Source organism: Undibacterium sp. JH2W, assembly GCF_049340425.1.
Taxonomy (GTDB): Bacteria; Pseudomonadota; Gammaproteobacteria; order Burkholderiales; family Burkholderiaceae_D; genus Undibacterium.
The window spans coordinates 57672-106488 of record NZ_JBMPOT010000020.1 but is presented as its reverse complement, the minus strand read 5'-3'; the positions used below and the strand labels follow the sequence as shown (position 1 = coordinate 106488).

Sequence of the window (48817 nt, the reverse complement as noted above, 5' to 3'; positions counted from 1 at the left end):
CAACCGGAGCTGGCAGCCCAAGGATTTAAAGCTGGCCGCGATCGCATTATCCGGTTGCGCCGCATACTCGCCTTGCGCTGCAAGCAAAAACAAAAATTCAAGGCAACAACCAATTCGAATCACCAGCATCCTGTGGCAAACAATCTGCTGGACCAGACATTTGCCCCAGGCAGCCCAAACGAAGTATGGGTGACCGATATCACCTATATCAGCACAGGAGAAGGATGGCTGTATCTGGCAGGAATCAAGGATGTCTATACCTGCGAAATTGTCGGCTATGCCATGGGAGAACGAATGACACAAGCCTTGACAGCAAAAGCACTGTGGAAGGCTGTCAGTAATAAACGACCACTGTCTGGACTGATTCATCACTCAGACCGTGGTAGTCAATACTGTGCCCTGAGTTACAGGGAGTTGCTGGAGCAATTTGGCATGAGGGCATCCATGTCACGCAAAGGAAACTGCTACGACAATGCACCTATGGAGAGTTTCTGGGGAAGTCTGAAAAATGAACTGGTACATCATCAACGCTATGCAACACGTGCTGATGCACAGGCGGCTATCCAGGAATATATTGAAAGCTTTTATAACCGTCAGCGACGTCACTCGCGTCTTGGCAATATATCGCCAGCCTTATTTGCTGAAAATTTTAATCGGCACTCACAGGCTGCTTAGAACATGAGTGTCCTCTATTGACAGTACACCTCAAACACTGAACTGAAAGCATCTGACATTGAAATCAAACAGCAGCAACCTGCTCAAGAACTCGAAATGCGCCCCTTAGCGAAGACGAAATCCTGAGCGTTGCTGGTGGGCCTGAAAGCGACGTAGGAACTGGTACTTAATACAACCAAAATCTAAACCCCCACCACCTTCAAATACCGCCTCAAAGCCTCGCTAGGCGTTTTCAATAGCGCAGCACAGGCTTCTACATCGCCAGCACTGGTTTCCAGTGACTGGCGAATTTCTTCTGTGGGTATCTGTTCGGCGCGGCGTATCTGGCTGTGGTTATCCAGCAGTTTGTACATGGATGGACGTGAGACCCCTAGTTCTTGCGCTGCGCCCTGTATATACCAGTCATTGTTTTCCATCGCACGTAAAACATCGTCGTCGCTGAGTTCTGCCAGTTTTTTGCGTGGTATTGCTGGCTGCGGGATCTTGCTGTCGGTGTTGACGCTGGCATGTGCCACGCTCGATGGAGTGGTGTGCGTGGTTTTGACCAGGCTGGCGAGTTGTGGCACTTCACCGAGTTGCAGGGCCAGAAGGGCGCGGCGCAGGACGTGGGATAGCTGGCGGATGTTGCCCGGCCAGTCGTAATTGGCAAATTCGCTGACCAGTGCCACAGGCAGGCTGGTGCCCAGCTCATTAGGTAGTTTGCTATTGCTGAGCAGGTGCTGCAGCAAGACGCCGATATCTTCACGGCGGGCGCGTAGCGGTGGCAGGTGGATGATGAAGCTTTCGAGGCGGCGCAGCAGGGCCTGGTTGAAGCCTTCGCTATATAAATCCTGGTCGGTCGCGGCGATCAGGCGGGCGCTGGACTTTTGGTCGTTCTGTGCGCCCAGCGGGCGATAATCACCGCTCTCCAGCACGCGCAGCAGCATGGGTTGTATGCTGGCTGGGGTGTTGCCTATTTCATCGAGAAAAAGAGTTGCGCCTTCTGCTTCGGCAAACAGACCTTTGCGGGCGTTTTGCGCGCCTGTGTAGGCGCCTTTGACGGCACCAAACAAATCAGCAGCTGCCAGGGCTTCATTCAAGGCGGCCATGTTGACGCTGACCAGTTCTGCACTGGCGCGCTTGCTATAGGCGTGGATGGCGCGGGCGGCGATTTCTTTGCCGGTGCCGGTTTCACCCAGCAGCAAGACCGGTAATTCAGTCCCGGCGACCTGGCGTATCTGGTCGCGGGCGACGATGGCGGCGCTGCCTACACCGATAAAGCCAAGGGCAGGATTGTGCTTGGGCAGGCAGCGCATCCAGTGCAGGCAAATCACGATGGCACGGCCCAGGCCGAGGATAACGCCAGCCTCTATCTGCTCACGACTTAGCGCCACCGGTGAATTGATCTCTATGCCATTGACTTCGACCACCATGCGGCTGGCCGGTGGGGTGATGAGTACGTTGTCATTGGCATCGCGGGTGATGCGCACGGGGTCACGCGAGATACCGCCATAGCCCAGCGGCAAACCCTCTTTGGCGGGATGACGGAATAACGGCAGGAAACGATTGATCTCGACCAGACCGTCAGGGTTACTGGCCATGAACTGTTCACCTATGCGCTGGCTGTCTGGATGCCAGATGATGGTCAGGCCCAGCAAGGCAGCCGCATTGTCGGCCAGCTTGGCCAGGGGTGAGGTCAGCGTGTAGTCGGTATCGGTCATTTTGTGTGCGACAAATTTTGGACGCAGATGTAAAGCGACAGTGTAAAGCGCCAATGTAAATTTGTATGCTTTACATGTCAAATGTGGTCGAAAAAACCTGATCTCCCTAGGAAAGTGATGCTGGCACGGGCTTTGCAAATAGACATGCATAGCGCAAGTGAACCTGCTTGCCATCTGAAGGAGAGAATTATGCCAACCACACAAATCATGCTTGCCGTACTTAATTTGCTGTTATTCATGTTGCTCAGCAAAATGGCGCTGAAAGCCAGGCTGGCGCGCAATATTGCCATGCGTTTGCTGACGGACGACGTGTACTACCATGAAACCCGTGCGGTGCTGATACAAAAGAATGTGGAGAGTGCCAGGTTATACCGCGGTCGTGTCCGTATCAGCACCATCGCCAAAATCCCAGCGACCCGGCAGCAAGACCCGCAGGCAGCCTGGTTTGCGGCTGTCCACACTTCTACCCATATGCGTCTGCGCCCTTTGCCAGAACCGGCACCATCGGTGCTGGAAGTGCCATATGCCTTGTGGGCCACGACCTGGGCATCGAAAGACACACCCTGGTCTACCACGGTCAGCCTGAAGCAGGATAAGCCAGATCAGCAGACTAAAACTGTGCATGAAGTCGCAGTTGACGCTGTCAAAGAAAAACCGGTACGCAAACCTGTAATGAAGCCCGTCCACAAATCCGGCAAGACTGCACAGGACTTGCTGGATATGGGAATGATGCAGTCCGCTGCATGTTAAACAATCTGGAGCACTGAAGCATGCCAACCGTATTTCAGGAGTCAGCTATGAAGCCAGCACAGCCATTCACGACTGCAGATATGTTATTGAAACTTGATCCTGTTGGCGACTTTGACCTGTACCAGGGTTGCTTGCCACCCATGCTGAGGTTGCAGGCCAATCTGTTTGGCGAACGTATGCCGACGGAGGCGGAAGAGATGGCGGCGCTGGATAATTTTCGTACTTTGTATGGAGCAGCCAGAGTTGGCTTTGACAGACGCAAGACAGACAGGCGCCTGGACCCGGCCAGGCTGGGAATGGCACCAGCCTATCAGCGCCGCAAGAGTGACGATAGCAATAACGGCATGTGAACCCCGGAACAAAGACCAAAACCAAATCAGGATCAGACATGACGTCAGAAAAAAAACTGTTAGCCTTGCATGAACAGGAAACGCTGCTCACTTTTGCGCCAGAAGAGCCCGGCCTGCATTGGCAGCGCATCAATGGCATGGCGGTGCATGACGATGCCAACTGGGAACTGGAAATCTGTCGCATGACCTGCATGACGCTAGCCGAAGCCAAGAGTTTTGCAGCGGCAGACGACCGCATCACTTTTTTCTTTTATGTCAAACATTACGCCATCATGTGCTGTCACCAGGTCTTGCATGCGGGCGATGTGGTGTTTTTTTCCGGCACACCTACTCTGGTGGCAGAAAGCGGGGCCGACAGTTTTGAAAAACCGGCGGCGGCAGGCAGCAGCTTTAGCGTCACGGCTGCGCCTGGCAATAACTGGGTCAGCATACAGGCGCAAATGCAGGTGCCGTTTTTGAGTAGCGAGCAAGCCCATGCCTATTTATGGCCATGCCTGCTGCCTGGGCATGGTCTGGGTGCAGAATTGCTGGGGGGTGGTTTGCAGGCAGTGCTCAGTTATTGCCCACCGCAGGCAAACCACACTGATATGCCAGAGCACCCATTTGCCCAGGGTGGCTGGTGGGTATGTGGGCAATATGTGCATGCAGGCGGTAAGCCGCATCCTGCGCAAGCCTGTTTTGGCGGTCCTTGCATGGCAGTCAGCCCTGGTGACGTGCTGAGTTGCCGTATCGTTTATGAGGCAGCCAGCCGTAGCTGGCTGCAAACCATCACGAATATCAGCAACAAAAATAGTGTGTCTTTCCCGGTGTTGGCAAAGCAAAGGCCAGGGCAGCTACAAGAAAAAAATACGCTCAGTTTTTGCCTGGAAAAATTGCTACCCTCCCGGCATGCGCATGCTACTCATGCAGGTGCGGCAGCCAGCCATTTATATCAATGCCTGAGCTTATACAATGTGGTCGCCAAAGTCGCTTTTCCGCAAGCGAATCTGGCGCAAGACTTGAACCATCTGGCATTTGTGGAAAACGCCAGACTCAGTGATGACCAGACCAGCCTGCACCTGGGGCGCATCGTCTTGTATAACCCCATGATGCATGTGGGGGAATGAGCTGTGCATCTTGAGCAAGTGCCTGCATTGGAGAGCATGGAACTCGCACCATGCATCAATAGTCAAATTGGCACTTTTGACTGCTACTGTGCTTTGAGAGAATTTCAATCAGGATTATCTTTCCCTGGCCTTGGTGCTTTGTCTGCTGATTAAGGGCATATATAACAATTTTTAAAATCACAAATGGCACTATTGCTGCACCATTGCTGTACCAGAAACAGCTACACTGTTGCTCTCGTTCATGCTTACCAGAGCAATCATCCATGCGCAGTCGCACTGCCAAAATCGCTGTCAGTCTGTTTTTGCTGCTAGGCTTGCCCAGCCAGGTGGTACTGTCTGGCCTGGTGGATTTTTCGCCTGGCTTGATGGAATCCGTCAGCAAGCGCTTTGGTACAGAAGGGCCACGTCGCCTGATACAAATGAAAATTGCCGTCAATAAGATCAGGGCAGCGGCTGGTAAGGATTTTGCCAAAAATGCAGGACTCTCAACCGATGCCCAATATGAAATGCCGGTTTTGCGCCAGGTGAATGATTTCTATAATCACGTGCCCTATTTCAGCGACCAGGAACACTGGGGCGTCGAAGATTACTGGGCCACGCCTGTGGAATTCATCGCTTCATGGGGCGGTGATTGTGAAGACTATGCAATTGCCAAATACATGACGCTGAAAGACCTGGGTATCCCCCCTGAGCGTTTGCGCATCACCTATGTCAGGGCAATACGCATAGGTGAGACCCATATGGTATTGGCTTATTATCCCAACCCTGCGGCCGAACCCTGGATCATGGATAACCTGGTAGAAGAAATCCTGCCTGCCTCGGCCCGTACTGATCTGGTGCCTGTGTATAGCTTCAATGATGATGACTTATGGCTGGCCAGCGGCAATACCCGCAAGGGCGGGGCATCGACAGTGCGCTTGTGGAAAGACTTGATCGAGAAGATGGCCAAAGAAAAACGCATGTAAAGCGCAGGTTCACTCTGCCACTGCCACCATCACCTTTTCCGGCGCGCCAAAATAAAAGCCCTGGCCGCATTCTATATGGTCGGCGATCAATAATTGCAGGCTGGCTTCGGTTTCCACATTTTGTGCCACCAGGGAGATGCCCAGGGATTGGGCAAACTTGACAATGGCACGCAAGTGAGCATGACTGCTTTCGTTTTCAGCCACTTCTTGCACCAGGCCGCCGTCAAGCTTGATATAGTCCGGCGGCACTTCACGGATGAAATTCAGGGCATGTGGGTCCAGGCCAAAATGGTCGACCCCAAAACGCACGCCAGCTTCACGTAAGGCAGTGACAAATTTACGGGTGACGGCACGGTTTTTGGAGCAGGCGGATTCACTGATTTCTACCGAAAAACGGGCCGCCAGCTCAGGTGAATATTTCAGGCGTGCCATGAACCAATCACAAAAATCCTTGCTTTCCATGGATTGCAGCGAGACGTTAACAGCGATACTTTTATAGCTGCCGCGATTTTTTTGCAGCATGTCCATGATCAGGGTGATCACAGCCTGGTCTATCTCTGGCATCAATTCATGGCGCAAGGCCATGGGCAGGAATTGATTGGCAGGCACCAGCTTGCCCTGGGTATCGAGCAGACGGGAAAAAACTTCGTGATGTACCAGCTGGCGCAATTGCAGGCGCATGACAGGCTGGGCAAACAAGACCCAGCGGTTTTCTGCCAGGGCATTGCTGATCAGGGTACGCCAGCCATGAGAACCGGCTATCGCGGTTTCACTGTCTTCCATATGGGTCAGGGTGATTTGTCCATTGCCGGACTGGCGCATGGTTTCTATGGCCAGGTCGGCACGGGCAAAGATGTCTCCGCGCGGCTGGCTAGGACCAAAGACGACGGCACCAGCCGCCAGACGGACTTGTCGTGAGGCACGCAGCAAGACTTGATTCAAGCGGTAATGCAGAGACTCGACCAGCAAGTCCATGACTTGTTGGTTAACATCGATACACACTGCCGCCATGGAACTGCCACCTATGCGGCCGAGGATATAGCTGTATTTGCTGACGACTTCACGCAACACGGTCGCCACGTCAGCCAGCAAGGCATCACCTTGTTGATAGCCATAGTGATGATTGTATTCTTTCAAGCCATCGAATTCGAAAACGAAAATGACAGCACTTTCAAAGCGCCCTTCTTCCGACAGCAAAAGATTGAAACGCAGGTCAAAGCCATGACGGTTTTCCAGGCCACTGACTTTGTCAATGAAGGCATCACGCCGAAAACTGTCTGCCCGGCTGATTTCTGCATCCAGCATGCTGGAGATGCGCTCTGTCATATGGTTCATGGCCAGCACCACACGTTGCAGTTCGCGGGTTTGCGGCACCACTTCTATACGCTGGAAACGTTTGGCCTGTATGGCGATAGCGACTTCTTCTATTTTTTCCAGCGGGCTGAGGATAATCCTGAGCAAGACCACAGTCAGGCCCCACACGACCAGATACATGGCAAACATCCATAGCGCCATTTCTTTCATGGAGCGCCACAGGTATTCATAGGCATAAGCCGGGTGGCTGACCACGATGACCTTGCCCAGTTGACGCCAGCCTGAGGAAATAAAGGCTTCGCCTGCCGGAGTTTGCAGGTCAAGCAGGGCGGGCATCCAGCTGGGCACGGTTTCCTTGTTGCTGGCCAATTCTTTATTCAGCATGACTTTGCCTGCTGGATCAAGTACCACGATTTTCTTATAATAGCCGCGGTCAAACAGGGTAGATATTTGTATATTTGCCAGGGTCTGGTCATTTTTGGCCAGGGCTTCTTCCAGTGGCCGCGACAAAGCCGTGGCTGCGTCCTGCGCATGCGAGGCCAGTTGCTGTTGCAAATAATCTCGTGTCGTCAGCACTGACAAGATTTGCAATCCAAGAAACACGGCAAAAAAGATGATGGATATGGCAAGCAGGAGTTGGCGTCTGAGCGTCATGATGTCTCTTTATATGTTTTCATTTCCTGTTTCTATCTGTGTTTCTATCTGTGTTTTTGTCTTTGTTTTTATGGCAGGTTTATCACTTTTTTGTCATTTATTTTGATGATTCCCGTGCGCATGGTGACTTTAACAAGAAAATAGTATGTTTCGCTTATTTCTTCTGCTTTATTTCTAGATTTACATAAAATCGTGTTTAAGCTGAGTTATCACCCGGTTTTATCTCTTTCAATGTATTTTAATAAATTTCATATGTCCAATACCGATATTTTACGCAGCAAGATTAATCTGGAAACAGCAGCTTACCCCTGGAGTGAGTTATTACGCCACTTTGCCAGCGGTGCCGTACTAGTGGTCCAGCCTGGCCTGGATCTGGTGGAAGTCGCTCTGCTGATGGCCAATGACCACGCAGATGAAGTCGCTGCCCTGCTGGGCGAAGGTTATCTGGCCAAGGTCAGTGATGCGCAAGCTCAGGCCTGGCTGGAGCAAGATGCCCAGCACTGGACTGTAGTCGTCAAGCCCTGGGTGCTGGTGCAAGAACGTCAGACATAGCCAGCAAGGCCGGCTAGCATAAGGCCTTGCAGCATCCTTGAACTTTTAATAAGTCTATAAGGTCACAATCAATGACTTAGCTTTAGGAAGACAAGATGCAATTTGCACTGACAGACACGGGCAAACCCTTCAGTCAATCCGGACGTCCGGTAATGGCTATCTTATTGGTAATCTTTGCTCACATTCTTTTTTGGCAATTATTGCGTCAACCTGATAGCTATTTGCGCCATGCCGGGACTCATGCAGTCGTGCACTACCTGCAAGTTTTACAGATAGTGCCCAAGCCTGTCATAACAAAACCTCCGGTAGAAACGGCAAAAACTACTGATCCTGCAGTCCCGGCCGAAAAACTGGCAAAAAAAGAAAACACCGTCAGCAAGCGGCCAACTGTCACCCGCCCTCCCTCAATCCAGCCGATGACAGAAATCAGCCCGGATGCCAGCAAGTCAGCCGAACCACTAGCCATACACGAGGAACCTGCTGCCAGCCCGGGCCTGAACCTGGATGCCCTGCGCAGTTCTGCCGTGGCGATGGAGCGCAAGCGCAAACCCACGGAAATTGAACAAATCCAGGCCAGCCACCGCCAGGCAGACAGCCTGGAAAAACGTCTGGGTGAAGGCACCAAAAGGGCAGAAAAGAAAGAATGCCTGAAAGCCTTTTCTGGCTTAGGCGTACTGGCTGTCATCCCACTGGCAGTGAGCACCGTTGTGGACACTGGATGCAAATGGTAATGCGCCAGTCAGCTCGGCTATAATGCCGGATTCCGCATTTTGATTTGGCCGGAATGGGGCTGAAGCAAGATGGCTGTGGCACGCATGGATGGATATCACGAATTGATACCCGCCCCTGTTTGGTGATAGCCCTGCTTGAGCGCATCCTTGATTTGTTGACCTTGACTAATTGTTTGTTACTATAAAGCAATTTTATTTTTATCTGGATCATTCATGAAAAAAACTTCTTATCTGTTCGCCGCCATGCTGCTGGCAGCACTTGGATCTGGCTTCTCCCCCGTGACTGTCAATGCAGTTCAGGCGCAAGAAGCGGCTGATCCTGCCAAGTTGACTGTACGCGCAGAAATGGGCAAACCTCTGGCTGAAATTCAAGAATTGCTGAATGCCAAGCAATATCCCCAGGCAATCGAAAAAATCAATGCTCTGGATGCGCTGGAAAAGAAAACACCTTATGAAATCTTTGCCATCCAGCGCATGCGCGCGGTGGTAGCTTCCAGTACTAATGATACTGCCCTGATGGCAAGCTCATTCGACAGCATGATCAATAGCGAATTTCTGAAAGAACCAGAAAAAATGCGCTTGATTGAAGCCATGGCTGGTACTTACTTTAATGAGAAGAAATATCCACTCGCCAAGGAATGGGCAAATCGCTATCTGGCGAAAGACCCGGGGAATGTGGGTATGAATAATCTGATAGCCCGTGCCTATTATCTGGAAAACGATTTCCCTAATGCCATCAAGGTCTTGAATAACCAACTGGTAGAAGACGACAAAGCCAAGCGCAATCCTACCCAGGAAAACCTGAAATTGCTGGCCAGCGCTTATCAGCAAATCAAGGATAAGAATGGTTATGCAACCGTGCTGGAACGCATGATTGCCTTGTATCCACAAAAAGAATACTGGCCTGACATGCTCTACTCGGTAGAACGTCGCCCTGGTTTCTCTGACCGCCTGCGTCTGGATCTGTATCGTTTGCTGCTGAAAACCGAGAGCCTGGATGACGGCCCGCAATTCGTCGAAATGGTGGAATTAGCCCTGCTGGCAGGTTTGCCAGCAGAAGCCAAAACAGCCGTCGACGCAGGTTATGCCGCCAATTTGTTAGGCACAGGCAAGGAAGCAGCGAAGCACAAGCAATTGCGTGATAAAGCCTATAAACAGGCTGCCGATGATATTAAGACCCTGGATGCTGGTGAGGCTTCTGCCAAGAATGCAAAAACCGGCGTGGGCTTGCTCAACATAGGCTATAACTATGTCATCAACGGCCAGCATGAAAAAGGCCTGGCCCTGATGGAGCAAGGCATGACCAAGGGTGGCCTGAAGTTTGCCGATGAAGCCAAGCTGCATCTGGGTATGGCTTACTTGCAGGCTGGTAATCGCGAGAAGGCGAAAGAAGTATTTAGCACTATCCAAAGCACAGACGGCACAGCCGACCTGGCTCGTTTGTGGTTGCTGGTTCCTGCGGCAGGTACAGCAGCTGCGCCAGCTGCCAAGTAAGTGCCGGTATCAGTGACAGAATAAGTTCCTGATTCTAGTCAGATTTGAAAAGCGCGGTCTACCTGATTGGTAGGCCGCGCTTTTTTGCATTTCAGGATTGATGCTGAAAAAAAAGGCTGTTTTGCACGATGCAAAACAGCCTGTCAAGTTCAGGACCGCAAGCTCTGATTACGGTACTGACGGTACACCTTTGGATACAAATACCGCCCGGCCTCAATGAAAAACCGGGCGAAAACCTTCACTTGCTATCAACCCGTGAATCAGGAGTGATAAGCAGACTCACCATGGCTGGTGATATCCAGACCTTCACGCTCTTCATCTTCTGGCACACGCAGACCAACCACCAGGTCAACCAGTTTGTAAGCCACAAAAGAGACTATGCCTGACCACAGTATGGTAGTACCAACTGCGGTAGCCTGTGTCGTCACCTGGCCGAAAATATCATAAGGATCTGCCGACATTTTGTTTGTAACATAGTCAAATATGCCCTGACCGCCGAGGGATGGTGCAGCAAATACACCGGTCAGCAATGCACCCAGGATACCGCCTACGCCATGCACGCCAAAAACGTCGAGTGAATCATCTGCACCCAGCAGGCGTTTGAGACCATTGACACCCCACAGGCAAACTATACCTGCCAGCAAACCGATAATCAGGGCACCCATGGGGCCAACGAAACCGCAAGCCGGAGTAATCGCCACCAGGCCAGCTACCGCACCGGAAGCGCCACCCAGCATGGAAGGCTTGCCTTTCGACATCCACTCACCGAACACCCAGGATACAGTTGCCGCAGCCGTTGCCAGCAAGGTATTGATGAAGGCCAGCGCAGCCACATCGCCTGCTTCCAGAGCAGAGCCAGCATTGAAACCAAACCAGCCCACCCACAACAGGGATGCACCTATCATAGTCATGGTCAGGGAGTGAGGTGCCATGGATTCTTTGCCATAGCCCACACGTTTACCTATCAGGTAAGCACCAACCAGACCAGCCACCGCGGCATTGATATGGACGACCGTACCACCTGCAAAATCCAGCGCACCTTTTTGGAACAGGAAACCAGCCTTGGCTGTTTCTGTTGCCAGTGTGGCGGCATCCTTGATGGCATCAGGACCAGTCCAGAACCAGACCATGTGGGCGACAGGCAGGTAGCTGAAGGTGAACCACAAGACCACGAACAACAATACTGCCGTGAACTTTGCACGTTCTGCAAAAGCACCGATAATCAGGCCACAAGTAATAGCGGCAAAGGTCGCCTGGAAAGCCACATAGGCAAACTCAGGAATCACCACGCCCTTGCTAAAAGTTGCTGCCGTGCTGAAGCTTGCCTTGGCCGGATCCCAGATACCTTTCAGGAAGACACGGTCAAACGAACCGATGAACTTGCCACCTTCCGTGAAGGCCAGTGAATAACCATAGATACACCACAGTACGATAATCACGGCAAAAATCATGAAGACTTGCATGAGTATGGACAGCATGTTCTTGGAACGGACCAGGCCACCATAGAACAAGGCCAGGCCAGGGATGGTCATCAAAATCACCAACAGGGTTGCAACCATCATCCAGGCAGTGTCGCCCTTGTTTGGTACTGGTGCTGGCACTGCTGCGGCACTTGCAGCAGCAGGTTCTGCCGCTGCCGCAGGGGCAGAAGCTGGCGTAACTACCGTTATTGCAGGTGCGGCAGGTGCAGCAGCCGCAGCCGGTACAGAAGCGCTGGTCGATGCAGTAACCGATGCCGCAGAGGCTGCTGCCAGTTCTGCCTTGGCCGAGGCATCCTGTGCCCATGCAGTAGAGCTAAAACCGACGGTGACCAGCAAGGCCGTCCCTGCCAGTATGTTCTTCAACAGTTTTTTCATGTGAACTCCCTGGTAGGCTATCAGAGTGCGTCGTTGCCGGTTTCACCGGTACGAATACGCACAACTTGTTGCAAGTCATAGACAAAAATCTTGCCGTCACCAATCTTGCCAGTGCGGGCTGCAGTTTCTATCGCCTCTATCGCGCGGTCGAGGATGGCATCATCCACCGCTGCTTCGATTTTTGTCTTAGGCAAAAAATCGACGACATATTCAGCACCGCGATATAACTCGGTGTGACCTTTTTGACGGCCAAAGCCCTTGACTTCCGTCACGGTAATCCCTTGTACACCGATGGCGGACAAGGCTTCACGTACTTCATCAAGCTTGAAGGGTTTGATAATTGCAGTAATCAGTTTCATGCTGACCTCGGATGATTAAAATGTTTTGACTGCAGACAACAGCAGTGTCGTCTTGCCTGTGAATTTGCCACCTGGTGTGACATACAACTTGCTATCGGCATTGGTACCCAGGGCAGCGATACCGAAATTGATGCCAAAGAATTCTTTATTCACACCGATTTTCCAGTCGGAATAAGAATAGGCACCATTGTTCTTGATCGTTTGACGGCCTACATGCAGACCCAGGGTATAGCCCTCTGGTAATTCAATATTTGCCCCCAGATCCAGGTAACCACTGTTCTTGCTATTCACAAAACCAAACAGATTGGTGACGGAATGCGAATACTTGATATACGCTGGCCCCATGCCTACCTGGCCATAGATTTCTGTGGTGTTGGCATCGGCAAAGCCCGGCACCTTGTTCAAACCATTGGATGGATAGACATAGGAAAGAATACCGACGTCATATGACACATCCTTGACGATCTCGCCTTTTTTACCCGCATACAAATCCCATTCAACATCACCACCACCGCCAGCATCCTTGGTCCACTTGATCGTCGATAACCATGTCCCGGCATAAAAGCCGCTGGGATTGTGTACATAGTCAGCACCGCCCTGCAAAGCCGGATCAAGACGTGATTGTGAAATGGCGCGATAACGGTACTCGCTGGCGATGCCAACATTGAAGCTGACTTCATTGTCTGGCTTGGCTTCTGGCTTGGCATCTTCTGCCTGGGCAAAGCCACTCAGGAATGTCGTGGCTACAGCAGCGGCGATTACTAGTTTTTTCATTGCGCTTCCCCCTATTGAATAAAGATTTGATTTGATAGAAACCATGGCAGAACCCGTTTTCCATGGCAGGCAGTACTGCGTACCAAGCTGAACTGCCTGTGGCGGATTCTTGAATTCTTCTTTCCTCTACCTGTTAGCAGGAGTCGTGCCAACCATGCAGGATTTATAAAAAATCCCGATGACCATACAAGTACCAGGGCTGTATTCATACGCATACAGCCAGACAAAACGGGCATGCAGCCCGCTTTTAATATTGCAGCGCAATACCAGCAGCAGCGTGGGCAAGATGCGCTATCATTGCCCCATAGGTAAAATGGCAAGCGAAAAATCGATATTGCGCACCATTTGCGGGAGAAATCTACGCCGCACAAAAAAGTAGCAAGACCGGATTTGCACCAATACTGTGCAATTACAACATAGAGGATAAAAAATGGATAAGCAAAATTTCTTTAATGACATGCAGGCTAAAATCAGCCAGGCTTTAGAAAATTCACCCGCCAAAGACATAGAAAAGAATGTCAAAGCCATGATGAGCCAGGGCTTTTCCAAGCTTGACCTGGTGACACGCGAAGAATTTGATATACAGGCACAGGTGCTGGCCAAGACCCGCGCCAAACTCGAAGCCCTGGAAGCCAGGGTAGCCGCACTGGAAGCCCCACAAAAAGACGCCTAAGCAGCACGTATGTCGCTTGCCGTCCTCAAAAGTCGCGCCCTGAATGGCATGGATGCGCCGCAGGTCACAGTAGAAGTGCATCTGGCAAATGGCTTGCCTGCTTTTACTATCGTTGGACTTCCTGAAACCGAGGTCAAGGAATCCAAGGACAGGGTCAGGGCCGCCCTGCAAAATGCCCGCTTTGAATTCCCGGCCAAGCGCATCACCGTCAACCTGGCCCCGGCAGACTTGCCCAAGGAATCTGGCCGCTTTGATTTGCCGATTGCCCTGGGCATTTTAGCGGCCTCCGGGCAAATCCCGGGCGATGCGCTGGAGCAATATGAATTTGCCGGTGAACTCTCATTGTCGGGCGAGTTAAGACCGATACGCGGTGCCCTGGCCATGACATTTGCGATTTGCAAAAGCCAGCAGCATACGCAACAGGAGCCCGCCTTCATTTTGCCGCGCGCCAATGCCGATGAGGCTGCCTTGGTCAGCGATGCTGCAATTTACCCGGCAGACTCGCTGCTACAGGTATGCGCCCACTTCGCTGGTGTCGATGGAGAGCACAGACTTGCACGCCACAGACCAGCTTCCAGACCACAGCGCCCACAGTATGCTGATTTTGCCGAAGTCAAAGGCCAGCTCCAGGCCAAGCGCGCATTGGAAGTGGCGGCAGCAGGTTCACATTCAGTCATTTTGATGGGTCCGCCAGGCACAGGAAAATCCATGCTGGCGGCCCGCTTCCCCGGCATCTTGCCTACCATGACCGATCAGGAGGCACTGGAATCCGCCGCAGTGCAATCCCTGACTTCCGGCTTTTCCATAGAGAAATGGAAGACCCGCCCCTATCGCTCCCCCCATCACACAGCCTCTGCCGTGGCCCTGGTGGGTGGTGGTGGTACACCCAGACCTGGCGAGATTTCCCTGGCCCATCGTGGCGTCCTGTTTCTCGACGAATTGCCGGAATTTGATAGAAAAGTGCTGGAAGTTTTACGCGAACCACTGGAATCTGGCCATATCACTATCTCAAGGGCGGCGAGGCAGGCGGATTTCCCGGCACGCTTCCAGCTGATCGCAGCCATGAATCCCTGCCCTTGTGGCTACTACGGCCACAGCAATGGTAAATGCCGCTGCACGCCTGACAACATCGCCCGCTATCAGGATCGCATATCCGGCCCCTTGCTCGATCGTATTGATATGCAAATACAAGTCGGTGCCCTGCCCCATGCCGACTTGCTCAGGCAAGCTGACGGCGAAGCCAGTGCCAGTATCCATGCGCGCGTGGAAACTGCCTTCGAACGACAGCAACAACGCCAGGGCAAGGCCAACAATCTCTTGTCAACCACGGAAATTGATTTGCATTGCAAACCGGATGAAGCAGCAGGACTACTTTTGCGCAATGCCATGAACAAACTGAACTGGTCAGCACGTGCCTATCACCGCGTATTGAAAGTCGCCCGTACCATCGCCGACCTGGCAGGCTCCCCCCATATCGCCACACCGCATGTGGCTGAGGCCATACAATACCGGCGGGCGCTCAGGGATCAGTAAAGGATCATAAAAGGATCAGTAAGATCGGGGCATTGAATTTCCCGTCACCATGACCAGATAGGGGACAGCATTTAGTGTTACGCTCAACAGGAGTAGACCATGTCCCCGCAAGAAATCCAGGTATTACAGAATTTTCTCGATCAACTAGTAAAAGTGCAGGACAGCAATAAAGATGCACAAGCGCTAAGTCTGATCAATGAGGCTGTCAGCAAGCAACCTGATGCTCATTACTTGCTGGTGCAAAGAGCCTTGCTACTGGACCAGGCACTGGCCACTGCGAATAATCAGATTGCCAGCCTGCAAGCCGAAGTACGCGCTTTGCAGGCGCAAAGAACAGCATCCCCAGCAAGCAGCTTCCTCGACCCGTCCACCAGCGTCTGGGGCAATAGTGCCAGCACTCGTGCCCAGCCTGTTGCTGCCTATGGCAACACAATGCCGCCGCCCTTGCCCGCCAGCTATATGAATATGGCCAGCCCAGTAGCAGCGACCGGCTCCGGCTTTTTTGGTGGCGGTGCTGGTCATGTGCTGGGTACAGTGGCAGCAACTGCTGCGGGTGTCGCCGCTGGCGCATTTTTATTCCAGGGCATAGAGCATATGATGGGCGGCAATCAGGGGCACGCTCAAGCAGTTGACAATTCTGCCGCGCAACTTAGCCAGGGCGGTGGTGATCTTATACCCGGTTACTTTGACCAGCCTGGCGAGACAACTCCAGCCATAGATACTGCCAGCCTGGATGATGGCGCGGATGATATGCTGGATTTAGCCTGAAGCTGGCAAGTAAGCATGCTGCAAGTAACAGACTGAGCATGAAACCTGCGCTTATGTAACAGTCAGCTTGGCCTGTGGCTACCTTTTCTTTCATCTCCCTCTCTTGCAGGCCAATATTGGCCTGCTTTTTTGTGTTTGTTGCGACACTTTTGAGTATCCCCCGCTGTTACAAGAGCTTACGAAAAAAAACAAAAAAATAGCCTGCCTCCAGTATCACCATTCGACACCAGAAGCGTTGTATGCTGATACTTAAAAGTGTGAGGGGCGAAATGAAAATCCAATTTAACTTGCAGCATGCACTCAGTGCCAGCCTGTTGATCTTGCTGGCTGGCTGTAGCAGTCAGTCTCTCCAGCAAGCAGATAACAGGCATGGCCCCGTCAGCAATACGCTGACGCAGGCAGCAGTAGCACCAGAGCAATTACTGAATCGCCTGACCTGGGGTAGCAATCCCTCCAGCCTGCAAGCCTTGCAGGCTGTGGGGCCGGATCGTTACCTGGATCAGCAATTGCGCCCCCGCAATGCCGTCTTGCCAGCAGCAATACAGGCGCAAATAGACAGCATGACAATTTCGCGTCAGTCTTTGCCTGATCTCATGCGTGATCTGGAAGCCCGACGCCTGGCTTCAGAGCAGCAAAAAGGCACGGATGACACCTTGCGCAAGGAATACCAGCAAGAATTGAGTCGCCTGTCCAGAGAGGCAGCTACCCGTTCGCTATTGCGGGACACTTATTCAGCAAATCAGTTGCAGGAGCAAATGGACTGGTTCTGGATGAATCATTTCAATATCCATAATGGCAAGGCCAACCTGCGTGCCATGCTGGGTGATTTTGAAGAACAGGCGATACGCCCGCATGCGCTGGGCAAGTTCCGGGATTTGTTACGCGCCACGGTCTTGCATCCAGCCATGCTCAGGTATCTGGATAATGAACATAATGCCGTCAACCGCATCAATGAAAACTATGCGCGCGAGCTGATGGAATTGCATACCATGGGCGTGAATGGTGGCTATACCCAGAAAGATGTGCAAGAGCTGGCAAGGGTGCTGACGGGTCTGGGTATCAATCTGAGCAAGGACATGCCGCGCATGAAACCTGAGCTGGAAAAAATCTATGTGAAACAGGGTTTGTTTGAGTTCAGCCCACCGCGCCATGACTTTGGTGACAAGCAAATCCTGGGGCAAACCATCAAGGGCCGGGGCATGGCTGAACTTGATGAAGTACTGCTGCTCTTGTCCAGGCAACCGGCGACGGCGAATTTTGTCAGCCAGAAGCTGGCGACTTACTTTGTTTCGGATACGCCATCGAAAGCCCTGATCGATAAAATGGCGCAAGGCTTCTTGCAAACGGATGGTGATATCGCTGCCACTTTGCGTATCATGTTTAATTCTCAGGAATTCATCGCTTCATTAGGCAAGAAATTCAAAGATCCCTTGCACTATATGCTGGCCTCGGTACGCCTGACTTATGATGGTAATACCATCATCAATACCGGCCCCATGCTGAACTGGCTGAACATGATGGGCCAGCAATTGAATGGCCGGCAAACACCGGATGGTTATGCCCTCAATGAAAGTGCCTGGGCCAGCTCAGGGCAAATGACCGTGCGCTTTGATATTGCCAGAGCCATCGCGGGGGGCAGCCCTGGTCTGTTCCGGGTAGATACTCCGGCGGCACCGCCTGCTGCCGCCATGCCAGCGACACCGGGCATGCAAGCTGCTCCGGCTGCACAAGTTACCAAACCTGCAGTGGCTGCTCAAATGCCGCAAGAGAAACCTCCACAACCGGCACTGGCTGCATCGCCTTATGTGAAGAGCTGGAGCACAAAATTCAGCCCTGCCACCCAGACAGTTTTGAATCAAACACGTACTGCTCAGGAATGGAATGCCATCTTCCTGGCATCGCCCGAGATGATGCATCGTTAATCTGATTAGCTCATTAATTATTACGGAAAGATCACCACCATGAACCGTAGAGACTTATTGAAAACGATGGCGCTGCTGTCATCGTCCTCCATGCTGGGTTTGAGCAGCCAGGTCATGGCTGCTCCAGCGACCCAAAACCGCTTGTTGCTGGTATTTTTGCGTGGCGGCTATGATGCCAGCAGTTTGCTGGTACCAACATCGAGCAATTTCTATTATGAAGCCAGGCCCAATATCGCCATCGCCAGACCGGGCGATATACCAGATGCGGCACTGGCGCTGAATGCTGACTGGGGCTTGCACCCGGCTTTGCGTGACACGATTTATCCCATGTTCCAGCAAGGCGAAGCGGCTTTCATCCCCTTTGCTGGCACCGATGATTTGACACGCAGCCATTTTGAAACCCAGGACAGTATAGAAATGGGCCAACCACTGAGTGGCAGCCGCGATTTCCATTCAGGCTTTTTGAACCGCCTGGCGAAGGTACTGGGCAATAATGGCAAAGTCAGTGCCATGTCTTTTACGGACCAGTTACCGCTGGCCATGCAGGGCCAGGCACACATCGCCAATACGGCCTTGCGTAATGTCAGCAAGGCCAATCTCGATCAGCGCCAGCGCGACATGATCTTGCAGATGTATGCCGACACCAGCCTGTCACAAACTGTCAAAGACGGTTTTGCCATGCGCGATGAAGTGGCCCGTGAAATGCAGGAAGAAATGAATAGCGCCAATCGCAATGCCATCTCAACCAAGGGCTTTGAGCTGGAAGCACAGCGTATCGCCAAACTCATGCGCGATAAATATGCGCTGGGTTTCATCGATGTCGGTGGCTGGGATACCCATGTCAACCAGGGTGCTGCAACAGGGACACTGGCAGTCAAGTTTGAAGAGCTGGGCCGTGGTCTGGCGGCTTATCGTACAGAAATGGGGGCGATGTGGCGCAATACCACGGTGGTCGTCATCAGCGAATTTGGCCGCACCTTCCGTGAAAATGGCAAACATGGTACTGACCATGGCCATGGCAGCGTGTACTGGGTACTTGGCGGTGGCATCAAGGGTGGCCAGATCGCCGGTGAACAAATTGCCCTTGAAGCTGGTAAATTATTCCAGAACCGTGATTATCCTGTGCTCAACGAATATCGTGCCGTGCTGGGTGGTTTGTTTAGCCGTCTGTATGGTTTGAATGCAGGCCAGATAGAGCAGGTATTTGCTGGTGTCAAAGCACGTGATCTGGCTTTACTGTAATTGCTTCCAGGCCCGTCATGCCTTCTTTATGCAGAGGCAGGTCTATATAGAAATGCGTGCCGGGCTGGCTAGTGTCTTCACTCATGTAGTAACCAATGTCACCATGCATTTGGCGGATGATGGCCTGGGAGATCGCCAGCCCCAGGCCAGTGCCGCCTTTGGCACGCGTGTCTGAAGAATCGGCTTGTGAAAATTTCTGGAACAGGCGCTCACGGAAATTTTCTGGTATACCACTGCCAGAATCGATGACCTCTATACGTATCATATTGTCGCTCCTGACCATGCCCAGCACACGTACTGGTGAACCTTCGGGGCTGTATTTGCAGGCATTCGACAAGAGGTTGGCCATGACTTGCTGGAAACGCCCGGCATCCACCATGACCATGGCCGACCCTGGCAAATTGCCCAGCACAATTTCAGTTTCCATGCTTTGGGCAAAACCCTGATTATTATTGACAGCCGTCTGTAACAGGCCATGCAGGCTAAGGCATTCAAAAACAAAATCCATTTTACCGGCTTCTATTTTCTGGATATCCAGCAAATCATTGATCAGCCTGGTCAGGCTTTCACTATTCTTGTGAGCCATGCCCAGCAAGGCGGCAATCTTTTCAGGTACCAGGCCCATGGCACCGCCAACCACCAGACCTAGCGCACCACGGATGGCTGTCAGGGGTGTGCGTAATTCGTGGCTGACTGTGGAGATAAATTCACTCTTCATGCGTTCCATCCTGCGGCGCTCTGAAATATCGCGCACGATGACGATGAGTTTGCGTCTGCCACCGTGGTAATACTCGGTAATCGCCAACTCAGCCGGGAACAGGCTACCATCCTTGCGCATGCGCTCGGTTTCTGTGCGCAGGCAACCAGTTTCCAGAAATTCCCTGCGGCTCATGGCCAGGCTCAACAGGTCAGGTTGTCCTGGCGGCGAAAAAAATTTGCCATTCTTGCCCACCACTTCATTCGCAGGATGGCCGTAGATCGCCACGGCAGCCGGGTTCAGGGCTTCAATTTTACCCGTGTCGTCTATCATGATGATGCCGTCAGCGGCATTCTGGAAGATCGCCTGCAAGCGGTCGGATGAATCTTTCAGGGCAATTTGCTGTTCGGTCAGGTTCTTCAGTAAATGGGCCTGGTTGCGGTTGATGACTTCGGCTTGCTGCTTGAGCTCGGTGGTCACGGCCAGATCCTGCTCTCTTCTTTCCAGCAAATTGACCAGTACACTAAAAGCGGCCACGATGGCGAGTATGCCACTCATGGCGATGACCACGATGCCGGTACTGATCTTGCGCCAGTCGGCCAGGTACAAGTCTTCATCTACAGAAAAGTTGATAATCAGCGGGTATTTATCTAGCGACTGTATGGCCGCCATACGGGTAATTTGCTTGCCTCCCTCTGCTAAGCGAGGACTATTGCTGACGATGACACCAGATTTTTTATTTTGTTTATGGATCAGCTCATAGGTACTACCAGTAATATTTTTACTGCCCATGATTTCACCGCGCTCAGGCCAGCGTGCCAGGTAGGTAAAGTCATTTCTCAACAAGCCTATGGAAGCATGGCCATCGGCACTGAGTTTCTCATAAAACTGTGAATAAAAAGAAGGAGACATACCGAGGATGACAACGCCGATGAATTCGCCATCGCTGCCAGTCAATCTATGGCTAAGGAAAAACATCCATTTACCCGTGGTCTTGCTGCGTACGGAAGAACTCAGGAAAATACCTTGCACAGGATTATCGCGCTGCATCATAAAGTAGTCGCGATCCGCCAGGCTATAGGTGGGGGCAGGGAAGTTACGCGAAGTGTTAATCACATTGCCATTCACATCCAGTACGGAGATCACTTCTACCGCTGGTGACAGGGCCGCCTTTTCACGCAAAAACTGGTGAAAATCATAGGTGGATAATTTGCCCACCAGATATTCTGCACTGACACTCCAGCGATCTTGTATACGTTCAGAAATGCTGTCGAGAGCAGTGTAGGCAAAGTCCATTTGCTGACTGACGGTTTCTGCCAGCACGATGCCGAAGGTTTCTGTCTGCTTTTCCCACTTGCCGGTTTCCTGAATACGCAACATCCAGACTGCCGTGGCTGCCCCAATGACGATGGCCAGCACCAGGCTAGCCGCCAGCGCAATCGCTAAACGGCTGGTTGGAAGTGTTGCTGGCTTCATTTCATGTCGTCCGGTCATGCTCAAAACTGATCCTTGTACTCAAGTCTGGCAAGTCGATAGCACTTGTATGTTGCCCGAATTTACAGTCGCATTGTCAGATACAGCAAACTTACCAGATTGACAAAGTAAAGCAAACTAAAAACATATTCTATTACGGCACTCAACAATCACTATTCAGTTGAAAACAATGCACCCTACGCAACAACAAAGAATATAAGAGAAAGCTGGACAATTCTCCGCAACCCGGCAAATTTGCAGACGATTTACCACGTTTTCACGGAAGAAACTATTTATTTCTATCAAAAACAACGGGGAAATGTTACGGTTTTATGAAGCTCAAATAGATTAGAAAAAACCAAGAGCTGACAAGGATGCTGTCATCTGTAAGTGCATTGCAAACTTTAATCATGTCTTGCTGCTGCTCAGTCCATCCTGAATTCACAACAAACCAAATACAGAAAGGGAGCAGGCGAAATGAGAAAAAACGTTTTGGTCAAAGGTCTGGTAATCAGTTTGTTCAGTTTATTGCTTAGCAACACCCCGGCGTGGGCCGAAATCACCTCTTGTGAAACGATCAAGGACAAGGTCACTGCCAAGTTGGAACGCAAGGGTGTGAATAACTATAGCTTGCAAGTCGTCTCCAAGGATACAGAAACCAAGAACCGGGTAGTCGGTTACTGTGAAGGTGGCAAGAAAAAAATTATCTACAAAAAAGAAAAGAGCAGCAGTAAAGCTGAAGAATAGTCTGCTCTGACCGACTGGCGTAGCGGGTTTGCCCTGTGGCTGTAGCAAGCAGGCAAATCCGCTTTCTTTATTCCTGTTCCTGCCTCTTTCCTTACTCCATTCCTTATAATCGCCTGCTCATGTAATACGCTGGCCCCATATAAGTAGCCAGCTTTGCTATTTGCTCTTGATTCAATTCAGTCTGTTCAAGAAAACCCAGTCGCTGCCAGTAAGCCCTGGTGCTTTGCACCGATACCAGGCAGGCATATTGCCAGCCCTGTTGCCTGGCATAAGTAAGCGCGAATTCGAGCAGGGTGCGTGCCAGTCCCTTGCCCGCCTGCTCAGGAGCGACCGCCATATCGTGTAAATACAGGGCATTGGCAGGCTGAGCCACTTGAAAATCCTGCCCTAAAGCAGAAATTCGCCCATTTAGCGAGGGATAGGCTGCCAGATAGGCAGCCAATTGCTGATCTTGTTCTGCGACCCAGGCGCAAGCTGGCGCTGTGGCCAGGCGGTTAGCCAAGAGTTCCGCTGCCTCCACCATTTCAGTTGCATAGACCTGGCTTTGTATCCGGTAGACACGCGCCAGATCATCTGCCTGCATATTGCGTAACAGCACTGTCATCGTCACTCTACCTGGCTATCTTTTTGCTATCTTTTACTTCTCGTCCTTGGCACTGGCTTCTACTTTGGCCGAGGCCTCAGACTTTGCCAGTTCTGGCTTGACGACATCTATCTTGTTTTCGCGCATATAGTCATTCATGTCTTTCCAGCCTGCATACACAGCTGCCCTGGATGCATCAGGGTTAAGGGAATAGCAGTCTTCTATGGCGCGGCCAGCATGGCGGCAGGCGCTGCCAGTAGCACGTGCATCAGATTCGCGTATGGCGGCATCTCTGGCGGGGTCAGGCAAACCCAGACGGTCGCAAGCCGTCAGCGATGTCAGCATCAGCAAGAAAATCCCGGAGAACTTGGAAATTGACATCACAGCACCAAAAGAATTGAATGAAACAGCATGTAATTTTGCTTATGATAACCCAGTGTAAGCCTGTACAGAACCACCTGTTGCAGAGGATAGAGAGGGAAACACCCTTCAATTTAATGGGTCGGACGCTATTTCCATGCAAAACCAGGCGCAATCTACCCAAAGGATTTATCATGTTGCGCTGGTTCCCGAGGCGTGGACATATTGTTGACGGCAAGAAAGCCATCAACATGAATGCTCCTGTAATCTGAAAGAAGTCAAACTCATGAAATTTGCCATCCACCGTGTCGTCTTACTAAGCGGCCTGATGCTATGTGCTGCCTGCAGCCCCAAATTTGACTGGCGCGACACGCGTGGCAGCGATGCGCCCTATTCGATATTAATGCCAGGCAAGACTGCAGGCGATAGCAAGGACTTACAATTGGAAGGCATCCATTTAAAAATGGGCATGCAAGCAACGGAAGTTGGTGGCATCAGCTTTGCAGTGGGTAGCACCAAGGTCGGGGACACAGGACAGACTGGCCTAGTCATGGAAGCCATGAAAAAAGGCATGATCAGGAATGTACAGGGTACACCGGAAACCACCAAGATCACAGGGCCGGATATGCTGGAAGTACGTGGCAAATTACACAACGGCCAAGCCATCATGATGGTTGGCCGCTTTCTGGTACGCGGCCCCTGGGTCTATCAAATTGTCATGCTGGGGCAAGAAAAAGACATGAAACAGGATGTCATAGACACCTATATGACGTCTTTCAAAGCCAACTGAAGCAACAATCTGAAACGACAAGTGGGCAATTTGGGATTATTATATAAATGAGCGCAGTCCGCCTTGTGCTGCTAGCGCAGTGCGGGTGTTGGGCAGCTTTATCTTCACATGTCTTAGAAAAAAGGAACCGTCCATGCTGATCACGTTCAAATCCAAAGCTGCTACAGAAATCACCATGTATAAGGAACATGCGCGTCGCATCCTGGATCTGCTACACAAAGATGTAGAACGCGGCATTATTACGCCGCCGGAATTACCACAAGCGATACAAAAAATCGAAGCCGCAGTCGCCGAAAGCAAGGCCCACTCGATTTCTGAAGAGGTCAGTCGTGACGTCAATGCCCATCACAATGAAAATGGTGATGATAACGAGCATGAAACACCAGAGCCTGTGAGCTTTGCCACGCGCGCCTTTCCTGTGTTGGAAATGCTGCACGCCGCCAACAAGATGCAGCGCGAAGTGATGTGGGGCGTATAAAGCCATGACTTCCCACGTAGACAATACCAGGGAATTCGAACTCCAGAGCGCCGATGGCAAGGCGATTTTTGTGCGCGACTGGCCACTGGCGGATGCAGCCCAGGACCAACCCCGGCAAGGGCTGGTCATCATGCATGGCCTGGGTGAGCACTGTGGTCGCTATGCCCATGTCGCCAGATTCTTTAATACCCTGGGTTTTGTCGTGCGTACTTACGATCACCGTGGCCACGGTCAATCTGACGGTGGCAGCGGTGATGTGCCTGATTCCATGTGTATCCTGCGTGATGCCCAAATGGTCATCAGCGACTTTAGCCAGCAACTGGCTGGCCCACCTATATTATTGGGGCATAGCATGGGCGGCTTGTTCGCTGCCCGCTATGCACTGGAACAACTGACGCCCCTGCGTGCCCTGATTTTGTCTTCGCCGGCACTGGCGATACGTATGTCTAGCCTGCAGCATGGCTTGCTGAAGGTGGCTTCCAGCCTGATTCCCGGTGTCGGTTTGCCGAATGGCTTGCAAACCCGCTATTTATCCCATGATGGTGAAGTAGTACTTGCCTATCAAAATGACGCCCTGGTGCATAAGCGCCTGAGTGCACGTCTGCTGACCAGCATGTTGCAGTCCATGGAATATTGCCATGCCCAGGCAGCTGAATTAAGCGTGCCCTTACTGATGATGGTAGCAGGGGATGACCACCTGGTTGATCCTGACGGTAGCCGGCGCTTTATGGAAAAACTGGACAAACCCCAGTTCAAAGAACATTTTTACGCTGGTTTCTATCACGAGATATTTAATGAACTGGATGCCACCAGGGTATTCGATGACTTGCGCACCTGGCTGGAATTCCAGCAATTTACCCCTTTGGAACAAATACAAAAAGCAGCTTGAGTTCAGGCTTTTCAAAGTAGTGTTGTGCAAGCAGTTGAACCAGTCAACCCGGCTTTGCCTCAGAGAAAACAGCTAAAGGCGACAAGGCTGTTACACTAGCGCCCTTTCGCCTTGATCTGAGCTGTCAATTGTATTGGCAAGATGTGCTGATCGGCTTATTTATGTTAAATTGCCACAAAGGCAATTTGTGAATTTATCCAATAAGAATATGCAAGATCAACCAAGAAAAACCCTGGGTCGACCAGCCAAGCCTGCTCGCAGTGCCAGTACAGGCAGCACTAGCCATAGCCTCAGCAAGCCTCAAGTGGAATTTGAAACCATAGAAGTCAAAGCTGACTCCCTGGCTTTTAGCCTGGTCGGAGCGGCGCAAGCAGTGGCCTATGTGCTGGAAGGTACCGCGCTGCCACAGGCATTAACCAGGGTATTTACGCAAACCAATGCCTTGCCACAGGCACGCGGCGCCATACAGGATATTGCCTACCGCACCATGCGTCAGGTCGGCAGGGTAGATGCCTTGCTGAAGATCATGACCAACAAGACGCCGGAACCAGCCTTGTTATATAGCCTGCTATGCTGCGCCCTGACCTTGCTGGTTGGCAATGAAGGTGATGATGAAAAGGCCTATGAAGAATTTGTCGTCGTAGACCAGGCAGTGACTGCGGCCACATCCAGCCAGCATATGGTATTTGCCAAGGGTATGGTGAATGCCGTGTTGCGCCGCTACCTGCGCGAAAAAGATGAATTATTAAAGCTGGTCATGAAGCAACCGGCGGCTGCCTGGAATTATCCACAATGGTGGGTAGACCAGTGCAAAACAGCGTATCCGCAAGACTGGCAAGCCATCTTGATCTGTGGCAACCATGCCCCGCCTTTGACCTTGCGCGTTAACCAGCGTGCCAGCACGGTAGCTGCTTATCTGGAATTATTGGCCAGCCAGCAAATCGGTGCCAGCCAGATAGGCCCGTTTGCCGTACGCCTGGATCGCCCCATGCCCGTACTGAACATCCCTGGCTTTGAAGCTGGAGTGGTGTCGGTACAGGATGCCGCTGCCCAGTTGGCAGCCCCTTTGCTGGATGTGCAAGCAGGTATGCGGGTGCTGGATGCCTGTGCTGCCCCCGGTGGCAAGACTGGTCATTTGCTGGAACTGGCAGACATAGATCTGACCGCAGTCGATACTGACCCGGCCCGTATCCAGCGCATCCATGAAAATCTGGCACGTCTGAAATTGTTCGCCACCATCAAGGAAGGCGATGCCTGCCGTAACAACTGGTGGGATAGCCAAGCCTATGACCGTATCCTGGCTGATGTGCCCTGCACGGCCTCTGGCGTGGTCAGGCGGCATCCTGACAGCCGCTGGCTGCGTCGCAAGACCGATACCGCCCAGTTGGCCGCTTTGTCAGCCCGTATCCTCGATAATCTGTGGCGCATGCTGAAACCGGGCGGCAAGATGCTGATGGTCACCTGCTCGATCTGGCCACTGGAATCCGAAGCCCAGGCGGCGGCTTTTGCCACCCGCAATGGTGCTGAGCGCCTGGATGCGCCTGGCCAATTACTGCCAAGCATGGCAACTACGTCCGAAAGCAACAACGAACATGACGGTTTGTTCTATGCATTGTTTCAAAAACCACTGCAAAATTAACGAATGCCAACAAGTTCAAGCTATCATTAGCAGACTTTTGATTTCGTATTGATTGCATGTTCAGACGTTTCGCTTCCCTGCTGCGCCAATTATCGCTGACTTTGATGTTGGCGCTGCTGGCAATGGCAGTAGCACCTGCGGCCCAGGCCGCCGATGTGGAAGTCAAAACCGCCAGGATAGAAGCCAGCGACGAGGGATATCGACTGGCTGCTACTTTTTCCCTTGAGCTCAGTGACAGCCTGCGCAAGGCTATACGGGATGGCATACCAGTCTCGTTTACCACTGAAGTGGAGCTGACCCGCTCACGCTGGTACTGGGTGGACGAAAAGGTGGTGCGCAGCGAATACACCGTCAAAATTGCCTACAATGAGTGGACGCAGCAATATAACGTCACTATTAATAATGGCTTGCAGCAAAATTTTGCCTCCCTTGATAGCGCCCTGAACCTGGTCACACGGCCAAATCGCTGGCTGATAGCGGATAAATCCCAGCTATCCACCGGTGCCAACTATAACGCCTCAGTGCAACTGCGCATGGGCCTGAGCAAGATCCCCATGCATTTGCAGATACCCAGCTTCAACGACAGTCACTGGAGCCAGAAAACCGAGTGGAAGCGTTTTTCCTTCAAGGCTGAAGACAAGTGACAAGATTTTTGCGGTATGCACTGATTATCGGTGGTGCTCTGATGAGCATCCTGCTGTTTTTCCTGACCACGGTTTCCGAGAATTCTTCGCGCTTTGAGCGTTATTATGAATGGCTGCTGGATGCCAATGCCGTCGTTGCTCTGGCCCTGCTGATCCTGGTACTGACCCTGGTATTGCGACTATTCCGCCGTTTCCGGGCGCGTGAATTTGGCTCCAAACTGATGACAAGGCTGGTGGTCTTGTTTGCCCTGGTAGGTATCTTGCCAGGCACGGTGATTTATGTGGTCTCGGTGCAATTCGTTTCACGTTCCATCGAATCCTGGTTTGACGTCAAGGTTGAATCTGCCCTCGATTCTGGCAAGAACATGGGGCTGACTGCGCTGGATTTCCTGCTGGCGGACTTGCAATCCAAAGCCAAGGACATGGCTTCGGAATTGTCAGATCCGTCTGAAAGCTCAATGTCCATACACCTGTCACGCCTGCGTGAACGCATGCAGGTGCAGGAAGCCACCATCGTCAACAGCAAGGGTCGCCTGATTGCTTCTGCCAATGAAAGCGTCAACAGCCTGCTGCCTGAATTGCCAACACAGGAGATGCTCAGGCAAGTCAAATTGGCACGCTTTTATGCTGCCAGAGATGAAAAACTCGTGCCAACTCCAGGCAGTGATGACGACCCGGCCTCTGCCACTAAGGCAAGTACGGCTAATACCGCCAGCGTGAGCACGGAAACCCGTGGAGCAACCCGCCCTGCACTGGCACCAGAGCCCGCCCGCATCCTGCGTTCCCGTGTGGTCGTGCCTTTGCGCATGAGCACAGGCTGGATTTCCCTGCAAAACGAAGCCCTGTATCTGCAATTGATACAACCCGTCCCCATCAATCTGGCCATGCATGCCGAGGCCCTCAGCAATGCCTCGCGTGAATACCAGGTGCGCTCGATAGGCCGGGTCAATCTGAAAAAGATGTACATCATCACCTTGACACTGACGCTCTTGCTGGCAATTGTCGCCGCCATCACCAGCGCCTTCTTGATTTCGGGTGAACTGGCCAGACCACTGCTGCTGCTGGCAGAAGGCACCAAGGCCGTGACCGAGGGTAATTTCTCACCTCGCCCTATCGTCACCAGTACCGATGAACTGGGTAGCCTGACCAAGTCTTTCAATACCATGACCCGGCAATTATTCGATGCCCGTGCCACGGTAGAAAAAAACCGCAATGAACTGGAAAACGCCAAGGCATATCTGGAATCTGTGCTGGCAAATATGTCTGCCGGTGTGATGGTATTGGACCAGGGTGGTAATCTGGTGACTTGCAATGAATCAGTAGAACGTATCTTGCAACGCAGGCTGGAAAGCGAAATCAATAAACCCCTGGCAGACATTGAAGGCATGCAAGCTTTTGCCTTTGCCATTTCCAAGGCTTTTTCTGAGCAGCATGCCCAATCAGCCGCGGGTGGTGAAAACGAACGCGAGCAACACTGGCAGCAGCAAATTGAAGTACCACGTCCCGATAAAGGTAAAAAAACAGCGTCAGCAGCAGCACCGGGTGAAGTGGCGGTAGCTGAAGATGAACAAAGCATTACCTTGCTGGCCCGTGGCTCACATTTGCCGGTGGCATCGGGTAGTGGCTATGTGGTGGTGTTCGACGACATCAGCAATATCATTTCTGCCCAGCGCTCCATCGCCTGGGGTGAAGTCGCCCGACGCCTGGCACATGAAATCAAGAATCCGCTGACCCCCATACAGTTATCAGCCGAGCGCCTGCAAATGAAGTTGCAAGACAAGCTCAGCGAAACCGATGTCCTGATACTCAATAAGAGCACGACCACCATCGTCAACCAGGTGACATCGATGAAGCGCATGGTCGATGATTTCCGCGATTATGCACGTACACCACCAGCAGTACTCATGCCTTTGAATCTGGCAGGTTTGATAGATGAAGTCTTGCATCTGTATATCGCTGGGGATGGCCGTGATGCCATCAAGCTGACCATGGCTGTTGATTTGCCCAAGGTCATGGGAGACGCTACCCAGATGCGGCAGGTAATTCACAATCTTTTACAAAACGCCCAGGATGCCGTGGCTGACAATACCACTCCTGGTTTTGTACCGCGTATTGATGTCATTACTGATGTAGTCCGCTACACAGGAACAGACCAGATAGCTCACTCTGCAGTACGCCTGTCAATTATCGATAACGGCCCGGGATTTTCCAGCAAAATCCTGGCGCGCGCGTTTGAGCCGTATGCCACTTCCAAGCCACGTGGTACCGGCCTGGGTCTGGCGATGGTGAAGAAAATCATCGATGAACATGGCGGCAGGATAGATATTCAAAATCGCAGCGATACAAACGGTGCAAAAGTAGCGATTTTGCTGTTAAAGTTAGCACCGGATACAAATACAACATAATTGTTGTACTTGTATCCGGCTATTCGTCTGATGTTCCCAAAAGAGGAATGCAGATAAAAAAGCAGTAGGGGCGTTTTGAAATTTTTTATTCAGCAAATACATATGGTTTTCAGCAGCCAGTCTGATGAAGGCAATAAGTCAGCGTGAACATCGAACGGTAAGAAGCACCCAAAAAAACATAGAGGCGGTAATAGGGTAGATTTATGGCAAACATATTGGTCGTAGATGATGAAATGGGTATCCGTGAATTGTTGTCTGAAATTCTCGGGGACGAAGGACATGTAGTTCAACTTGCTGAAAATGCACAGCAGGCACGTCTCGCCAGGCAAGAAGCCAGGCCTGACCTGGTCTTGCTTGACATCTGGATGCCAGATACAGACGGTGTCACCTTGTTAAAAGAATGGCAGCGGGACGGCTTGCTGACCATGCCCGTGATTATGATGTCAGGTCATGCCACGATAGATACAGCGGTCGAAGCGACCCGGATAGGTGCCTTGAATTTCCTGGAAAAACCCATCGCCCTGCAGAAATTATTAAAAGCAGTGCAGCAGGGCCTGACCCGCAGCACCGAGCCAGCAAAACCTGCAGCCCCTGCCTTGCGTGTGATCAGCAATGACAACCCAGCAAGTGCCAATATCTCCGGCAATTTTGGCAGTGCTGCACCGGCGTATGAAGCCCGGCATTTTTCTGCTGCCCAGCCGGTTGCTGCTGCACCCAATAATCAATTCGCCAGCCTGTCATTTGACTTGCCCTTGCGCGAAGCCAGGGATGCTTTCGAGCGTATCTACTTTGAATACCACTTGAACCGCGAAGGCGGCAGCATGACCAGAGTGGCAGAAAAAACTGGCCTGGAACGCACGCATCTGTACCGCAAACTCAAACAATTGGGCGTTGAGTCCATGAAATACGCCAAGCGCGGTGAGTAAGCTCAAAAACTAAGCATTACAGTGTGAACATCGCAAAAACGCAATTACACCTGATACATGGCGCAAGTTATACCCGGAGGGAGGCAGCAATCGCAGCCTCCCTTGACCGCTTAGCCGGCAATAGTGCAGCTACAGACAAGAATATCGTTATCCTCGAAGGCTTGCCTGATGGGCAAGACATCCTGCATCCCACCGACCTTCTGCACATCAACCGCATTGCCCCCGGCTGCTTTTGCTGTATAGGCAACCTCAGCCTGCGCGTCACCCTGAACCGCGCCCTCAGGCAAAAACCAGCTAATATATACCTAGGTATCGCCAGCGATACCCATCTGGATAAACTTTTGCTAACACTCCAGGACCCCACCTACACCAAGCTACTTGAAATCAAGAACCACACTAGCTTGTGAACCAATGTTAAGTCGCTAAAGTCCAGACGTTGCCGTGCCGTAATACTTCATAGCAGCACAGAATAGTCCTATGTAATACCGCTTAAGAGTCCCAGAGTAAGCGTAGCGAGCGATGCTAGTTTGGACCGAGACGCACAGTCATACGAATGTACGGCAAGCATCACAGGTTCAAAATCGCGCCGCGCTTAGCTTGATCTGGGGCTATTCTTGAAATTCGCTGTCATTGCATCAATGTAAGCACCATGAACGGTAACCCGGGGAAATATCCTCCAGCCAGAAAGGATGCATAAAATGAATCTCATCTACAACAGCGATCAATATAGCGTCATAGAATATGGCGCAGATACTGACCACGAAGCCCTGCGCTTTGGCGGTTATGAAATTACCGACAAGGCAGTACGCCGCGAATGGTTTATTGGGGGCCCTCTGGCAATCAATTTCCGCAAAGACGTGACTGACCTCATCGCCAGTGAACCCAGCATAGAAGAAATCGACGACTTCCTTGGTCAGTTTGATGGCTTTATGGGTCAAAGCGTTTTATTGCATTAATTTGTACATAACAGATATCTAGCACCGCAAACAAGCTATGAAAGCGAAGCGATAATAAGTGCAGACGATGGCTGGAGCTGTCGTCTGTACTGCTTTACGCGCATTCATTGCGGACTGTAAAAACTCCACAAAATCAAGCAATGCTCAGTATCAATACGTGAGCATCTATACAGAACATCATCTGGTTTTGATATCCTGAAAAGGGTGCAGTGATATCTTCAGCGTATCATTGCCATACTTTTATCTGGCATTACCCATCATCAGGTTCAATACTATGAGTACTCAACTGCACGACTTCATCCGCGGCCTGCCCAAGGCAGAATTGCATTTGCATATAGAAGGTTCACTGGAGCCAGAGCTGATGTTTGCCCTCGCCCAAAAAAACGGCGTGCAATTACCCTACGCCAGCGTGGAAGAGGTACGCGCAGCCTATGACTTTGCAGACTTGCAGTCTTTCCTGGACCTGTATTACGCCGGTGCAGCCGTGCTGCAAACCGAGCAGGATTTTTTTGACCTGACGCATGCCTATATAGAACGCGCCCTGGCTGACAATGTACGTCATGTGGAATTGTTCTTTGATCCGCAAACCCATACTGCGCGCGGCATACATATCACGACTGTGTTCTCCGGCATCGCCCGCGCCTTGCGCGAAGCGCGTGCCGAACACGGTTTTTCTGGCGCAATGATCTTGTGTTTCCTGCGTCATCTCAGTGAAGTAGATGCGATTGCCACGCTGGAAGCTGCCCTGCCCTTGCGCGATGAGTATGCTGACCTGTGGACAGGCGTGGGCCTGGATTCTGCCGAAGTGGGCAACCCGCCAGAAAAATTCGCCCATGTCTTCACGATCGCGCAAGCCATGGGGTTTCGTCTTGTCGCGCATGCTGGTGAAGAAGGCCCGCCAGCCTATATCCATAGCGCCCTGGATGTCTTGCAAGTCGAACGCATAGACCATGGCGTGCGCGCAGAAGAAGACCCAGCCCTGATGGCCAGGCTGCAGCAAAGCCGCATGCCGCTGACCGTATGCCCGCTATCGAATCTGAAGCTGTGTGTGGTGAAAGATATGCGCGAGCATAATCTGGCGCGCATGTTGCGTGCAGGTTTGTGCGTGACCATCAACTCAGATGACCCGGCTTATTTTGGTGGCTATATGAATGCGAATTATATCGCCACCGCCGATGCTCTCGAACTGGGCAAGGAAGAATTGCTGCAACTGGCGCGCAATGCCTTTGAAGCCTCGTTTGTCACGCCTGAACAAAAACAGCTCTGGCTGGATGAGCTGGAAGCATACGCACAGAACAACTAAAGAACTAAGCGATCTCAAGCTATAAGCATTCCTGCCACGGTAGAAACCGGAGCAGGAATACTGAATATATCTCGCTTTAATCCACATCCATCAATGCCTGGGCATCTGCCCCCGCCGCAATGCGCATGGGGCTGGATGCATCGGTCGCGGCGTACCATATAGCCTCTGCCACATCGCTGGCATGGGTCAGCGGCGACGGCGATTCGGCCCATCCGGCAAACACGCCCTGCGCCAGCTCAGCATAAGCGGGTGGGATGCTTGTCTGCATGCGCGGCCTGGCATTGTCTCCAAAGCGCGTCTCTGGCGCGCGCCCTGGCAGCACCAGCTTCACGCTCACATTGAATTGCTGCAGTTCCAGCGCCAGCGATTCAGTAAAGGCATTCACTGCTGCCTTACTGGCGGTATACACAGCCAGCAGAGGCAAGGCTTTCAGGGTCACGCTGGACGTGACATTGATGATGACACCATGCCTGCGTTGCCTGAACTGCGGCAGCATGGCCTGAGTCATGGCGATGCTTCCCAAAGTATTGGTTTCAAAGACTTCACGCACTGTTGCCATATCTGTCCCTTCCAGCGCGCCCAGCATGCCTATGCCAGCATTATTGACCAGCACGTCAATATCTCCTGCCGCCTCAACTGCCGCACGTATGCTGTCGGCATTGCTGACATCCAGAGCCAGCACACGTAAGTGTTCTGAGCGCGGTAACAAGTCTTCACGCGGTGTGCGCATGGTGGCGATAACTTTCCAGCCGCGCTCAAGAAAGTATTGTGCCGTGACCAGACCGAAGCCGGATGAACATCCGGTGATGAGTACAGTTTTCATGATGATACCCGAAAGTGGTTTTTGAAAATCAGACTATAATCAGTCGTGACTGGACTATCCATAACCAATAGTCCACCTTTCATTAGTAATAGTCCGGGAATTTCATGCACACAGATCCTCTTGCCGAAATAGTCAGCCTGCTACAGCCTCAGGCCAGGCATGCAAAAGTCGTCAAGGCTGCGGGTTCCTGGCGGGTGCGCCGCCATGAATTCGGGCAAAGCTTTTACTGCCTTATGCTTGAAGGCAGCAGCCATTTGACAGCAACAGGGCAGACCCCTGTGTTGCTGCAACAGGGTGACTTTGTGCTCATTCCCGCCACCCAGGGCTTTAGCATGTCCAGCATGGAAGCACTGGCCGAAGAAGATAGCGATACCGAACCGGTTGCCTTGCTGCATGGCGAATTCAGGCTGGGCAGGCAAAACGGACCGCCTGAAGTAATACTGCTGGTGGGGCATTGCAGCTTTGCTTCGCCAGACGCTGCCTTGCTGGTGTCACTGCTGCCGCAACTACTGCATGTTCGGGGCGAACACAGATTGAGCACGCTGGTGCAGTTGATCAGCGAAGAATCGCGAGCACAAAGGCCTGCTCGGGAAGTCATACTCGCCCATCTGCTGGAAGTCTTGCTCATCGAAGCCCTGCGTTCCACGGCGGGAAGTGATGCATCGCCCAGCCTGCTACGCGGGCTGGCAGATGAAAGACTGGCGATTGCACTGCGCTCCATGCATGAAAATATCCAGCAACCCTGGACGGTGGCGCAACTGGCCAGACAGGCGGCCCTATCACGTTCGACTTTTTTCGAACGCTTCAGCCGCACCGTGGGTATCGCGCCCATGGAATACCTGCAAACCTGGCGCATGGCAAAGGCCAAGAAAATGCTGGCACAGCAAGAAGCCAGCATCACGGAAATTGCAGAGCATGTAGGTTACGGCTCCGCCAGCGCGTTCAGTGTTGCCTTCACCCGCCATGTCGGTGTGCCACCCACGCATTTCGCCAGGGAGGCGATGAAAACAGCAGGCTGAAGCCGCCTTGCAAGCGTAGGCTCAGATCACATTCTTTTCCAGCAAAGGCTGGTTCAATAACACGCGTTGCGCAGACAGGGGCGACAGGTCCAGACTGCTGTAAGCACCATCTACCAGTAACTCGGCGATACCACGCCCGGTAGCGGAGGCATGTTGCATGCCATGGCCACTGAAACCATTCGCCAGTATCAGGTTGGCTAATTGCGGATGCGCACCGATGACGGCATTCTGGTCAAACACATGGTATTCATAATAGCCAGCCCAGGCTCTCTGCATGCGCAAGGCTTCAAAAGCGGGAACGCGATTCGCCATGATTTGCCAGACTGTATCAAACTGCTCATAGTCTGCTTCCAGGGGTGCATCATCGGGATCATCGTCTGGCGGCAAGCCACATATCCAGTGCTGGCCTTCTGGCCGCAGCCATAAACCGGATGGATCTATGATGAGCGGGCAAGACGGCGTCTGCGCCGGGCTGGATACCACGAAGACTGTGCGCTTGCGACCGACCACAGGCAAATCAAAACCCGTGCCCGCCAATAAAGGCCGCGCCCAGGCACCGGCCGCATTAACGGCCACATCACATTGAATGATAGCTCCATCCCGCAAGCGTACGCCTGTTACCCTGCCATTTTTATGTTCAAAACCTTGCGCATCTGCTTGCAGATAACTGACGCCCAGGCTGCGTGCCTTGCGGCGAAATGCCATCAGCAAGGCATAACCATCAAACCAGCCTTCACCACTGAGGCCCAATGAACCCAGTGCCAGGTCATCGACGTTTAGCCAGGGAAATTTCTGCTTCAGCGCTGCTTGAGCTAGCAGGGCGACATCCACATTCTCATGCTTTTGTATTTCATGATTTTCACGCAAAGTGGCAGCACCAGCATCGCTGGCAAGATACAGATAGCCATGTTCGCTGAGACCCAGCTCAGGCAACTCGCCATCAACCGCGAGGTGCTGATGCAAGTCACTCAGGAAGGCGATGCCAAATTGCGACATCTGTATATTCAGCGGCGTGCTGAATTGCTGGCGTATGGAACTTGCAGACAGGGCAGATGAGGCATGGGTATAGGTAGGGTCGCGTTCCAGCACCGTGATCCGTCCCTGGAAGCCAGGATGTACTGCCAGAAAATAAGCCACTGCACTGCCTATGACGCCACCACCAACGATCACTATATGTCTGTTATCCATTGCTATCCTCAGAATCTCAATCCAAACCTGCGCCGGTAATCCTTGGGCGTCACCTGCGCCCATTGCTTGAAGATTTTACTGAAGCTGGAGACATCTTCATAACCACAACGCGCCGTAATATCTTCGAGAGACAGGCGGGTGGTTTCCAGCAAGGCCTTGGCGCGCTCTACCCTTAATTGTTGCACATAGTGGATGGGGCTGAGTTTCATCGATTCCTGGAAGCGCCTGAGCAAAGTCCGCTGGCTGACATTGCAATAGCTGGCCAGGTCGGCCATGGCCCATTGTTGATCCAGGCGCTTGTTCAGCCAGCGCCTTGCACGCTCTATGACTGCGTGGCCCTGATCCTGCATGATGGCCTTGGCGACATAGGGTGCCTGGCTGTTTCTATTCGCATCAACCACCAGTATCTTGGCCGTCATCTGGCGCAGTTCTTCCCCGGCAAAATGCCCTACCAGCCAAAGAGACAGATCGATATAGGAAGTCACGCCGCCAGAAGATACCAGTTGGCCATCCACCACGATGAGCTCTTCTGCTTCCAGTAAAACCTGTGGGAAATTCTTGCGAAAATAAGCGCTGAGCCACCAGCTCGTCGTGGCACGACGGCCATTGAGCTTGCCCGTCCTGGCCAGCAGGCTGGTGCTGGAGCAGCTGGAAATCAGCAGACCATCGTCCCGCAGATAACTCTCCATCAGCGCCTGCTCCGGTGCCAGCGCATCAAGCAAGCCATCAAGCTGGCTGCTGTCCCGGTGATCCACTCCTGGCACCATGAGGGCATCAAGCTTCTGCGTCTGTATTTGCTGATGGATGTCACGCGCCTGAAAATGCAGGCCATCGACTTCTTGCAAAATGTCACCACGGGCGCTGACCCAGAAAGCCTCGAATTGCACAGGCTTGCTACCCACAGGACGTATGCCTGCCAGGGTATTGGCAATGGTGAATACATCCATAGGCATCACTGCCCCGCTGCGCAGGCAACCGGGGTAGACCAGTACGCCTATGCGTATGACTCCTTCTTTCATTGTCTTCATTGTCATTTGGCTGCCCTGTCCAATCTGTATCACCTGTCCAATAAACACCTTTTTTTGTCGATTCAGCCAATGGTAGTACTTTTCCTCAGACTGCACAATGCAGTCTCTTACAAACAACCACACAAGGAGTACGACATGCCCTACGTGCAAATCAACACGATTAAAGGAATGCTGAACACGACGCAGAAACAGCGCCTGCTGGAAAAAATTGCCGATGTCCTGGTAGAAATTGAAGGTGGCGGCAATCCAGAGTTCAAGAAGTCGGTCTGGATCAATATCCAGGAAAGTGAGGCCGAGGGCTGGTCCATAAGTGGTTTGCGGCCCTCAAGTCAACAAATCGCACAATTTATAGCCGCCAGGGATGCACACGACAACAAGCAAAACGCAGAAGGGGCAACATAATGAACTATCCCGCACTGTCGAGCTTTGTCCTGGCCCTGCTGGCGCTATTCCTCAAAGCCAGCCTGCTGAGCGGCGTACAGGTCATCAGCCGCATACGCAGTCGCCGCTATCTCTTGCCAGAGGACGCTGGCATGTTTGGCCTGCGCTCTGTAGAAGCAGAGGCCGACCTGGTACAACGCTGCGCCCGCGTCTGGCGCAATGATGTAGAAAACCTGCCACTCTTTCTCGCCCTGGCACTGGCTTATACCTTGCTCGGCGGCGGCCTGTCCAGCGCCAACTGGCTGTTTGGCAGCTATGTGCTGATACGCTACTTGCATACCGCCGTTTACCTGCGGGGCCTGCAACCCTGGCGAGCCATCCTTTACCTCTCTGGCATGGCGGTGTGCTGGATGATGGCGATAGGAATCATCAGGCTGATCCAGCTTTAGCAGCAGCCAGCACGGCTCGCAAGGCAGTTTCCAGACTGGTGCTGCCGCGACGGATTTCCAGCTCGCCATCAAAGACGATGTGACCGCTATTGAAGCCATCAAACATTTCACAAAAGGCATCGGCACTGGTCACTGGAAAACCCTTGCTGAGGAAGATATCCCGCCATTGTTCACGCGGTACGGCGACGGCCTCAACTGAGCGCCTGAGCAAGTGTGTCAGGGCAGTGGCGGCATCGGCTGGCGAGACATCTGTCGGGCCATGCAGGGCGATCAGGCGATTGCTGGCTGGATTATCCATCAGCAAGGCGGCCACCGTGGCACCTATGTCCCTGGCGGATACCATGGGCAAAGCCTTGTCAACAGGCAGGAACATCGATGGCAAGATGCCCTGGCCAGCGACTGGCTGTATGGACCAGGCCCAGTTCTCCACAAAATTGGCAGCACGCAATACGGTGCGTATGCCCTTGAAACCAGCCAGTTGCTGCTCAAAATCATGGGTAGTCAGAATATTGCCCGTGCCTTGCTCATGCTGGGCACCGACCGAGGACAGCGCGACGATATGTGGCAAACCCGCGTCATTCGCTGCAGCCACCAGTTTGCCATGCACCTGGCGGGCTACAGCAAACATGTCATCCACCATGTAATTAGGCGGATTCAGTAAATAAGCGGCCTGCGCACCACGCAAGGCGGCTGTCAACGCGGGCAAGTCGTGTACATCGGAGCAGACGACTTCTGCTCCTTTGGCACGCCAGGCGGCTGCCTCGGCATCATCACGCCTGACTATCATTCTTACTGCCTGTCCGGCATCGAGTAAGGTCTGACTTACAATGCGGCCGGTTTGGCCAAAAGCGCCTGTTACTGCATACATAGTGTTCTCCTGGAAATTGATTAATGTGCTGCGATGAAAAGCAGTATGCAGTCAGGCTTGCATTCGGAGAATGCATGTATGAGAATGATTAACATGCAAAAAGTGGATACTAAAAATCTTCCTCTACACGATCAGCGCGACTTGAACCAGTTGCATTTCTTGCGTGCCTTGCTGGAGCAGGCCAGCGTCACGCGGGCAGGTGAGCAACTGGGGATGAGCCAGCCCGCCGCATCGCGTGCCACGGCCAGGCTGCGCTCGCAATTCGATGACCCCTTGCTGGTGCGCAGTGGCCGTACTTATTTACTGACGCCACTGGCGATACAGCTCTTGCCGCAGTTACGGGATATCCTGGGCAGGACGGATGCCCTGTTCGAGCAAGTGCAGTTTAATCCTGCCAGCGCCAGGCGCACTTTCCAGATGGCGACTACCGACTATGGCATGAGCGCCGTCTTGCTAGGCCTTATCCCTCACCTGCAGCAGCAGGGGCCGCAGCTGTCATTGCGTGTCGATGCCTGGGGTAGCCAGACGCTGGAGAGAATGGAAAGAGGCGAACTGGATGCCGCCCTCTACGTAGGTAGCGACTTGCCGCCAGATTTCCACAGACGCAAGCTGTTTACGGACGGCTATGCGCTGGTGTGCGCAGCGAACCACCCTTTGCTACAACATGCAAGCTTGCCTGCACGGGCGCTGCTGGAGCAGGCCGCCGGCTACCCGCAATTTGCCGCACGCTACCCCCTGAGGCATGGCTATGCCACCGATGATGTTTATACCGAGCTTGGTCTGGCCATGCCTTTCATCACGCTGGAGGCACCTTATTTTTATGTAGGCAATTTCGCGGCAGAATATGGCAATGTGGTGGCCGTGGTCCCTGAACGGGCTGCCCGCGCCTGGCAAGCCAATCGCGCTATCAGTGTCATCGCGCTGGATATTGCAGAACTGGCTTTTGAGTATTGCCTGATCTGGCATGAAAGCCGCCACCGTGACCCGGCGATGAAATGGTTTCGTGAACTGCTGGTGAGTAAATGCCAGTAAAAAACAGTATGCCGATAAAAAATCAAAGGAGATAAAAATGGCATTCATAGGTCCAGACGTCAAACTCGACAAGCCAGCATATATCCATGACACGGCACAACTATATGGCAAGATCAGCGTAGGCGCCAATGCCTCAATCTGGATGAATGTCGTGGCCCGCTCCGAGCACAAGGAAATCATCATCGGTGCCTATACCAATATCCAGGACTTTGTCATGCTGCATATCGGTGACCAGACGCCCACCATCATAGGCAGCCATTGCTCCATCACCCACCATTGCACCATCCATGGCTGCACCATAGGCGACAACTGCCTGATAGGTATCAATTCCACCATCATGGATGGCTGCGTGATAGGCAATAACTGTATCATTGCCGGGCATACTTTCCTGAAAGAAGGCACAGTGATCCCAGACAATTCCATCGTCATGGGCACACCGGGCAAAGTCATACGCACGCAAAACAATTATGTGCGCAACCGCTTGAATGCCTATATGTATTACAAGAATGGCCTGGCGTATGCCCGTGGCGAATACAGGGAATGGGCCAGGGAAGAGTTTCCTACAGAAATCATGGCAGAAATTGCCATACTGAATGCCCAGCTTGCCGCCGGAGAATGACAATTTAGGTTAAAAATGCAGCACAAGTTCAGCCGTGCGCAGAATGGGATTGACATGCCCACTGCAAATATACAAACTGAAAGCCTAGGCACATTTGGCGCATTCCAAGATGCAACCGCAGTTGGCGCAGTTTGAACAGAAAGGGAAGCCGTGGCGAATACCCTGAGTAAATTCTTTAACCGCCTGTTCGGTGCTGAGCAAAGCGCATCGGTCAGCAGCCAGCCTGCACCTCCACCGGAGGTAGTTACCACAAGCAAAACGCCTGAACCAGTTGCCGTTGCCAGACCTGCCCCCATGGTCACTGAACCCCAGGTACAGGCCGCAGTCGTAGCTGCACCAGACACTACAGCAGCCAATGCCCCCGCAGCAGAAAAACTCAGCGCCTGGAAGCCTGCACTCCCGGTCGAGAGCCTGTTCTTTGACTGGATCATGGGTTACCCGGGTGAAGGTAGCAGCCTCATAGACAATGAACAACATGCCTTGCAAGCTCTGTATAAACTGCTGGCATCTGACCTCAATGATGCCGTCATCGTGCCACGCGTACCCAGTGTCATCCCGCAATTATTGAACAGCCTGCGCAGCAAGACTATCTCTGCCGGTGAGTTGTCTGGCCAGATCGTCAAGGATGTGGTGCTGGTCGGTGAGGTCATCAATACTGTCAATAGTGCCCTGTACAACCCGGCTGACCGCATCAACAGCCTGGAAAAAGCGGTCATGATATTGGGTGAAGAAGGCTTGCGTCTGGTGATCTCCAAGGTCGCCTTCCGACCCATCATCAACCTCAATGCCGGGAAGTTCACCCGCCGTGCCGCCCCGCATATCTGGGCACAGTCAGAAAAATGCGCGGTTGCCTGCCATACCCTGGCGCGTGACATGGATCCCTTCCATGCCTTCCTGACAGGCTTGATGAAAAACGTCGGTCTCATCATCGCTTTCCGCCTGCTGGACCAGGTTTGCGTACAGGGAAAATTCAAATATTCCCCCGCCTTCCAGCCCATCTTTTCATCGGTCGCGGCGACCCTGTCCTACCGAGTCGCTCAGCGCTGGGAATTTCCTGCACATGTAATACTGGCCCTGCAACAGCAAACTGGCGGCAGCAAGGCCATAGAATGGAGCCCGCTGGGTCGTTTGCTGCACACGGCAGACCTGATTGCCAAGACCCGCCTGCTGGTCAATCATGCGCAATTGAATAGTGCCGACAAAAAACTCAGGGTAGGCCTGAGCCCGGATGAAATCCATTGCCTGGATCATTTGAATGAAATCCAGTTATATGACACCACAGGAGTACAGCAACATCCAGAAGCGGAAGCACAAACTCCGGCAAGGAGTGTGGGACAATAGGGCTTACGGCAAATATTGCCCAATCCACTAAAGAAAACCCACCATGAACATCCCCGGACTCGGACCAGTAGAAAAAGATGAAGAAAATGGCTGGTACATCAGCCAAGCCATACTCATCCCCGCCTTGCAAGAGCAAGAATATGAATTCCTGCTGGAAGGCTATGATGAAGCCGATGACGCCAGCAAGGCAGATTTTCACACTGCCATTGCCAACTTCATCAAGCTTGATCCTGCCGTCCTGAAGAGGGCGGAGGCTGATATCTATGCCTATTATCAGGATACAGCCAACTACCGCAAATCTGAAAAACTGGATGTCGTGCAGATAGCCCAGCCTGACCATGTCTGGCAGCACATACAATATGGCTATGAAGCCCTGGTCAGTCAGCGCCCGAATGGTGACAAGACTGTGTATGTTTCGCTGGAATGTGATTGTGACTGGGACGAAGAAAACGGCTTGCAACTGGTTTTCCGCAATGGCACAGAAATCAGCAAGCTCGGCCCTTTCGATGATTACCTCAGCAATGCCGATGCCTTTGGTGAAGCCAGTCTTGATAAAGTGGTATATCAAAGCAGGGGTTGATGACTTCAAGCATGGAAATCAAGCCCAAAATGGAGGTCAAACCATAGACTGGGCTGATTTTTTAGGGGCCGATGAATTATCGCGCCTGATCTGGGATGGCTTGTAGGAAGCAGATGGGGCATGGCATTACATGAATTTTACGTCTGAGATATCCATCTGGGAATCAAGCCAGGATGGTAGTGCCATCACCATGCTTTACAGGGGCGAACACCTGCAAGAATTGCTGGTGACGCCCGGCCTGGCCTACGACTATCTTCTGCCCCTCATACAGCGCTACCAGCTAAATATCCTTGCTTAACGCTCTATCATTTTCTTGCTACGTATCTTGCGTTGTAATTGTATGATTCCGTAAATCAAGGCCTCTGCCGTAGGCGGGCAACCGGGGATATACACATCTACTGGCACAATGCGGTCACAACCACGCACCACGGAATACGAGTAATGGTAATAGCCGCCGCCATTCGCACATGAGCCCATGGAAATGACATAGCGCGGCTCTGCCATCTGGTCATAGATACGGCGCAGGGCCGGTGCCATTTTATTAGTCAGCGTACCGGCAACGATCATCAGGTCCGCCTGCCTGGGGCTGGCGCGCGGTATCATGCCGAATCTCTCCATGTCATAGCGCGACGCGGCAGCCTGTATCATTTCCACCGCACAGCAGGCCAGGCCGAAAGTCAGGTACCACAGGCTATTAGTCTGTATCAGCCTGCTCACATCATCCAGACGCGTCAGCAAAACATTGTCTTCTCTAATGACTTCCAGCTCTTCCATCATGACTCCCTTCATTAATGACAGGGAGCAGTCTAGTCATGACAATTATTTCATACTTGTATCAGTGCGACGGATTTGTACCGACACGTCATGCCTATGAAAAAAATCAGGCCAGTCGCGGATAAGTAAACAAGATGAAGTGGCACAGGTTAAAAGCCGCATGCGTCAGTATCACCCATTCCAGCCTGCGGGTACGGTGGTAAACGATGGCATAGCCCAACCCTGCCACAGTCGCCAGAGCCGCATACTGCGTCCCCCCTCCCAGATGGGCCAGGCCAAACAAGACGGCAGATACGGCTATCGCCAGATAGCCAAACGCTGGCTTGCTGCCCAGGCGGTAGATGGCTTCCTGTATCAGGCCGCGAAAAAAAGCTTCTTCTGCCACGCAGGTCAACACCAGGTTCACGGCAAAGAAGAGCAAAGTCGATTCTGGCAATTTGGGGAGAAAGCGGAAGAAATGCGTGACCAGACCGAGACCTGTCAAGACAGCGATGGTCAGCATGGCGGGCAATGCAATGCGCTTGCCATCTGCCAGGAACTGCCCGATGCTGCCAGCACGAGAACAAAACAGGCTGAGCATCAGATAACCCGCCATGCCCTTGTCGAAATTGGCATACAGGGTAAAAGGAATGGCATCATCGCTGAATCTGACCTTGTCCAGCAACAGGAGGTTATAAAAGCCGGGTACCTTGTGCATGGCCAGTAGCAGCGCCAACAGCAGTGCCAGCACGCCTGCGACTATGCGCAAGGCAAGTGGAAACTTGTTCGTGACGCTTATCCACAGCAAGAGTGCCAACACCAGCAATACCACCACTGCCACGGGAGAGATAAGGCCAGTGACCAAAGCAGATATTCCTGCAAGTACAGCGAGCAAGTGCCCGGGCACCAAGTTTTTGATAGGCCGGTATAAAGCCATTTTGGGTAACCATGCCGCTGCGATGGCGGCATACAAGAATAGGTAAGGAAGTATCTGGAGGAATGGCAACTCCTGCACTGTAGTCATGGGAAATAGTCCTGTCAGGTGGTTGTTTACTTCGTACAAGACCGCCAAGGATAGATAACTTTATGAAAATGTCAACACTTATCCCTGGCCTTAATCTTGCACTGACCTCAGCTGGCAGCAACAACTTAGCGCATGCTGAAACTTTTCCCGCAAGCGATAGCGACCCGGTTCCAGGCATTCATAAGGCCGATGACAAATGCCAGATCTACCAGTTCTTTCTCGGTGAAATGTCTGGGCAATTCCTCCTGCAGCACTTCATCGACATGTTTGCCAGCGATGCCGGTCAGGGCTTCGCTCCAGGCCAGGGCTGCCCTTTCTTTTTCACTGAAACAAGGGGCTTCGCGCCAGCATACCAGGCTGTTGAGACGCTGGAAATTATCGCCATGCTCGAGCAAGTCATGTGCATGCTTGTCCACGCAAAAGGCACAGCCATTGATTTGAGATACCCGCAAGAACACCAGGTCAATAAGGGATTTGCCGAGGCTGCTAGCGTCGAGCACCGTATTGACACCAGCGAGGGCTTGATAAGCAGCAGGTGCCAGGCCAGGGAAGTTGAGTTTGAGTGTCATGATAATTCTCCAGTTTTTTGAATGAGTCAGCGAAATTGCTTTCTTCATCTATAAGACGCTGGAGGAAATCGGTTTGTGACAGGTGAATTGAAAAAAACCTGCTACTCATTGCCTCCTCTGTAGGAGCGACTTCAGCCGCGAACCCTCAACACTGGCAAGATGACCGACACGGCCAGATGATCGCGGCTAAAGCCGCTTCTACAAAAGCTTGATACTCATGGCCTGATAAGCCTGCAATTTATCAGGATTGCGTATGGTGTACAGATCAAGGATTTTTTCACCATCGCTGACAATGGAGATAGTCGCATCGAGTTTTCCATCGATAAAGCGCAGCAAACCGGGCTCACCATTGATGCTGACTTCAACAAACTGCATGCGCTGGGGATAGGTTCTGGCGACGACATGGTAGAGACGCGCTATGCGTGCTGCGCCATGCAGGATACGGTTGACAGAGGCGACCTTGCCGCCGCCATCGCCTATCATTTGCGCATCGTCGGCGAACAAGGCACTCAGTTCTTTTAAATTACCGCTTTGTGCCGCCAGACTAAAACGCTGCAGCAATTGCCTGTGATGGTCACGGCTGACCGCAAAGCGCGGCTTTTCTTGCAGCACCCTTTCTTTTGCGCGGTGTACCAGTTGGCGGCAGGCTGCTGCGGTCTTATTAAGCATGCCTGCGACTTCAGGGTAATCGACATCGAATACCTGGTGCAAAAGAAAGGCGGCGCGCTCTTCTGCCGATAAGCGCTCCAGCATGGTCAAAAACGCCAGCGAAACATCGCTACTGAATTCCGCCATCAGTTCTGGCGTCTGCTCATCGACTTCTATCATGGGTTCTGGCAACCAGGGGCCGGTATAGTTTTCGCGCTCGCGCTTGAGTACACGCAACCTGTCCACACAAAGACGGCTGATGACAGTCACCAGCCAGGCCTGGGGTTCACGGATTTGCAGTAACTCTTCATCGCTGAGCGCATGCCAGCGCAGATAAGTGTTTTGCACCAGGTCTTCTGCTTCAGCACGTGACGCCAGCATGCGGTAGGCAATGCCAAACAATCGGGGTCTATGGTCAGTAAAGCTTTGCAGGCGGTTCATCATGATGGTGTCCGGTAGGTACATGATGATAAGACGAAACAGCCTGTCAATTTGTGACAGCAGAATAGAAAAAAACCGCAAATCTTTCAATATGCGGTTTTTGTGTCAGCTTTAGTAACTCAAAATTTTAGCAAATCAGAATCTGTGACGTAGGCCAGCAATCACGCTGGTCGCACGATCCGCTGTACTGATCTTGTCGCTCATCAGCACCGCATACACATCGGTACGCTTGGACAGGTTGTAGTCATAACCAGCTGACAGGGTATCGCGCTTGTATTCTGTGTTGGCGGTCAGCGTGCCATTACGTTTGGTGTTTGCATAGGCCAGCAGGATGTCGCCACCACCTGCGGGGATCTTGGCGCCCAGGCTATAGATCTTGTCATCCATCTGCTTGCCAGCGGCATTGTCATTTTTGCTGGAGGTATAAGTCGCATACAGTTTGGCGGCAGTCAGATCATAGCTGGCACCGACAAAATAGGCAGTCTGGTTATTGATGGAGGCAAAATTCACAGGTGCGGATGTGGCGTCAACGATCGCTGAACCGCCCAGGGGATTGGATACCTGGACTTTTTGATAGAAGGCGCTCAGGGCCAGCGGGCCATTGAAGTACAGGGCATTCAAGCCTATATTACGTGTGCCTGTGTCACCGGCTTTTTCCCCAAACTGATAATGCATATTGGCACTAAAGCCATCGAAGTTGGGTGTGCTGTAAATGATTTCATTACTCCAGCCCGAATCCCCCGCGGCTGAATTGGCCCAGGTGCGCGAAGCAAAACCACCGGATGGTACATACCAGTGCAGCACCAAGGGCGATACATCAAAGGAATCGCCAAAGGGATTGAAAATCACGACAGGCAAGAAGCTGGGTGCCAGATCACGACCCAGCGAGACGCGGCCAAAACTGCCCGACAAGGCGACATTGGCATCGCGAGAAAACAGGGTATCGCCACCAAAGCGGCCAGACTCCCCGGTATCAGGGCGCAGGAAGGCAGTCAGTGCAAATTCTGCCTTGAGGCCACCACCGAGATCTTCTACCCCTTTGAAACCAAACCAGGACGTCGTCATGCCACCAGGCGTGATGGCCGCCGTGCTGGCCTTGTCACCACTCATTTTGACAGAGCCTACCGACAAATCCACCAGGCCTTGCACGGTGACACTGGATTGCGCCAGCGCACTGCCTGCGCACAAACAAGAAGCGACTGCAAAAACCATGAATTTCATCTGCATTTTCATCTTTTTTTCCTTCTCTCAGGTTTAACAACGATTTTTTTCAGCGTGGTGGCAAATCAAACTTTGTCAGCTTAATCTTGGGCAGGCAGGGTTTGGATGCACCCGACCTGGTCAGCAGGCGCTGCATTTATTTAACAACATAGGGATGGACTTGCTTCCAGTGTTCCGCGATATCGATGCGACGGCAAACCCAGACCTTGTCATGTGACTGTACATAATCAAGGAAGCGCTGGAAGGCACGGAAACGCCCGGGTCGCCCCAGCAAGCGGCAATGCATGCCTATGGATAGCATTTTTGGTGCATTGTCACCCTCAGGGTCACCTTCGGCATACAAGAGGTCGAAACTGTCTTTGAGATAATCATAGAAATGCTCGCCGGTATTAAACCCCTGGGGCGTGGCGAAGCGCATGTCATTGCTGTCCAGGGTATAGGGCACGACCAGGTGAGGATGCTGCTGGTCATCGCTGGTCGTGACTTGGGTCCAGAAAGGCAGGTCATCACCATAGTAATCAGCATCATAGGCAAAGCCGCCATGCTCCACCACCAGCTTGCGGGTATTCGGTGAATCGCGGCCGGTGTACCAGCCCAGCGGCGCTTTGCCAGTCAGCTCGCGCATGATTTGCACGGCTTGCTGCATGTGTTCACGTTCTATGGCTTCATCCAGACCTTGATAATGTATCCAGCGCAAGCCGTGGCAGGCGATTTCATGACCCAGCTCGCCAAAGGCCTGGGTCAACTCGGGATGACGCTGCAAGGCCATGGCGACACCAAATACGGTCAGCGGCAACTGGCGCTTTTCAAATTCACGCAAGATGCGCCAGACGCCGGCGCGGGAGCCATATTCATAGATAGATTCCATAGACATGTGGCGTGCTTCATAAGCTGCTGCACCCACGATCTCGGATAAAAACTGCTCAGACGCACGGTCACCATGCAGCACACAGTTTTCACCACCCTCTTCATAGTTCAGGACAAATTGCAGGGCTATCCTGGCCTGGCCTGGCCATTGCGCATGCGGGACATGGCAGCCATAGCCTATGAGGTCACGTGGGTAGTCACTAAATTGCTTGCTGGACTGAGTCATACTTTTTATTCTCCGGGTACATGCTGTTCAGGACATACTGGCCCTGGCTTTCATCGTTCTGCTTGAAGTAGATGGGCAAATGCAAGTGACGTGCCATCTTTGCATTTGCGCTAAATCATTTTCCAAATTCGTCTACGATTGTCAGCATTTTTTCGACGATAGATATACTGTTTTTAGTATATGTTCTATTACGCATCAATTAAACAACATAGTCTTTTTCGCAACAAGCAAAGTTTGGTCATTAAATGCTGTGTAAGTACCCTGTAACAAAGGCAACCGTATCACCCTCGTGACGCCCGGCACGGCAAGCTTGTTACAATACAGCCCATGCGCCTGCAATCCATAGATCAATTCCTCATCCAGCCTCCCCAACCTGAAAACCTGGCAGGTTTCCGCCGTTTTTTACTGGAGTTCTGGTATTTCGGTATCAAA

51 protein-coding genes (1 of these 51 running past the window's edge) are annotated in these 48817 nt (G+C 52.3%); 33 read left to right on the top strand and 18 right to left on the bottom strand.

The genetic code is table 11. The annotated features are described in order from the left end of the window. The coding region (locus ACO0LC_RS24695) for an IS3 family transposase (protein WP_423008166.1) at positions 1-675 on the top strand (675 nt) is incomplete at its 5' end. A 182-nt stretch (positions 676-857) separates the two neighbouring features. On the opposite strand, the gene ACO0LC_RS24690 is transcribed toward ACO0LC_RS24695, so the two are convergent. Continuing rightward, entirely contained in the window at positions 858-2375 is a 1518-nt protein-coding gene (locus ACO0LC_RS24690) for a sigma-54-dependent transcriptional regulator (RefSeq protein WP_423008164.1), read from the bottom strand. Positions 2376-2564: 189 nt separating this feature from the next. On the opposite strand from ACO0LC_RS24690, the gene ACO0LC_RS24685 reads away from it, so the two are divergent. The 4 genes from ACO0LC_RS24685 (at position 2565) to ACO0LC_RS24670 (ending at position 5546) form a co-directional block, all read left to right on the top strand. After that, a complete protein-coding gene (locus tag ACO0LC_RS24685) occupies positions 2565-3125 on the top strand; it encodes a hypothetical protein (RefSeq protein ID WP_423008162.1) in 561 nt (186 codons plus the stop codon). Between the two features lie 47 nt (positions 3126-3172). Further along, entirely contained in the window at positions 3173-3475 is a 303-nt protein-coding gene (locus ACO0LC_RS24680) for a hypothetical protein (RefSeq protein WP_423008160.1), read from the top strand. A 38-nt stretch (positions 3476-3513) separates the two neighbouring features. Beyond that, entirely contained in the window at positions 3514-4581 is a 1068-nt protein-coding gene (locus ACO0LC_RS24675; RefSeq protein ID WP_423008158.1) for a hypothetical protein, read from the top strand. 263 nt (positions 4582-4844) lie between these two features. Continuing rightward, on the top strand, positions 4845-5546 hold the full coding sequence (locus ACO0LC_RS24670; protein WP_423008156.1) for a transglutaminase-like cysteine peptidase: 702 nt from the start codon (positions 4845-4847) through the stop codon (positions 5544-5546). Between the two features lie 9 nt (positions 5547-5555). On the opposite strand, the gene ACO0LC_RS24665 is transcribed toward ACO0LC_RS24670, so the two are convergent. Beyond that, a complete protein-coding gene (locus tag ACO0LC_RS24665; RefSeq protein WP_423008154.1) occupies positions 5556-7514 on the bottom strand; it encodes a bifunctional diguanylate cyclase/phosphodiesterase in 1959 nt (652 codons plus the stop codon). Positions 7515-7766: 252 nt separating this feature from the next. Here ACO0LC_RS24665 and ACO0LC_RS24660 point away from each other — a divergent pair, with 252 nt between their 5' ends. The 3 genes from ACO0LC_RS24660 to ACO0LC_RS24650 all read left to right on the top strand — a co-directional run bounded on the left by ACO0LC_RS24660 (position 7767) and on the right by ACO0LC_RS24650 (position 10291). Further along, positions 7767-8066 (top strand): DUF2288 domain-containing protein, encoded by a 300-nt coding sequence (locus ACO0LC_RS24660; RefSeq protein ID WP_423008152.1) that lies wholly within the window; start codon positions 7767-7769, stop codon positions 8064-8066. Positions 8067-8161: 95 nt separating this feature from the next. Then, on the top strand, positions 8162-8797 hold the full coding sequence (locus ACO0LC_RS24655; RefSeq protein ID WP_423008150.1) for a hypothetical protein: 636 nt from the start codon (positions 8162-8164) through the stop codon (positions 8795-8797). 213 nt (positions 8798-9010) lie between these two features. Further along, positions 9011-10291: a tetratricopeptide repeat protein gene (locus ACO0LC_RS24650; protein WP_423008148.1), complete on the top strand. Its 1281-nt coding sequence runs from the start codon at positions 9011-9013 to the stop codon at positions 10289-10291. Positions 10292-10551: 260 nt separating this feature from the next. Here ACO0LC_RS24650 and ACO0LC_RS24645 read toward each other — a convergent pair whose 3' ends face one another. Genes ACO0LC_RS24645 through ACO0LC_RS24635 form a run of 3 tightly spaced genes read right to left on the bottom strand, consistent with a single transcriptional unit; the run spans position 10552 to position 13280 of the window. Further along, on the bottom strand, positions 10552-12147 hold the full coding sequence (locus ACO0LC_RS24645) for an ammonium transporter (RefSeq protein WP_423008146.1): 1596 nt from the start codon (positions 12145-12147) through the stop codon (positions 10552-10554). A gap of 20 nt (positions 12148-12167) precedes the next feature. After that, positions 12168-12506 carry a P-II family nitrogen regulator gene (glnK, locus tag ACO0LC_RS24640; RefSeq protein ID WP_423008144.1) on the bottom strand — a complete coding sequence of 113 codons (339 nt, stop codon included), beginning with the start codon at positions 12504-12506 and terminating at the stop codon, positions 12168-12170. A gap of 15 nt (positions 12507-12521) precedes the next feature. Next, positions 12522-13280: a TorF family putative porin gene (locus ACO0LC_RS24635; RefSeq protein WP_423008142.1), complete on the bottom strand. Its 759-nt coding sequence runs from the start codon at positions 13278-13280 to the stop codon at positions 12522-12524. A gap of 430 nt (positions 13281-13710) precedes the next feature. On the opposite strand from ACO0LC_RS24635, the gene ACO0LC_RS24630 reads away from it, so the two are divergent. From ACO0LC_RS24630 to ACO0LC_RS24610, 5 genes are all read left to right on the top strand, one after another. Next, on the top strand, positions 13711-13953 hold the full coding sequence (locus ACO0LC_RS24630; protein WP_305257834.1) for an accessory factor UbiK family protein: 243 nt from the start codon (positions 13711-13713) through the stop codon (positions 13951-13953). Positions 13954-13962: 9 nt separating this feature from the next. Further along, positions 13963-15486: a YifB family Mg chelatase-like AAA ATPase gene (locus ACO0LC_RS24625; protein WP_423008139.1), complete on the top strand. Its 1524-nt coding sequence runs from the start codon at positions 13963-13965 to the stop codon at positions 15484-15486. A gap of 99 nt (positions 15487-15585) precedes the next feature. After that, the gene (locus tag ACO0LC_RS24620; RefSeq protein ID WP_423008137.1) at positions 15586-16254 is read left to right on the top strand and encodes a DUF2076 family protein; all 669 of its coding nucleotides are present in this window, start codon (positions 15586-15588) and stop codon (positions 16252-16254) included. A gap of 269 nt (positions 16255-16523) precedes the next feature. Next, positions 16524-18176, top strand: coding sequence for a DUF1800 domain-containing protein (locus ACO0LC_RS24615; RefSeq protein WP_423008135.1), 1653 nt, complete (start codon positions 16524-16526; stop codon positions 18174-18176). A gap of 39 nt (positions 18177-18215) precedes the next feature. Beyond that, on the top strand, positions 18216-19418 hold the full coding sequence (locus ACO0LC_RS24610; protein WP_423008133.1) for a DUF1501 domain-containing protein: 1203 nt from the start codon (positions 18216-18218) through the stop codon (positions 19416-19418). Here the strand turns inward: ACO0LC_RS24610 and ACO0LC_RS24605 are convergent. After that, a complete protein-coding gene (locus ACO0LC_RS24605) occupies positions 19390-21609 on the bottom strand; it encodes an ATP-binding protein (RefSeq protein ID WP_423008131.1) in 2220 nt (739 codons plus the stop codon). The two genes, ACO0LC_RS24610 and ACO0LC_RS24605, sit on opposite strands and share 29 nt — an antisense overlap. A 456-nt stretch (positions 21610-22065) precedes the next feature. On the opposite strand from ACO0LC_RS24605, the gene ACO0LC_RS24600 reads away from it, so the two are divergent. Beyond that, positions 22066-22335, top strand: a complete 270-nt coding sequence (locus ACO0LC_RS24600; protein ID WP_423008129.1) for a DUF1161 domain-containing protein — start codon at positions 22066-22068, stop codon at positions 22333-22335. A 103-nt stretch (positions 22336-22438) separates the two neighbouring features. On the opposite strand, the gene ACO0LC_RS24595 is transcribed toward ACO0LC_RS24600, so the two are convergent. After that, positions 22439-22939 carry a GNAT family N-acetyltransferase gene (locus tag ACO0LC_RS24595; RefSeq protein ID WP_423008127.1) on the bottom strand — a complete coding sequence of 167 codons (501 nt, stop codon included), beginning with the start codon at positions 22937-22939 and terminating at the stop codon, positions 22439-22441. Positions 22940-22972: 33 nt separating this feature from the next. Beyond that, positions 22973-23299, bottom strand: coding sequence for a hypothetical protein (locus tag ACO0LC_RS24590; protein WP_423008125.1), 327 nt, complete (start codon positions 23297-23299; stop codon positions 22973-22975). Between the two features lie 265 nt (positions 23300-23564). Here ACO0LC_RS24590 and ACO0LC_RS24585 point away from each other — a divergent pair, with 265 nt between their 5' ends. The 10 genes from ACO0LC_RS24585 to ACO0LC_RS24540 all read left to right on the top strand — a co-directional run bounded on the left by ACO0LC_RS24585 (position 23565) and on the right by ACO0LC_RS24540 (position 33308). After that, a complete protein-coding gene (locus ACO0LC_RS24585; RefSeq protein WP_423008123.1) occupies positions 23565-24068 on the top strand; it encodes a hypothetical protein in 504 nt (167 codons plus the stop codon). Positions 24069-24201: 133 nt separating this feature from the next. After that, positions 24202-24546, top strand: coding sequence for a DUF1840 domain-containing protein (locus ACO0LC_RS24580; protein WP_423008121.1), 345 nt, complete (start codon positions 24202-24204; stop codon positions 24544-24546). 4 nt (positions 24547-24550) lie between these two features. Continuing rightward, entirely contained in the window at positions 24551-25435 is an 885-nt protein-coding gene (locus ACO0LC_RS24575) for a lysophospholipase (RefSeq protein ID WP_423008119.1), read from the top strand. A gap of 208 nt (positions 25436-25643) precedes the next feature. Then, positions 25644-27074 (top strand): 16S rRNA (cytosine(967)-C(5))-methyltransferase RsmB, encoded by a 1431-nt coding sequence (rsmB, locus tag ACO0LC_RS24570; protein ID WP_423008117.1) that lies wholly within the window; start codon positions 25644-25646, stop codon positions 27072-27074. Positions 27075-27130: 56 nt separating this feature from the next. After that, positions 27131-27718 carry a DUF4390 domain-containing protein gene (locus tag ACO0LC_RS24565; RefSeq protein ID WP_423008115.1) on the top strand — a complete coding sequence of 196 codons (588 nt, stop codon included), beginning with the start codon at positions 27131-27133 and terminating at the stop codon, positions 27716-27718. Beyond that, positions 27715-30123, top strand: coding sequence for an ATP-binding protein (locus ACO0LC_RS24560; protein ID WP_423008113.1), 2409 nt, complete (start codon positions 27715-27717; stop codon positions 30121-30123). The genes ACO0LC_RS24565 and ACO0LC_RS24560 overlap by 4 nt, the downstream gene beginning before the upstream one ends. 203 nt (positions 30124-30326) lie before the next feature. Next, on the top strand, positions 30327-31049 hold the full coding sequence (locus ACO0LC_RS24555; RefSeq protein ID WP_423008111.1) for a response regulator: 723 nt from the start codon (positions 30327-30329) through the stop codon (positions 31047-31049). 23 nt (positions 31050-31072) lie between these two features. After that, on the top strand, positions 31073-31456 hold the full coding sequence (locus ACO0LC_RS24550) for a GTPase (RefSeq protein ID WP_423008109.1): 384 nt from the start codon (positions 31073-31075) through the stop codon (positions 31454-31456). Between the two features lie 291 nt (positions 31457-31747). After that, positions 31748-32005, top strand: coding sequence for a BTH_I0359 family protein (locus ACO0LC_RS24545; RefSeq protein ID WP_423008107.1), 258 nt, complete (start codon positions 31748-31750; stop codon positions 32003-32005). Between the two features lie 274 nt (positions 32006-32279). After that, on the top strand, positions 32280-33308 hold the full coding sequence (locus tag ACO0LC_RS24540) for an adenosine deaminase (RefSeq protein WP_423008105.1): 1029 nt from the start codon (positions 32280-32282) through the stop codon (positions 33306-33308). A gap of 76 nt (positions 33309-33384) precedes the next feature. On the opposite strand, the gene ACO0LC_RS24535 is transcribed toward ACO0LC_RS24540, so the two are convergent. Then, positions 33385-34131: an SDR family oxidoreductase gene (locus tag ACO0LC_RS24535; protein ID WP_423008103.1), complete on the bottom strand. Its 747-nt coding sequence runs from the start codon at positions 34129-34131 to the stop codon at positions 33385-33387. A gap of 104 nt (positions 34132-34235) precedes the next feature. Here ACO0LC_RS24535 and ACO0LC_RS24530 point away from each other — a divergent pair, with 104 nt between their 5' ends. Further along, the gene (locus ACO0LC_RS24530; RefSeq protein ID WP_423008101.1) at positions 34236-35150 is read left to right on the top strand and encodes a cupin domain-containing protein; all 915 of its coding nucleotides are present in this window, start codon (positions 34236-34238) and stop codon (positions 35148-35150) included. Positions 35151-35171: 21 nt separating this feature from the next. Here the strand turns inward: ACO0LC_RS24530 and ACO0LC_RS24525 are convergent, their stop codons facing one another. Together ACO0LC_RS24525 and ACO0LC_RS24520 are read right to left on the bottom strand one after the other, a co-directional pair. After that, a complete protein-coding gene (locus ACO0LC_RS24525) occupies positions 35172-36338 on the bottom strand; it encodes an NAD(P)/FAD-dependent oxidoreductase (RefSeq protein WP_423008099.1) in 1167 nt (388 codons plus the stop codon). Between the two features lie 8 nt (positions 36339-36346). Next, positions 36347-37372 carry a GlxA family transcriptional regulator gene (locus ACO0LC_RS24520; protein ID WP_423008097.1) on the bottom strand — a complete coding sequence of 342 codons (1026 nt, stop codon included), beginning with the start codon at positions 37370-37372 and terminating at the stop codon, positions 36347-36349. Positions 37373-37501: 129 nt separating this feature from the next. Here ACO0LC_RS24520 and ACO0LC_RS24515 point away from each other — a divergent pair, with 129 nt between their 5' ends. Continuing rightward, complete coding sequence (locus ACO0LC_RS24515; protein WP_423008095.1) at positions 37502-37768, top strand: tautomerase family protein; 267 nt, start codon at positions 37502-37504, stop codon at positions 37766-37768. Next, on the top strand, positions 37768-38196 hold the full coding sequence (locus tag ACO0LC_RS24510) for an MAPEG family protein (RefSeq protein ID WP_423008093.1): 429 nt from the start codon (positions 37768-37770) through the stop codon (positions 38194-38196). The genes ACO0LC_RS24515 and ACO0LC_RS24510 overlap by 1 nt, the downstream gene beginning before the upstream one ends. Here the strand turns inward: ACO0LC_RS24510 and ACO0LC_RS24505 are convergent. Then, positions 38177-39064 (bottom strand): NmrA family NAD(P)-binding protein, encoded by an 888-nt coding sequence (locus ACO0LC_RS24505; RefSeq protein WP_423008091.1) that lies wholly within the window; start codon positions 39062-39064, stop codon positions 38177-38179. The genes ACO0LC_RS24510 and ACO0LC_RS24505 overlap by 20 nt on opposite strands. Positions 39065-39142: 78 nt before the next feature. Between ACO0LC_RS24505 and ACO0LC_RS24500 the strand changes: the two genes are divergently transcribed. From ACO0LC_RS24500 to ACO0LC_RS24480, 5 genes are all read left to right on the top strand, one after another. After that, the gene (locus ACO0LC_RS24500; protein WP_423008089.1) at positions 39143-40096 is read left to right on the top strand and encodes a LysR family transcriptional regulator; all 954 of its coding nucleotides are present in this window, start codon (positions 39143-39145) and stop codon (positions 40094-40096) included. 37 nt (positions 40097-40133) lie between these two features. After that, entirely contained in the window at positions 40134-40715 is a 582-nt protein-coding gene (locus ACO0LC_RS24495; RefSeq protein ID WP_423008087.1) for a gamma carbonic anhydrase family protein, read from the top strand. A gap of 150 nt (positions 40716-40865) precedes the next feature. Then, positions 40866-42056: an HDOD domain-containing protein gene (locus tag ACO0LC_RS24490; protein ID WP_423008085.1), complete on the top strand. Its 1191-nt coding sequence runs from the start codon at positions 40866-40868 to the stop codon at positions 42054-42056. Positions 42057-42099: 43 nt separating this feature from the next. Continuing rightward, positions 42100-42636, top strand: coding sequence for a DUF6985 domain-containing protein (locus ACO0LC_RS24485; RefSeq protein WP_423008083.1), 537 nt, complete (start codon positions 42100-42102; stop codon positions 42634-42636). 130 nt (positions 42637-42766) lie between these two features. Further along, entirely contained in the window at positions 42767-42934 is a 168-nt protein-coding gene (locus ACO0LC_RS24480) for a hypothetical protein (RefSeq protein WP_423008081.1), read from the top strand. On the opposite strand, the gene ACO0LC_RS24475 is transcribed toward ACO0LC_RS24480, so the two are convergent. The 6 genes from ACO0LC_RS24475 to puuE form a co-directional block, all read right to left on the bottom strand. Continuing rightward, on the bottom strand, positions 42931-43410 hold the full coding sequence (locus tag ACO0LC_RS24475) for a NuoB/complex I 20 kDa subunit family protein (protein WP_423008079.1): 480 nt from the start codon (positions 43408-43410) through the stop codon (positions 42931-42933). The genes ACO0LC_RS24480 and ACO0LC_RS24475 overlap by 4 nt on opposite strands. Positions 43411-43516: 106 nt before the next feature. Further along, positions 43517-44413: a lysostaphin resistance A-like protein gene (locus ACO0LC_RS24470; RefSeq protein WP_423008077.1), complete on the bottom strand. Its 897-nt coding sequence runs from the start codon at positions 44411-44413 to the stop codon at positions 43517-43519. Between the two features lie 125 nt (positions 44414-44538). Then, a complete protein-coding gene (locus tag ACO0LC_RS24465) occupies positions 44539-44982 on the bottom strand; it encodes a carboxymuconolactone decarboxylase family protein (protein ID WP_423008075.1) in 444 nt (147 codons plus the stop codon). Between the two features lie 198 nt (positions 44983-45180). Further along, positions 45181-46095 carry an RNA polymerase sigma factor SigJ gene (gene sigJ, locus ACO0LC_RS24460; protein ID WP_423008073.1) on the bottom strand — a complete coding sequence of 305 codons (915 nt, stop codon included), beginning with the start codon at positions 46093-46095 and terminating at the stop codon, positions 45181-45183. Positions 46096-46206: 111 nt separating this feature from the next. Further along, entirely contained in the window at positions 46207-47298 is a 1092-nt protein-coding gene (locus ACO0LC_RS24455; RefSeq protein ID WP_423008170.1) for a porin, read from the bottom strand. 130 nt (positions 47299-47428) lie between these two features. Continuing rightward, entirely contained in the window at positions 47429-48385 is a 957-nt protein-coding gene (gene puuE, locus ACO0LC_RS24450; RefSeq protein WP_423008071.1) for an allantoinase PuuE, read from the bottom strand. A gap of 327 nt (positions 48386-48712) precedes the next feature. Here puuE and ACO0LC_RS24445 point away from each other — a divergent pair, with 327 nt between their 5' ends. Further along, on the top strand, positions 48713-48817 hold the 5' portion of the coding sequence (locus ACO0LC_RS24445; protein ID WP_423008069.1) for a DUF817 domain-containing protein. The gene runs 741 nt beyond the window's last position; 105 of the gene's 846 nt are visible here — the first part of the coding sequence; its start codon is at positions 48713-48715; its stop codon lies beyond the right edge, outside the window.

Excerpts from the sequence above, each read along its gene's own strand:
- ACO0LC_RS24675 (WP_423008158.1), top strand. The coding sequence starts at position 3,514 with ATGACGTCAGAAAAAAAACTGTTAGCCTTGCATGAACAGGAAACGCTG.
- glnK (WP_423008144.1), bottom strand. The coding sequence starts at position 12,506 with ATGAAACTGATTACTGCAATTATCAAACCCTTCAAGCTTGATGAAGTA.
- ACO0LC_RS24650 (WP_423008148.1), top strand. The coding sequence starts at position 9,011 with ATGAAAAAAACTTCTTATCTGTTCGCCGCCATGCTGCTGGCAGCACTT.
- ACO0LC_RS24540 (WP_423008105.1), top strand. The coding sequence starts at position 32,280 with ATGAGTACTCAACTGCACGACTTCATCCGCGGCCTGCCCAAGGCAGAA.
- ACO0LC_RS24545 (WP_423008107.1), top strand. The coding sequence starts at position 31,748 with ATGAATCTCATCTACAACAGCGATCAATATAGCGTCATAGAATATGGC.
- ACO0LC_RS24470 (WP_423008077.1), bottom strand. The coding sequence starts at position 44,413 with ATGACTACAGTGCAGGAGTTGCCATTCCTCCAGATACTTCCTTACCTA.
- ACO0LC_RS24680 (WP_423008160.1), top strand. The coding sequence starts at position 3,173 with ATGAAGCCAGCACAGCCATTCACGACTGCAGATATGTTATTGAAACTT.
- ACO0LC_RS24530 (WP_423008101.1), top strand. The coding sequence starts at position 34,236 with ATGCACACAGATCCTCTTGCCGAAATAGTCAGCCTGCTACAGCCTCAG.
- ACO0LC_RS24465 (WP_423008075.1), bottom strand. The coding sequence starts at position 44,982 with ATGACACTCAAACTCAACTTCCCTGGCCTGGCACCTGCTGCTTATCAA.
- ACO0LC_RS24670 (WP_423008156.1), top strand. The coding sequence starts at position 4,845 with ATGCGCAGTCGCACTGCCAAAATCGCTGTCAGTCTGTTTTTGCTGCTA.
- ACO0LC_RS24625 (WP_423008139.1), top strand. The coding sequence starts at position 13,963 with ATGTCGCTTGCCGTCCTCAAAAGTCGCGCCCTGAATGGCATGGATGCG.
- ACO0LC_RS24495 (WP_423008087.1), top strand. The coding sequence starts at position 40,134 with ATGGCATTCATAGGTCCAGACGTCAAACTCGACAAGCCAGCATATATC.
- ACO0LC_RS24520 (WP_423008097.1), bottom strand. The coding sequence starts at position 37,372 with ATGACAATGAAGACAATGAAAGAAGGAGTCATACGCATAGGCGTACTG.
- ACO0LC_RS24635 (WP_423008142.1), bottom strand. The coding sequence starts at position 13,280 with ATGAAAAAACTAGTAATCGCCGCTGCTGTAGCCACGACATTCCTGAGT.
- ACO0LC_RS24485 (WP_423008083.1), top strand. The coding sequence starts at position 42,100 with ATGAACATCCCCGGACTCGGACCAGTAGAAAAAGATGAAGAAAATGGC.
- ACO0LC_RS24620 (WP_423008137.1), top strand. The coding sequence starts at position 15,586 with ATGTCCCCGCAAGAAATCCAGGTATTACAGAATTTTCTCGATCAACTA.
- ACO0LC_RS24565 (WP_423008115.1), top strand. The coding sequence starts at position 27,131 with ATGTTCAGACGTTTCGCTTCCCTGCTGCGCCAATTATCGCTGACTTTG.
- ACO0LC_RS24555 (WP_423008111.1), top strand. The coding sequence starts at position 30,327 with ATGGCAAACATATTGGTCGTAGATGATGAAATGGGTATCCGTGAATTG.
- ACO0LC_RS24660 (WP_423008152.1), top strand. The coding sequence starts at position 7,767 with ATGTCCAATACCGATATTTTACGCAGCAAGATTAATCTGGAAACAGCA.
- ACO0LC_RS24480 (WP_423008081.1), top strand. The coding sequence starts at position 42,767 with ATGAATTTTACGTCTGAGATATCCATCTGGGAATCAAGCCAGGATGGT.
- ACO0LC_RS24655 (WP_423008150.1), top strand. The coding sequence starts at position 8,162 with ATGCAATTTGCACTGACAGACACGGGCAAACCCTTCAGTCAATCCGGA.
- ACO0LC_RS24605 (WP_423008131.1), bottom strand. The coding sequence starts at position 21,609 with ATGACCGGACGACATGAAATGAAGCCAGCAACACTTCCAACCAGCCGT.
- ACO0LC_RS24585 (WP_423008123.1), top strand. The coding sequence starts at position 23,565 with ATGAAATTTGCCATCCACCGTGTCGTCTTACTAAGCGGCCTGATGCTA.
- ACO0LC_RS24685 (WP_423008162.1), top strand. The coding sequence starts at position 2,565 with ATGCCAACCACACAAATCATGCTTGCCGTACTTAATTTGCTGTTATTC.
- rsmB (WP_423008117.1), top strand. The coding sequence starts at position 25,644 with ATGCAAGATCAACCAAGAAAAACCCTGGGTCGACCAGCCAAGCCTGCT.
- ACO0LC_RS24505 (WP_423008091.1), bottom strand. The coding sequence starts at position 39,064 with ATGTATGCAGTAACAGGCGCTTTTGGCCAAACCGGCCGCATTGTAAGT.
- sigJ (WP_423008073.1), bottom strand. The coding sequence starts at position 46,095 with ATGTACCTACCGGACACCATCATGATGAACCGCCTGCAAAGCTTTACT.
- ACO0LC_RS24525 (WP_423008099.1), bottom strand. The coding sequence starts at position 36,338 with ATGGATAACAGACATATAGTGATCGTTGGTGGTGGCGTCATAGGCAGT.
- ACO0LC_RS24600 (WP_423008129.1), top strand. The coding sequence starts at position 22,066 with ATGAGAAAAAACGTTTTGGTCAAAGGTCTGGTAATCAGTTTGTTCAGT.
- puuE (WP_423008071.1), bottom strand. The coding sequence starts at position 48,385 with ATGACTCAGTCCAGCAAGCAATTTAGTGACTACCCACGTGACCTCATA.
- ACO0LC_RS24500 (WP_423008089.1), top strand. The coding sequence starts at position 39,143 with ATGAGAATGATTAACATGCAAAAAGTGGATACTAAAAATCTTCCTCTA.
- ACO0LC_RS24595 (WP_423008127.1), bottom strand. The coding sequence starts at position 22,939 with ATGACAGTGCTGTTACGCAATATGCAGGCAGATGATCTGGCGCGTGTC.
- ACO0LC_RS24690 (WP_423008164.1), bottom strand. The coding sequence starts at position 2,375 with ATGACCGATACCGACTACACGCTGACCTCACCCCTGGCCAAGCTGGCC.
- ACO0LC_RS24645 (WP_423008146.1), bottom strand. The coding sequence starts at position 12,147 with ATGAAAAAACTGTTGAAGAACATACTGGCAGGGACGGCCTTGCTGGTC.
- ACO0LC_RS24575 (WP_423008119.1), top strand. The coding sequence starts at position 24,551 with ATGACTTCCCACGTAGACAATACCAGGGAATTCGAACTCCAGAGCGCC.
- ACO0LC_RS24475 (WP_423008079.1), bottom strand. The coding sequence starts at position 43,410 with ATGGAAGAGCTGGAAGTCATTAGAGAAGACAATGTTTTGCTGACGCGT.
- ACO0LC_RS24535 (WP_423008103.1), bottom strand. The coding sequence starts at position 34,131 with ATGAAAACTGTACTCATCACCGGATGTTCATCCGGCTTCGGTCTGGTC.
- ACO0LC_RS24510 (WP_423008093.1), top strand. The coding sequence starts at position 37,768 with ATGAACTATCCCGCACTGTCGAGCTTTGTCCTGGCCCTGCTGGCGCTA.
- ACO0LC_RS24630 (WP_305257834.1), top strand. The coding sequence starts at position 13,711 with ATGGATAAGCAAAATTTCTTTAATGACATGCAGGCTAAAATCAGCCAG.
- ACO0LC_RS24580 (WP_423008121.1), top strand. The coding sequence starts at position 24,202 with ATGCTGATCACGTTCAAATCCAAAGCTGCTACAGAAATCACCATGTAT.
- ACO0LC_RS24665 (WP_423008154.1), bottom strand. The coding sequence starts at position 7,514 with ATGACGCTCAGACGCCAACTCCTGCTTGCCATATCCATCATCTTTTTT.
- ACO0LC_RS24455 (WP_423008170.1), bottom strand. The coding sequence starts at position 47,298 with ATGCAGATGAAATTCATGGTTTTTGCAGTCGCTTCTTGTTTGTGCGCA.
- ACO0LC_RS24590 (WP_423008125.1), bottom strand. The coding sequence starts at position 23,299 with ATGTCAATTTCCAAGTTCTCCGGGATTTTCTTGCTGATGCTGACATCG.
- ACO0LC_RS24515 (WP_423008095.1), top strand. The coding sequence starts at position 37,502 with ATGCCCTACGTGCAAATCAACACGATTAAAGGAATGCTGAACACGACG.
- ACO0LC_RS24610 (WP_423008133.1), top strand. The coding sequence starts at position 18,216 with ATGAACCGTAGAGACTTATTGAAAACGATGGCGCTGCTGTCATCGTCC.
- ACO0LC_RS24615 (WP_423008135.1), top strand. The coding sequence starts at position 16,524 with ATGAAAATCCAATTTAACTTGCAGCATGCACTCAGTGCCAGCCTGTTG.